The following is a 41,188-nucleotide window of genomic DNA, read 5'->3' on the forward strand; positions in this document are numbered from 1 at the left end:
ATCCAGGAAGCTCTGCTGCTGCGTGTTGACCGACCAGGTGGCGTCGATGCTGGCGTTGAACACATTCCAGAGCACGGGACCGCTCCATGACAGATTCGACCGCACGCTGCGCGACGGTGCGAAGCCCGAGCCGAACAGCGTCACGTTGGGCGCCCCCACGGCGAACAACGTGCCCGTGCTGCCGTCGGCGCAGCGGCTGGGGATGCTGCCAACGCTGGTATAGGCCGTCCAGTCGGGCGTGGGCACGGCCGCCCCGACGCACGCCAGCTGCTGAATGGCGCTCGGCAGCCCCGTATTGTCGATCGCGCTGCCAATGAGCGTGGGTTGCGGCGAATTCTGGAAGACGCCAATGCCGCCGCGCACCACGGCGCGCGGTCCGCGGAAGGCGCCATCGAAGGCCCCGATTTGCGGCCCCGTGCCGTACTGCCAGGAGAAGCCAAGGCGCGGGCTCACGAACACCCCGTTGGGGACGCGGTCGTTGCGCACCCCGAGGCGCTCTTCGAGGGCCAGGTTGCGCGCCGGTGCATCGAGGAAGCGATTGGCGTCCACGCGCACGCCGTACTGCACCTGCAGGGTCTGCGAGTGGCGGTAGGAGTCACCGAGCGACAGGGCCGCAATGAGCACGCCCGCCTCGCGTTCGCGTGGCGACAGCGTGCGCGTGTACGACAGGGGCAGCCCCGCCTGCAGATCGGCGAGCGAGTTGTAGGTGAAGGTGCCGAGCCGGTTGATCGTCTGATCCTGCGCGGAGCCCTCGTGCCGCACTTCGGTGCCCAGCTTGAGGCGGTGCTTGTTGTTGCCGCTGAACCACGACAGCGTGTTCATGGCCATGGCCGTGGTGGTGCGCTGCGTGGTGTTGAGCAACTGGTTGCCGCCGAAGCTGAGCAGCTGCACCCCGCTGGTGCCGTCGGCAAAGGTCGAGTTCACCCGCACGCGCCCGGCGGGGAGATCGAGATAGGGATCGCCCGTGGCGTTGGAGGCATTGACGCCGGCACTCGTTTCGGTGAGCACGCCGACCGTGCGCAGGGTGAAATAGCCACTGTGTCGCGCCTGTACGCCGCCGGTCCAGCTGATGCGTTCCGCGCCGGTGTTGGGGAGTGCCGTGGTGAGCGGCGTGAAGGCCGGGTTCTGGCGGTTCCAGTTGGCGCTCACCGTGATGTTGTACGCAGCGCCGCTGACGCTCGACGGAGGCGCCACATCGATGGCGGCAAGTACCGACCCCTGGTCGGTGAGACGGCTGCCGGGCACACCGGCGCTGGTAATGGGCACCCGGTTGCTGCCGAGAATGCCCAGCAGCCGGGACACCGAATCGGTGGCCACGCCACTGGCCTTGAGTCCGTTGCTGGAGGTGTTGAGCAACGTCTGCAGATCGTTGCTGCGCCGCCCCAGCTGATACGACAGCGCGTAGAACGCCTTGTCGAAGACGAGCGGGCCCGAGACGGTGCCCCCCAGCGAGGCGTTGGTGAACTGCTGCCCGGTGGCGCGCGCGGCGGCGTCGGTCCATTGCAGCGCCGGGTTGTCGCCCACGACGCTGAGGCCGCGGTTGCTGAAGTTGGTCCCGCTGCGCGTGCGCAGCTGGAACTGCCCGCCGCTGAAGCCGCCCCGCGACACATCGTAGGGGGACGTGGCGAGCGCGCTGAACACCCCGGCATCGCGCGGCAGTCCCGCCCCACCGAACAGCATCCCGTTGAGGGTCGTGTTGTTCTGATCGGCGCCGAGGCCCAGCACCGAGAAGCCGTTGGCCCCGCCATCCTGCCCGGGCACGAGCTGCACGCCGGGGAGCGTGGCCGCGAGCGCCGCGAGATCCGTCATCTGGTCGGGCGGCAGCGCGTTGAGGTTGCTGATCGTCCGCTCGGTGCCGCCCACGTCCTGCGACAGTTCGCCGCGCGACACGCGCTGGCGGTCGGCGGTGACCTTCATGGCCTCGAGCACCGTGCCCACCTTGCTCAGCTTCGCATCGGCGAGCAGCACGTCTTCGTCGGCCGCACGCTTCACCTCGAAGCGCTTCTGGGCATACCCCACCGCCGCCACGGTGACCATGTAGTCGCCATCGCCATTGGGAAAGGTGATGGTGAAGCGGCCGGCGCGGTCGGTGCGGGCGGTGCGGTTGACGTTGCCCGAGAGCGACGTGACCAGGATGGACACGTTGTCGAGCGGTTCATTGCTCTCGCCGGTAATGCGGCCGCGAATGACATCGACCTGCTGGGCGTATGCCGGCGGGGCCGCCAGCGCGAGCAGGAGCAGCAGGACGGTGAAGAACGCGAAACGACGGGGCACGTCGGGGGAGTCGAAGGTGGAGGCTGCCCATGCTACGGCCGGGGGCCGGGTTCCGTTACGACACGGGGGGAGAGACGGGGGTTGCCGTTGGCTCGGGAACGACGCGGGGGGAACGACGCGCAATCGACGACGCGTTGGCAGGGACGCGTTGGCGCCGACGCGTTGGCGGGGACGCGTTGGCACGGACGCGGACCCCGACGCGGACTCCGACGCGGGCACCGACGCAGACACTGACGCAGACCTCGACGCAGACCCCGACGCAGACACCGACGCTGGGGGAACAACGCGGGGGAACAACGCGGGGGAACAACGCGGCGACGAGCCTTCGGCCGTCGCGGGGCGTCGTGGTTGGCGTCGCGGTTGGCGTCGGTGCCCGCGTCGGTGCCCGCGCTCCTGCGCGTTCGTGCCAGCGCGTTCTCGCCAACGCGTTTTCGCCAACGCGTCCCCGCCAACGCGTCGTCGATTGCGCGTGGTGGCCTCTCCTGCCGTAATCTCCGCGGTCGCTCGCGTCCCTCGGCTTCGCGCGCGACGCTAGAACTCGCCGATGAAACCGATTTCGGGCGTGAGTTCGTATCCGAACCGCTCTCGCACCGCCTGCTGTGCGTGCGCAATGAGCGCGCGCACGTCGGCCGCGCTGGCGCGCCCGAGGTTCACCATGATGTTCGCGTGTATGTGCGAGATCTGCGCGTCGCCCACGCGAAAGCCCTTGAGGCCGCACTGGTCAATGAGGCGGCCGGCGCCCACCCCCTCGATCTTCTGGAAGATCGAGCCGGCACTGGGATGTATCCCCAGCCACGGGTGGCGTGAGCCACGCCAGCTGAGGTTCTCCTGCAGGATGCGGTGCAGGCGGGCCGGGTCGTCCTTCGTGAGCCGGAAGCGCGCGCTCAGCACCACGTCGCGCCGATGATGGAACACCGTGTCGTCGTAGCCGAACCGGATATAGTCCGCGTCCACCGTCTTCCGCTCCCCCTCGGCGCTGAGAATGTCGCAGTCGGCGAACACCTCGCTGATGAACATCGTGCGCTCGCGCTCGGGGGCCGGCGACAGAAAGTGCAGATTCTGCCAGAGCGCGCCCCCCACCGTGCTGGGAATGCCGATGTAGTGCTCGAGTCCCGACCACCCCCCGCGCACCGTCTCGAGCACCAGCTCCTGGACCACGGCCCCGCTTTCGCTCCACAGCACCCCGTCCGGGCTGATCGTGTGCGCCGCGGCGCGATTGCGGATCACCAGCCCGCGCACCCCCCGGTCGCCAATGAGCACATTGGCGCCCAGCCCCAAAACGAACCAGGGGAGGCCGCCATGGCGCGCCGCGGTGATGGCGGCGGCGAGATCATCGGCGGAGGTGGCATCGTACAGCCAATCCGCCGGGCCGCCGATCTGAAAGGTGGTGAACGGAGCCAGCGGCGCGTTCGGCGTGAGGCGCGACGCGTCGAGGGTCGACAAGGCGGAAGGGACAGTCATCAGCGGGATGGGGTTCGGCAGTACGGCCGGACGCCAATGTAGCCGGGGGAGTACCGGGCCGTCAGTCGTTGACGACGGGAGGAGGGCGTCGGCCGGCGCCAGCAACCCTCCGCCGGCGGATCCCGTTAATGTCCCATGGGGTAGTGCTCGCCACCCCCACTGCGGGGTCGCCCTGCAGTTCGTGCTCTCCTCCCACCCGCTCATGCGCGTTCGGTCTCTTCGCCGCCTCCGTACGCTGTCGCTGCGCGCCGCCCTGGCGCTCGCCACGGTTGCCGCCCTGCCGGCCACACCACCGGCCGCCCTGCACGCCCAGTCCCGCGCCGAGCTCGAAAAGGTGCTGCGCCGCAAGGTGCTGGCGAACGGCATGGAGGTCATCGTCGTGGAGAACCACGGCGTGCCCATTGCCACGCTCGAGATCAACGTGCGCAACGGCGCCTTCACGCAGCCGCCGGAGTACGCGGGGCTCGCGCACATGTACGAGCACATGTTCTTCAAGGCCAACACGGACCTGCCCGACGCGCAGGCGTTCAACGATCGCGCCGGCGAGCTGGGGGCGGTGTTCAACGGCACCACGCAGGAAGAGCGCGTGAACTACTATCTCACCCTCCCCGCCGACTCGGTGGCGGGAGGGCTGCGTTTCCTGGCGAGTGCGCTCATCAATCCGCTGTTCCGGGAGGATGAACTCGCGCGGGAAAAGGAAGTGGTGCTGGGCGAGTACGATCGCAACGAGGCGCAGCCCGGCTTCCGCTTCCAGCAGCAGGCGAACGCGCTGCTGTATCCGGGGCAGGGGAGCCGCAAGAACACCATCGGCGATCGGCTGGTGCTCAAGAACGTGACGCAGGAGCAGATGCGCACCATCCAGCGCAAGTACTACGTGCCGAACAACTGCGCGCTCATCGTCACCGGCGACGTGGACCCCGAACGCATCTTCGCGCTCGCCGAACAGGTCTTCGGTTCGTGGCCGCGCGGCGCGGACCCGTTCGTGGCCGATCCCATTCCGCCCATTCCGCCGCTCGACAGCAACAAGGCGCAGATCAGCGAAGAGCCGATCAACGCGGTGGCGGTGCTGTTGCAGTGGCAGGGGCCGAGCGTGGGGAAGGATCCCGGCGCCACCTTTGCCGCCGACGTGTTCAGCGATGTGCTGAACACCCCCGGCAGTACGTTCCAGAAGAACCTCGTGGATTCGGGGCTCTGGCTGGGCGTGGGGGTGAACTACTACACGCTCAATCAGGTGGGGCCCATCTCGATCAGCGGGCAAACCACGCCCGACAAGTTCCGCGCGGCCATGGCGGCGCTCGAGCGCGAGATCGCCCGCTTCAGTGATCCCACGTACATCTCGTCGCGCGAGCTGGAAGCGGTGAAGGCGCAGCGGGCGGTATCGAGCGCCTTCGGCATCGAAAAGGCGAGCGAGATCGCCCACACCATCGGCTTCTGGTGGAGCGTGGCCAGTCTCGACTACTTCATGAGCTACACCGACCGCATGGCACAGCAGCGCATCACCGATCTCCTGCGCTACACGAGCACCTACATCGTGGGGAAGCCGCGGGTCACCAGCGTGCTGCTGTCGAGCGACGCGCGGCGGGCCATTGGCCTCACGGAAGCGGAGCTGCTCAAGCCGTTCACGAAGTCGGGGGTGAAGCCGTGATGCATCCAGCGACGGCAACGGCGGCCGGCACGGGAACGACGCCAACGGCGGCGCGATCACGCCCGTTCAGCGACGGGGGTCGAGGGTTCAGGGTGGTGGGGGTGTGTGTCGGCCTCGTGCTTGGCGCCGCTGGCGAGCTGACGGCGCAGGCGACACGAGCGCCGGCTCGGCGGCCGGTCGCACGGCCGGCACCAGCCACACCCGTGGCCGCGCCAACATCACCCACCGTGATGGGCGACGATTCGCTCACCATCAAGTTCGAGGTGAGCGGCATTCCCGTCATTCTGCGCCGTGTCACGGCCAACAACGTCGTGGCGGCCAATCTCTACCTCCTCGGCGGCTCACGGCAGCTCACCTCGGCCACGCAGGGGATCGAGCTGATGCTGCTGGAAGCCAGTGAGCGCGGCACGCAGAAGTACCCCCGGGACCTCCTGCGCACGAAGATGGCGCGGCTGGGGAGCGCCATTGGCGTGAGTGCCGGTGTCGATTGGACCAGCGTGGGCTTGCGCGCCACCACGGCGGGGTTCGACAGCACCTGGGCGATCATGGCCGATCGGATCGTGGCGCCGCGACTGGACCCGGCCGATGTGGAGTTCGTGCGCGAGCAGTTCGTCACGGCCGTGAGCCAGCGCAAGGACAGCCCCGACGCGCTGCTCGATTTCCTGGCCGACAGCATGACGTTCGACGGCCATCCGTACGCGCTCGAACCCACGGGCACCGAGGCCTCGCTCAAGGGCATCACGGGGGCGCAGCTGCGCGCGTATCACGCATCGCAGATGGTCACGTCGCGCATGATGCTGGTGGTGGTGGGCAACGTGTCACGCACGCGCGTGGAGAAGCTCGTGCGCGAAACCATCGGCCGGCTTCCCCGTGGCAGCTACGCCTGGAGCCCTCCCGCTCCGCCGGCCGACCTCCCGTCGGGCTACGTGGTGGAGAAGCGCGCGCTGCCCACCAACTATCTGCAGGGCTACTTCCACGGTCCTCGAGCCACCAGCCAGGACTACGCGGCGCTGCGCCTGGCCTGTGCCGTGCTCTCGGGCCGCCTCTTTGGCGAAGTGCGTCAGCGCCGCAACCTGTCCTACTCGGTGAACGCCCCGTTCGTGGAGCACGCCTTCTCCCTGGGCGGCCTGTATGTGACCACCACACAGCCCGACGAGGTCCTCAGCATCATGCTGCAGCAGGTCAAGGCGCTGCAGGACGGCATCATCACGCAGGAAGGACTCGAGCAGCTGGTGCAGCAGTTCATCGTCACCTACTTCCTCGACAACGAAACGAACGCCGATCAGGCCAACATGCTGGCGCGGGCGGAGCTGTATCAGGGCGACTTCCGGCGCGCGAGCCGCTTCGTGCAGGAGCTGCGCGCCGTGAAGCCCGAGGACATCCAGCGCGCAGCGCGGACCTACATGCGCAAGGTGCGCTGGGCCTACGTGGGCGACCCGGCCAAGGTCACGCCGGCGCGGCTGCTGCGCTTCTGAGCAAACGGCACAGCGCGTGGACCTCTTGCTCGCGGTGCGTGGCGAGGGAGGAACCGCGTGCTCAGGGAGATCACCGAGCGGTGGGAGAAAAGCGGAGAACGGCCACAACGCACGAGGGACGGCGTTCACGTGCGGAGCTGCTTTCACGAGCGGAGCTCCGTGTGACGTGGTCCACTCCCGCCCCATTCAGGGAGATGCCTGAATGAATGCGGTGCTCTGTGCCCTCCCCCACCTCGGTGATCTCCGTGATCACGCGTTTCCCCCCGACCCCGACCGACGGTGACGCGCGTTCTGTCCGTCGATCTGGCCTACAAGCGCCATCGCGACATCGGCGTCGTGCTGCTCGACGCCACCGAAACCGGCATCGAAGCGACCATCGTCGACGCATTGCTCGCCGACCCGCCGCACGCGCACACGCTGGCCGACTGGCTGCATGCGCTCGCCGAACGGCACCACGTGGCCGGCATCGCCATCGACGGGCCACTCGGCTGGAAGGCCCCCGGCACCGATGCCCCGCATTGCCGAATGAGCGAGAAGGCGGTGCGCGCGCCGGGGAAGACGGGGTTGCCGCCCGACGGCGTGAAGCCGCGCGGCTATCTCGCGTTTACCGAGTTCTCCATCGCGCTCTTCGAGCGGTTCACCACACGGTACGGGTACGCGCTGCCGGGCAGCGGGCACGCTGTGCCTGAGAAACAGGGCGCAACCGGCGATCGGGGGGCGCGCTTCGTCACGGAAACCTTTCCCACGGCGGCGTGGCGCAGCCTCGGGCTGACGCCGGTGCCGGGGAAGGGGCGCACCACGCCCGACGCCCTGCGCGAGGCCGTCGCACGGCTCACGGCGCGGGTGCCGCTGCAACTGGATCGCGCACCGACGCACGACCAGCTGCAGGCGGTGGTGGGTGGCCTCGCCCCGCTGGCGTGGTCTCGTGGGCACACCCAGCGCGTCACCCTCGCCGGTGAGCCCCCGCATCGTCTCGACGGAAGCTGGCGCGAAGGCTATATCATGATTCCAAGCACGCTCTACTAGTGCGTACGGCAGCATCGGCCTCCCGCCTCCTGCCCCCCGCGTCCCGCCGCCTGTTCCTCCACCCGCCACACACCAATGTCCAGCCACTTCTCTCGCCGTGACTTCGTGGGCACCAGCGCCACCCTCGCCATGGGCGCCATGATCGTGCCGCGCCACGTGCTGGGCGGGCAGGGGTACCGCGCACCCAGCGACACGCTCAACATTGCCTGCGTGGGGATCGGCGGCATGGGCATGAGCAACATGTCGCAGATGCTCACCGAGAACATCGTGGCCGTCTGCGACGTGGACTTCCCGTTCGTCGAGCGGTCGCTGCAGGGGCGCCTCAAGCCGCGCGAGGGGCAGCCTACCGCACAGAACGTGCAGCTGGGGGAGGCCTACACCAAGGCGGCCAAGTACACCGACTTCCGGCAGATGCTGGAGAAGCAGAAGGACATCGACGCGGTGCTCATTGCCACGCCCGATCATCTGCATGCCACCATTGCTCTGGCGGCGATGTCGCTGGGGAAGCACGTGTACGTGCAGAAGCCGCTCGCGTATTCGGTGCACGAGTGCCGGCTGCTGGCGCGCAAGGCGGCCGAAAACCCCAAGCTGGCCACGCAGATGGGCAATCAGGGGCACTCCATGGAAGGCTCACATCGCGTCATCGAGATCGTGCGCTCCGGCGTGCTGGGCAAGGTGCACGAGGTGCACGTGTGGACCGATCGGCCGGTGCGCTACTGGGCCCAGGGGATTCCGCGTCCCCGCGCCGCCGGCGCCGCCGTGCTCAACACCAACCCGCGCCCGCAGTGGAACATGGGGACGGTGGACAACGCCGTGCGGGCTGCCATGGCCAGCAATGATCACTCGCCCCCGGAAGGCTTCCACTGGGATCTCTTCCTCGGACCGGCACCGGAAATCCCCTATCATCCGGCCTATCATCCCTTCGCGTGGCGCGGCTGGCTCGACTTCGGGGTGGGTGCGATCGGCGACATGGGGGCCCACCTCATCGATCAGGCGTACACGGCGCTCGAGCTCACGTATCCCACCAGCATTACCGCCAGTTCGAGCCCGTGGGGCGGCGGTGCGCAGAACCCCGCCACCTATCCCCTGGCCATGACGGCGCAGTTCGCGTACCCGGCAGTGGGCAAGCGCGGGCCGGTGGATCTCTACTGGTACGATGGCGGGCTGCTGCCGCCGCGTCCGGCCATGCTCCCCGACGAAGCGCCCATCTCCAACCCCGGCAGCGATGGCGGCGGGGCCATGATCGTGGGAGACAAGGGGCTGCTCATTCACGAGACGTACGGCGACCGGCCGCGCATCTACCCCGAGGGCACCGCCAAGCGCGCCGAAGCGGTGGCCAAGACCATTCCGCGCATCACGGTGTCGCACGAGCAGAACTGGATTCAGGCCGCCAAGGGACAGGCGCAGACCAGCTCCCCCTTCTCGCAGGCGGCCCCGCTGACCGAAACGATGCTGCTGGGCATTGCCGCGCTGCGCGCCGGTCAGGGACGCAAGGTGCTGTACGATGCGGCCAACATGCAGTTCACCAATGCGCCCGAGGCCAATCCGTTCCTCACGCGCGCCTACCGCAAGGGGTGGGAGCTGTAGACGCGCCGTCGGGTCGCGTCCGTCAGCGTGCCCGTGCCGCAAGCACGGCGCGCACGTCATCGAGTGTCCCGCCCACGGCCCGCAGCGCCACCAGGGCGTGATACACGAGATCGGCCGTCTCCTCGACGGCGCGGGCGCGGTCCTGATCGACACACGCGGTAGCCAGCTCCACCGCTTCTTCCCCGAGCTTCTTGAGCCGCAGGTTGCGGTCGGCCAGCAGCTGCTGCGTATAGCTGGGTTTCGCACCGTCTGCCGCCGGTGCGGCGGCGCGCTGGGCAATGGTGGCGTCGAGCGCGGCCAGCGCATCGCTGGCCAGCGCGGCGTCACGAAAGCAGGACGTGGTCCCATCATGACAGGCGGGCCCGGCCGGTACGACACGCGCCAGAACGGCATCGCGGTCGCAGTCGGCGGTGAGCGACACCACGCGTTGCACATGGCCGCTCGTGCCGCCCTTGTGCCAGAGTCCGCGACTCCGTGAGCGATAGTGCATCTCGCCGGTACGCAGCGTCTGCTCGAGCGCCTCGCGGTCGGCGTGGGCCACCATGAGCACCACCCCGGTGCCGGCGTCCTGGGTCACGACCGTGACGAGCCCCTGGCCCTTGGCAAAGTCGAGGGAGTCAAGGTCGAGGAGCGCGCGCGTGGTCATGAGTGGTCCGGGGTTTCGAGCAGGTACCGGCGCGCCGCGTTGGCCAGCGCCGCGTTGGTCGCAATGACATCGCCACCGAACGCGGTGTCTCGCCCGCGCCAGTCGCTGAAGCGGCCGCCCGCCTCGGTGATGATGGGATGCAGCGCCGCCGAATCCCACGGGTTCATGATGTCGTCCACCATGATCTCCGCGCGTCCGGTGGCCACGAGCAGGTAGCCGTAGCAATCGCCCCACGTGCGGCATACGGCCACCTCCGCCGCCAGCGCGTGCCAGGCATCGCGGCGGTGCGGCCGCTCGAGAAAGCGGCTGTCGGTGATGAGTGCCGTGGCGGAACGCAACGTGCCGGTGGTGGAGACGCTCGCCCGCGCCCCGTTCCACCAGCACCCTTCACCAGGGGCCGCCGATACCGTTTCGCCCACGGCGGGATAGCAGGCCGCCCCCGCCAGCACGGTCTCTCCTTCGCAGCAGGCCACCAGTGTCCCCCACAGCGGCACGCCACGCACGAAGGCCTTGGTGCCGTCGATCGGATCGAAGATCCACCGCCGCGTGGCGTGCGGGCGCACATCGTCGAATTCCTCCCCCAGCAGGCCATCCTGCGGAAAGCGGGCCTCGATCCACGCGCGCGCCTCCCGCTCGGCCTCGCGATCGGCAATGGTGACCGGCGAGCCGTCGCCCTTGGTCTCCACCGCCACCCCGGCCCCGTACCAGCGCATGGCCACGCGCGCGGCATACTCGGCCACTTCGGTGGCCGCCTGCAACAGGGACTGCGAGTGCTCGCTCATGGCGTCACCATCATGGCGTCACCAGGGCCTCACGCACCACCAGGCCGGCGTCGCGCATGACCCCCTTGAGCGCGTGCACCGTGGTGAGTCCGTCGTGCAGGATGCCCGCCACGAGCACCGCATCGGCTCCTGCCTGCTGCACGGCAGCCACCAGGTGTGCCGCCGTACCGGCACCGCCCGAGGCAATGACGGGCACGTGCACCGCATCGGCCACAGCGCGGGTGATCTCGAGATCGTAGCCCGTACGGGCGCCGTCCCGGTCGATGCTGGTGAGGAGAATCTCTCCGGCGCCACGCGCGACACATTCCTGCGCCCACGCCACGGCCTCGAGCGGCGTTTCCTCGCGACCGCCCTTCACCCACACCTTGTAGACGCCGTCGGCGTTCTGCTTCGCGTCAATGCTGGCCACCACGCACTGGGCGCCAAACCGATCCGCCGCGGCCGTCAGCACCGCGGGGTTCGTCACCGCTGCCGAGTTGAGCGACACCTTGTCGGCGCCGGCGCGCAGCGCACGCCCCACGTCGTCGACGGTGCGTACACCGCCGCCGATGGTGAGCGGAATGAAGAGCTGTTCCGCGGTGCGGCGCGCCACGTCGAGCAGGGTGGCGCGCTCCTCCGCGCTGGCCGAGATGTCGAGGAAGGTGATTTCGTCGGCCCCTTCGTGTTCGTACCGTGCGGCGAGCGCCACGGGATCGCCCACGTCACGGAGTCCCACGAAGTTCACCCCCTTCACCACACGGCCACCCTTCACGTCCAGGCAGACGATCACACGACGGGTGAGCATCTCAGGCCTGTCCGTTGATCTCGAGCGTCACGGAGCCCTTGGTGCTGAACACCGCGCCGGTTTCCACGAGCGCCTCACGCAGCGCGAAACCCAGCGCCTTGAACGCCGCCTCCACGATGTGGTGCCGGTCGGTGCCACGCAGCACGCGCACGTGCAGGGTGGCCTTGGCGTTGTCGGCGAAGGAGCGCATGAAGTGATCGTACAGGCCGCTGGGCAGCGGACCGCGGTAGTAGGGGCGACCGCCCATGTCGATCACCACCTGCACCAGCGCGTCGTCCATGGGGACGGTGCGTTCACCATAGCGCGCGCAGGTGGCCGGCGTATGCGCGGCAAAGGCCTGCCCCAGGGCAATGGCGACATCTTCGATGAGGTGATGCCGCAGGTCACCCGTGGCGTGAATGTCGAACGGCACTCCCGCGTACTTCGACAGTGCCACGAGCATGTGATCGAGGAACGGCTCGGTGGTGCTGATGGTGGGCGGGGCGGGCATCGGCTCGTCGAGCGCAATGCGGATCCGTGTTTCCTTCGATTCCCGAACCACGACGGTCATGCGCCGAACTCCTCTGCGAGACGGCGCGAGTCGATCGCGCCTGTGTACAGGGCCATGCCCAGCACCGCGCCGGCCAGGCCGCGGTGCTCGAGCGCCCGCATGTCATCCAGACTGCTCACCCCACCCGAGGCGAACACCGGCCAGGCACACGCCTCTGCCACGTCTTCCATGAGCGGCAGGTCGGTGCCCTGCAACCGGCCTTCGAGGTGCACGGCAGTCACCAACACCCCGGCCAACGGCAGCTGCGACAGCTCCTCCACGAAGTCCACCACATTGCGGCGTGATGTCTCCGCCCAACCCTTGGTGACCACCAGGCGTTCCCGCACGTCGGCGGCCACGATGAGACGCCCCGGGAAGCGGTGCGCCATCTCGCGGCGCCAGTCGTCGTCTTCCACGGCCCGCGTGCCCACCACGACCCACTCGGCGCCTTCCTCCAGCAGGCGCTCGATGCGCGATTCCTCCCGCACGCCGCCCCCCACCTGTACCGGCACGCCGGCGGTGGCGAGAATCTCGCGAATGAGGTCGGCGTTGCCACCGCGCCCCGTGGCGGCGTCGAGATCCACGACGTGCAGTCGGGTGAATCCCTCGCGCACCCAGTCACGCGCCACGGCCACCGGATCGTCGAGCCGGATCTGTTCGGCTTCGTAGTCGCCACCCACGAGCTGCACGCACCGGCCGGCGCGCAGGTCCACCGCGGGGATGGCGATCAATCGGTTGTCCATCAGACCTGGCTCCTGGCGGCGGCAACGGTGAGGAACGCGCGGATGAAGGCCACGCCGGGGGCGCTGGACTTCTCGGGATGGAACTGCGTGCCGATCACGTTTCCCCGGCGCACCGCTGCCGGAAAGCGATCGCCACCATGTTCGCTCCATGCCGTCACGTACGACACCCCTTCCGGCGCGGGGCGCCCCACGAACGAGTTGGCGTAGTAGGCCACGCTCAGCGCGGCGGCGGCGAGCAGCGGGTCGCGCACCTCGTCGAGCCGGTTCCAGCCAATCTGCGGAACGCGCGCGGCGGTGAGTCGCGATACGCGGCCCGGAACGATCCCCAATCCGGCGCCCGGGCCTTCGTCGCTGGCGTCGAAGAGCAGCTGCATGCCAAGGCAGATGCCGAGGGTCGGCAAGCCACCCAGCAACGCCGCGCGCATCGCCGCCAGTCCCGGTGCCAGGCGGTCGGCGGCGGGGGCGAACGCCCCGACACCGGGCAGGATGAGTGCCTCCGTATCGCGCACCGCTGCGGCGGGATCGGTTTCGATGCGCACCGCGGCGCCCCCGATCTCCAACGCCTTCACGAGCGAGTGCAGGTTGCCGGCGCCGTAATCGAATACGGTCACGCGAAGCGTGTCGGTCATGACGCTGTTCCGTAGATGTCGGCGGTGGCGTCGTCGAACGCCTCGAGGAAGCGCTGCATCAGGTCCCACGGCCCCACACTGATGCGCAGGGTGTCGCCCACGTGCGGCAGCCCGGGAAACGGACGCGCCGCCACGCCGCGTGCCCGCAGTGCCTGGCCCACGTCCACTGCACGCGCGACCGGCACACACACGTAATTGGCGTGCGAGGCGAGCGGGGCATACCCGCGGTCACGCAACGCCACGGCAAGGCGTTCGCGGTTCCGCACCGCCAAGGCCACGTGTTCCTGCACCCAGTCCATGTCGTCGCGCAGCGCTGCCAGCGCCATCTGCTCGGCCACGGCATTGAGCTTGTAGGGGCCGCGGGATTTCTCCACCTCGCGCACGAGCGCCGGCGCGCCCACCCCATAGCCAATGCGCAGCCCCGCGAGTCCGAACGCCTTGGACATGGTGCGGATGACCAGCAGGTTGTTCACGCGCCGGGCAAGATCAATGGCCGATACGCCGCTGAACTCCGCGTACGCTTCGTCCACGAAGACCACGCCGGGCGCCTCGCGCACCGCGCGCTCGAGTGTCTCACGGGCAAGCAGGGCGCCGGTGGGATTGTTGGGGGTGCACAGGTACAGGATGCGTGGCTGTGCAGCCAGCAGGGCATCGAGGTCGGGCTGATGATCCCGGCGTTCGGTCACCCCCACGTATTGCAGCCCGTTCATCTGGGCGAAGATGGGAATCATGGCAAAGCTCGGCTCGCTGCTTGCCACCACGCTCCCAGGTTCGCCGAACGCCCGCATGGCGCTGTCGAGGATGTCGTCGGAGCCACAGCCGGTCACGATGTGCTCAGCGCTGGCGCCCACGAACGACGCGAGCGCCTCCTTGAGCTCTGCCGCATACAGCGACGGATACCGGGTGACTCGCGCCACCGGCAGCTCGCGCAGCGTACGCTCGGCCGCGGGCGGCAGTCCCCACAGATTCGTATTGTCGGTCAGGTCGAGCGCCACGGGCGTGCGCTTGGGGTCGTAGAGCGGCACGGCGTCGTACAACGCGCGGGCGAACGAGAGGCGGTCGGTCATGGCTCTGACCCCGGCTCTGACCCCGGCTCTGACCCCGGCTCTGACCCCGGCTCTGACCCCGGCGGGTTCTGGGGATAGATTCGCTGCATGGCCCGACACACGCTCGACACCATCCCCCCCTACGTGTTCTACGAGCTCGACGACCGCCGCATGGCGGCCCGGGCGCGTGGCCAGCAGCTCATCGATGTAGGAATCGGCAGTCCCGACGGTCCCATTCCGGCGGTGGTGGTGGAGGCCATGCAGCAGGCCGCGGCCGACCGTTCGCTCAGCGGGTACCCGAACTTTCGCATGCACCCGGCGTATCAGGCCGCCGTCGTGGGCTACATGCAGGCCCGGTTCGGGGTCACACTGGATCCGTCGGCGCAGCTGCACGCGCTGGCCGGATCGAAGGAGGGGATTGCCGAGCTGATCCTGTCGCACACCAACCCGGGTGACGTGGTGCTGGTGCCGGAGGTGTACTACCCGGTGTACGCGCGGGCTACGCTGCTGGCGGGGGCGGAGCCGGTGTACGTGCCTTTTCTGCCGGATGGGCGGCTCGACCTCGATGCGCTGGACCCGGCCCTGGTCGCGCGGGCGAAGGTCCTGATCGTGAACTACCCGGGCAACCCCACCACCATGACGGTCACGCTCGACGAATTGGCGCGCTACGTGGCGTTCGCCGAGCGCCGTGGCCTGTTGCTGCTGAGCGACCTGGCCTACAGTGAGCTCTCCTTCGACGGGTTCGCGGTGCCCAGCGTGCTGCAGGTACCGGGCGCCGAGCGCGTGGCAGTGGAAATGCACACCTGCAGCAAGAGCTTCAACATGGCGGGGGTGCGCGCGGCGTTCGTGGCCGGGAAGCGTGACGCCATCGCGCGGCTCGATCGCTACCGCTCGAACATCGGCTACGGTGTGAGTACGCTCGCGCAGGTGGCGGCGACGGCGGCCTTCACGCATCATGCCACCATCGTTCCGCCCATCGTGGCGGAGTATCGCGCGCGCCGCGATGCGCTGGTGCAGGCGTTCCGCGCGGGCGGCTGGCCCGTGGTCGCGCCACGGGCCACGATGTATCTGTGGCTGGACGTCCCCGCAGGCTTTGGCGATTGGGAGTGGGTCGATGCGCTCATCCAAGGGCCAGGGGTCGTCGTGACGCCGGGCATGGCGTTCGGAGAGGCGGGGCGGGGGAAGTTCCGCGTATCATTCGTGCAGAGTGCGGAGCGGCTGGCAGAAGCGGCGCGGGGCATCGTCGCGTCGGCGAGACGGTGAGCGCAGAGGGGGAAACGGAAAACGCCCCCGAGCGCTGCGCGCCGGGGGCGTTTCCTTACCCCGGGCGCTGCGCGCCGGGGAGTCCTGAATTCGAGGGGTTACTTGGCGGCGGGCTTGGGCTCGGCCAATGCAATGTCCCACTGCACCTGCACTTCGGGCTGGATGGGGTTGAGCTTGGAGTCGTAGCTCACGCCGTAGTCCATGCGGTTGATGGTGAACTGCCCGCGGAAGCGCCCCATGCCCCCTTCGTAGAACACCATCGTGGCGGGCACCGTGATGCGCTTGGTCGTGCCGCGCACCGTGAGATCGCCGGTGATGTCGAGCTTGTTCGCGCCGGTGGACTTCACGCTCACCGACTTGAAGGTGATGCTCGGGTGCTTCTCCACGTCGAAGAAATCGGCGCTGCGCAGGTGCCCGTCGCGACGCTCCACGCGCGTGTTGATGCTCGCGGCATCGATGGTGATGGCAACCGACGAGTTCTCCCACTTCGCCGCGTCGAGCTTCACGTCGGCCTCCCACTTCCCGAAGAAGCCGTGGGCGCTGAGCATGCGCGAGTCGGCCACGAAGTTGATCTCGCTGTGCGCCTTGTCGATCGCGTGCGGCTTGGCGTCGGGGAGCGGGCGGGCGGCCACGAACAGCGGCAGCGCCAGCAGAGCGGTCAAGCGACGGGTTGTGAACATGAAGCGGTCCTCGGGTGTTGACGATGAAGGGCGGCGGGCTGGGAGGGCGCACTGACCCGCAAGTGTTAGTCCAGACGATTATTGGACGAGCAATGATTCATTGGTAAGATACCAGATCGGTCCCGGTGCGCAACCCCTGCCTGCGCCTTGTTTGCAGGCACGAGCGCCGGTGATCTTTCGCTGTTGCCCCTGATGTATCCCCCGCGCCCGAGTCCATGACCGCTCCGGTACCCGCCCTCGCTGACGAACAGCCGCTTGACGCCCCCGTTCCCCAGCCCGCGCTCCCAGATCGGGCCGATGCGCCGGTGTCCGAGGTGGCCGAGCGGTTCCTGCGTACCGTCGTGGCGGAGGTACCTCTGGCACTGATCGAGGAGCTCCACCTCTTCTCGCCCCTGCGCCAGGGCACGGTGGAAACGGGGATCGCCGTACTGGCGGCGCGGGTGCCGCTGTCCCCCGCTATAGCGTCGCCGGCTGATCAGCAGGCCCCTGAGCCGCAGCTGCCATTGGCGGGCGATCCGTTGCACGTGGAGGCGCTCGAGCCGGGAGTCCCCGCGGCGGTGGATGCCGACGACGACAGCGAGGAATCGCTGGTAATGGCTGCGGACGGCGACGACGATGAGGACGTATCGCACGTGGAGCTGCTTGCCGCCGACGCCTCGGCCGACGAGGGTGATGAGGCCGAGGCCGTGTCGCTCGAACCCGCTCCGGCGGCGGTGCGCCCGGTCCGACACACGGTGTACACCGCGCGCTATCGCTACGTCATCAAGGGGCCGGAGCGCGGCAAGTGGGAATCGAGCCTCAAGGCCGAAGCCGATGCGCCTCTCATTACCGTGGAAACGGTGGTGCGTGGCGTGCAGCGGCGCGCCGGGGAGGACTCGGAAATCGTGCGCTACACGGCGGCGCAGCTGGCCAAGGCGCTGCGGCTGCCGTTCCCCGAGTAGCGGCCCGCTCCCGTTTCGTGACCCATCCCTCCACCGACGCGGCGGTCGCTGCCGACAAGGAAGCGTTTCGTGTCTTCCTGCGCGACCACAATCTGCCGGCCACCGCCCAGCGTCTGGCCATTGCCGATGTGGTGCTCGGTACCGACCGCCACCTGTCGGCGGAAGATGTGGCCACCGAGCTGCGCAGCCGTGGCGCGTCGGCCGGTACCGCCACCGTGTACCGGACGCTCGACGTGCTGGTGCGCAGCGGTCTGGTGGTGGAGCGAGACTTTGGCGAGGGGTTCAAGCGCTACGAGGCCTCGCGCGGCGTGCCACATCACGAACATCTGCTCTGTACGGTGTGTGGTCGCGTGACGGAGTTTCGCGACGAGCGCCTGGAGCGCATGACGACCCTGCTGGCCGAAGCCCACGATTTCTCACGCCAGCGTCACCGGCTGGTCATCTATGGCCTGTGCGGCGACTGCCGCCGCGGCCGCCTCTCCGGAACTGTCCGTGGCTCCTGAATCCCTGACCGTGCTGGTGGCGTTCACCGCGGGGCTGCTCAGCTTCCTGAGCCCCTGCGTGCTGCCACTCGTGCCCAGCTATGTCACCTTCATCACGGGCATGGGACTCGACGATGTGTCGCGCGCCCGACGGACGGCGCTGCTGCACTCCGTCCTGTTCGTGCTCGGGTTCACGTTCATTTTCGTGGCGCTGGGTGCCGGGGCGTCGGCCTTCGGCCAGCTGTTGCGCGAGTATCGCGTGTGGATTGCGCGCGTGGGCGGCGTGATGATGGTGCTCATGGGGCTGTGGATGCTCGATGTCATCAAGGTGGGCGCGCTGCAGCAGGAGCGACGCTTCCACTTGAGCGACAAGCCGCTGGGCTATCTGGGCACGGTGTTCGTGGGGATCGCCTTTGGCGCCGGATGGACGCCGTGCCTGGGTCCCACGCTGGGCGCCATCCTCCTGCTCGCAGCCAACGAAACCGAGCTGGCCAAGGGCGTTGGCCTGCTCACGGCCTACTCGATGGGACTGGCCGTGCCCTTCCTGCTGAGCGCTCTCGCCATTGAGCGATTCCTTGGCTTCTTCCAGAAGTTCAAGCACAACATTGGTCGCGTGAATCGCCTGGCCGGCATCCTGCTGGTCATCGTGGGGCTGCTCATGTTCACCGGCTGGTTCGAGCGACTGGCGGCATGGCTGCAGCCGCTCACGCCCGCGTTTCTGGTGGAGCGGCTGTAGACGCCCCGCGCAGGCGACTCACGCCGCCTCGATGGCGTCGAGCAGCTGCTGCCGGCGCAGCATGTCCGCATAGCGTCCGCTGCGCGCCATCAGCTCCTCGTGGGTGCCGGACTCCACCACACGCCCGGCCTCGAGCACGATGATGTGATCGGCCTCGCGCACGGTGCTCACGCGATGCGAGGCAATGATGGCGGTGCGCCCGGCCAGCGCTTCGCGCAGCCCGTGCAGGATCGCCGCCTCGGTGTGTGTGTCCACGGCACTCAGCGCGTCGTCGAGCAGCACGACATCGGGGTCGCGGGCCAGTGCGCGGGCGAGCGCCGCCCGCTGCTTCTGTCCCCCCGAGAGGTTGATGCCGCGTTCGCCCAGCCGTGTGTCGAAACCGGCCGGCAGCGCGGCAATGGTGTCGGTGAGTTGGGCGATGCGGGTGGCCAGCGCCCGGCGTGCGAAGACGTCGGGTTCGCTTTCGCTTCCGGTGAGCCCGTAGGTGATGTTGTCGCCTACGGTTTCGCTGAAGAGCAGGGATTCCTGGGGCACGTAGCCGATGGCGGCGCGCAGCGTGGCGAGGGGCAGTTCGCGGATGTTCACGCCATCAAGCAGAATCTCACCGTCCTGCGGCTCGTACAGGCGGGGTAGCAGGTCCATGAGGGCGCTCTTCCCCGACCCGGTGGCGCCCACGACGGCGAGGGTGCCACCGGCGGGCACCGTGAACGACACATCGCGCAGCACCCAGCGCGGCGCTGCAACGGCCGAGGGTGCATGGTGCGCGGGGGAGACGGGCGCCTCGCTCGCTGGTGCCGGCGCCGGGGGGGGATAATGAAAGGACACGCGTCGGAACTCGATGCGGCGACCGGTCGTGCCCGTGGGCAGGTGCGCCTGCCCGGTGTCGTGCACGGCCGCCGGTGTGGCATCGAGCAGTTGCAGGACACGCGTGAGTGACGCCGCGCCGCGCTGGAAGAGGTTGGTGGTCCAGCCGAGCGCGATAAGCGGCCAGGTGAGCATGCCGAGGTAGATGGTGAACGCGACGTAGCTGCCCACCGTGAGCTGCGCGTCGATGAGGAGCGTGCCTCCCACGGCAATGGTGACGGCCATGCCGAGTCCGGCCAGCAGGGCAAAGCCGGGGCTCATGAGGCCATTGAGCCGGGCGAGCGCCATGTTGGCCTGGAGGTACTCCTCCCCCAGCTGGTTCCAGCGCGCCACTTCGGCGGCTTCCTGGCGGTACGCCCGCACGACGCGCACGCCGGCGAGATTTTCCTGTGCGCGGGTGCTGAGGCGGCTGAACTGCTCCTGGGCGTGTTCGAAGCGCGTATGCACGAGCTTGCCCAGGCGCAGCATGAGGAGGGGGAGTCCGATCATGGGGAGCAGCGCCAGCCCCGTGAGCCGCGGTGAGATGCGCACCATCATGGTGAGTGCGAACATCCCGCCGGCGATGGTGTTGGCGAAGTACATGATGGCTGGGCCCGCCGCCATGCGCACGGCGCTGAGGTCGTTGGTGAGGCGGGCCATGAGGTCGCCGGTGCGCCAGGCGGCGTACCACCCTGCATCGAGGGTGGTGAGCCGGTCGAACAGCTGGCGCCGGAGGTCGGTTTCGATGCGCCGGCTCACCCCGTTCATGGTGTAGCGCATGGCGAAACGCAGCACGCCGCTGGCGAGGGCGGTGACGAGCATCACCGAGGCCAGTCCCAGGAGGTCGCGCGCGGCGGCGCCCTCGCGCATGCTGTCGAGGCCGCGCTGCAGGAAGGAGGGCTGCAGCGCGACGAGGGCGGACGATGCCACGACCGATACCAGTCCCACCGCAACTTGCAGGCGATAGGGGTGGTAATATGGAATCAGTCGGCGAAGTGTACGCCACGCCTTCACCTTGCCTTCCTCACCCGGGAGTCTGCCCATGCGTCAATATATCCGTTCGCGTCGTCCGGTCCTGGCCACGGCCCTCACGTGGGCGGCGCTCATGGCGCTGGCTGCCTGCGGCGACACGGGCGCCGACAACGGCGCGCTGGCGAGCGACTCGGCGCTTGGGCGCGACCTCGCGCTGGCGCAGCAGGACAGCGCGCCGTCGCCGCAGCTGCAGGACGTTCCAGCGGCACCGGAACCTGCGCCGGCGCCGGCAACCGCCGCCGCACCGGCTCCGCGGCCGGTGCCGCGACCCGCTCCGCGACCCACACGCCCGGCGCCACGTCCCACCGCGGCCGCCCCCACGCCTGCGCCCGCGCCTGCCCCCGCCGCGCCGGTGAGTGGTACGGTGGCGAGCGGCACGCGCCTCACGTTCGCGTCGTCGTCGAAGGTGTGCAGCAACACGATGCCGGTGGGCGAGAAGTTCACCGCGGAGCTCTCCGAGTCGGTGAGCGCGAGCAACGGCGTGAGCATCCCGGCCGGCGCCACGGGCATCTTCGAGGTGGTGGAGGCCAAGACGGCGCGCAACAGCAACGACGAGACCACCTTGCGCGTGCGCCTGGTGTCGGTGCAGTTCGGCGACAAGACGTATCCGGTGGAGAGCACCGTGCAGACGGCGAGCACCGAGCGTGTTCGCAGCGCGACCAAGGGTACCGACGCCAAGAAGGTGGCGGGCGGCGCCATTCTGGGCGCAATCGCGGGTCAGGTGATCGGCAAGAGCACCAGGGGCACGGTGATCGGTGCCGCCGCGGGCGCGGCCGCGGGCACGGCGGCGGCTGCCGCGACAGCCAACTTCGACACGTGCATCAACAGTGGGGCGACGATTGCGGTCACGCTGGACGCGCCCGTGACGGTGCGGCCGGCGCCGGTGCCGTGACGGCTGGCTCAGCGCTCACTCAGCGCTGCGTACTGAGAGTTGAGCTGGCAGAGGGAGAGTTGAGCCCGGATCGCAGCGAGAGTTGAGCTGATCAAGTGCCGAATTGTGTGTAGTTCGCTTCCGGGTGAGAGAGCGGACTACGCCGCGCGGGGGGTCTTGAGGGCGTTCTTGACGTTGTGGGTGGGGGAATCGGGCACGATGTACCGTCGCTTCGCCCACTGATCGCTGCGGTCAGCCGCGAGCGCGGTGGCGAGGCGCAGGTAGCTCGCCTCGTTGGGGAAGATGCGGATGACATTGGTGCGCCGACGAATTTCCTCGTGCTCGCGTTCGAGCGCGTTCGTGGTGCGGAGGCGGCGGCGCGCTTCGGCTTCCTTGAGCATGTAATAGCCGAGCGTGTCAGACAGCGTCGTCTCGAGCCACGTCGCTACGGCGGGCAGCGGCTTCTGGAGGCTCGCGATGAGCGCCCGCCCCCGCTGCTCGGCCTCGGCCCGCGTCGGCGCCGCCCAGACGTCCCGGAGGGCCGCGAGCAGGGCTTCCTGGCGCGCGGCCGTGCTCACTTTCGTGAGGGCGTTGCGGAGGTAGTGGACCTGACAGCGCTGATGCACCGCGTCAGGGAAGAAGCGCTGCACGGCGCCCTTGAGCCCCGCGTGTTCGTCACTCACGACGTACTGTACGCCGTGCAGGCCGCGCGCGTGCAGATCCTGAAAGACCGTGCCCCACGTCGTCGCGCTCTCCGCGTTGCCGAGCCACACGCCGAGATATTCGCGATGGCCGCTCGCCGCGACGCCGAGCACCCAGAGCACCGCGGTCGAGAGCACTTGGCCCTCTCGCCGAATCCGCTCGTAGTGGGCGTCGATCACGAGATAGGGGTACGCTTGCGCGTCGACGGGGCGTGTCCGCCACGTCGCGAGCTGGGCATCCAGCTGCTTGGTGGCGCGGCTCACCGTACTCGCGCTCACGGGCTCGCCGCTGAGCTGCTCCATGATGCGCCGGACTTTCCGCGTGGAGACGCCCTGCAGATAGCACGTGGCCATCGCACTCAGCAGCGCCTGCTCGTGGCGCTGATACCGCGCAAACACCGTCGGCTCGAAGAGGCCCGCGCGGTCACGCGGCACGCGCAACTCGACCTTCCCGATCCGCGTAATCAACCACCGCGGGCGGGTGCCATTGCGCACGCCCTGGCGCTCGGCGGCGCGTTCGTACGGGGCCGCGCCGAGGAACGTCGCGAACTGCGCCGCGAGCGTCTCCTGCAAGACGGTCTGGATCATCGTGCGCAACGCGCCAGGGAGGGCCGGCTCGGGCGCGGCCGATTGCTGGAGCAGCCGCTTCGGGCTACCATCATCCAAAGAAACGGTCATCGATCAGCTTCTGGGCTTCGTGGGACGGCAATCCCACTGGTGAACTAGGGCACCCAGAAGATGGTCGGTGGCCGTTTCTGCGTCGAATGCAGCGGGCCACCGACCGAACTACACACAATTAGCGACACTATCGGGCTCACGTCTCCTTCTCACGTCTCCTTCTCACGTCTCCTTCTCACGTCTCCTTCTCACGTCTCCTTCTCACCTCTCAAGCTCACCACTCAGTAGCCCACCGCTCCGCCCGACCGCCGCGGTTCCGGTTGCCCTTCCCATCCTCCCTTCACGCGCATGATGGCGTTCACGTTCACGAGGCTGCGCACTTCGCGCATGGCGTGACCGAAGGCGCGCAGGGAATCGAGGACCGTGGGGCGCACGCCGCCGGCTTCGAAGGTGAGGGAATCGGGGAGCGCCTGATGATGAATGCGGGGGGCGCGCATGGCATCGGCCAGCGTCATGCGATGTTCGATGACGTTGAGAATGACCTGGCTGGTGCCCGTGATGATGGTGGGGCCACCGGCCGCGCCGGCCACGAGCAGCACCTGATCGCGCGGGTCGAGCACGATGGTGGGGGCCATGGCGCTCAGCATGCGCTTGCCCGGCTGAATGGCGTTCGCTTCGCCCTGCACGAGACCGAACATGTTGGGCTTCCCCGGCTGCGCGGCGAAGTCGTCCATCTCGTCGTTCAGCATGAAGCCGGCGCCGCGCACCCACACGCCCGAGCCCCACGAGTTGTTGAGCGTGGTGGTGGTGGAGACGGCATTGCCGCGCGCGTCCACCACGGCATAGTGCGTGGTGTGTTCGGGCTCGCGCGCCGCCTGCGCCATGAGCGGCTCGAGATCACGCGTTGGCGTGGCGCGGGTATCGGCGATGGTGGCCTTGAGGCGCGCTGCGTAGCTCTTGCTCGTGAGCTGGGCGAGTGGCACCGGCACGAAGGCGGGGTCGGCCAGCTTCGCGTTGCGGTCGATGAAGGCCCGCTGGTACGCACTCCCCACGAGATGGAACCAGCGGGTGCTGCCGTAGGCGGGCAGGGACGGATACTGCTCGAGCACGTTGAGCGCTTCGGCGGTGGTCACGCCGCCGCTCGACGACGGCGGCATGGAGAGCAGCGCGTACCCGCGATACGTGGTGCGGATGGGCGTGCGCCACACCGGGGCATACGTGGCGAGATCGGCCCGGGTGATGATGCCCGTCGTGCCCTCGGCGCCGCGCTGCATCTCGGCCACCAGCGAGTCGGCCACCCAGCCGCTGTAGAAGGCCCGCGCGCCCTGATCGGCGATGGCCTGCAGCGTGCGCGCAAGCTCCGGCTGCACGAGTCGAGCGCCCGTGGCCAGCGGTGTGCCGTTGGGGGTGAACGGCGACTGGCGCTGGAAGCGCAGCAGCATCCTGGAGGCGCGCTCGATGGAGGTGGCCAACGCCGTGTCCACGACGAAGCCATCGCGCGCCAGCCGAATGGCCGGCTGCATGACCTTCGAAAGCGGCATGGTGCCGTAGCGCTCGAGCAGCGCCGTCAGCCCCGCCACCGCTCCCGGCACGCCCGAGGCGAGGTGCCCGTAGATGCTCTTGTCGGTCAGCTTGCCATTGGCGTCGAGGTACATGTCCCGCGTGGCCGCCAACGGCGCGATCTCGCGATAGTCGAGGGCGGCGGTGCGGCCGTCAGCCAGGCGCACCACGGTATACCCGCCGCCACCAATGTTGCCCGCCTCGGGCCATGTGACCGCCAGCGCGAACCCCAGCGCCACCGCCGCGTCCACGGCGTTGCCGCCTTCGCGCATGATGTCGGCGGCGGCGGCGCTGGCCTCGCGGCTGTTGCTCACCGCCATGACCTGCGGGGCGAAGGTGGCGCGCTGCCCCGCCGGCAGACGCCAGCCGGCGGGGAACTGCGCCGCCGCCCGCTCGGGAATGGCGGGATCGCCGGGTTGCCCGGCGCCGGACACGTTCGCGGCCGTCACACCGGATGCGGAAGCGGACGTGGACGTGGACGCGGAGGTGCCCGCACAGGCACCCAGCACACCAGCGGCGAGCAGCGTTGCACACCAGGAGCGCGGAGAGGGGACGCGCATGTCAGCTCCAGGAGGGATGGAAAGAGGCCACGAGACCGTTGCGGACCGGGCTAGAACTTGAAACGCAAACTGGCGCGCGTCGCCCGCGTGCGGTACGTGCGCCCCGTGCCATCGGGCAAGTTGTCCCTGGCGTGCCACCCGATGCCGAAGTCCTGCACCAGCGCGATGACCATACCCGGCGAGAGAGTATAGCCGAAGCCGAAGCCCATGGAGCCGGCGACGCCCATCTGCAGCGTCCCCGGGCCAATCGCCGCCGCCGTGGAGTCCCTCGTTCGGAGATTGCGAAAGCCGTTCACGCCGCCCTGTGCTTCGAAGAAGGTGTGAAAGCCAGGGCCGCCGCCGCTGCGGAACTGACCCATGAGCTGCCAGGTCTCCAGCTGCGCCTCGCACCTGGCGATGCACACCGCGCGGGGATCCGGTGCCACCTGTCCAGGGACCGCGAGTCGGGTGACGTTCACATCGACCACCCCGTACCCCAGCGATACCCCCAGCGTCGTGGCCGGGTCGAGTGCCTTCTCGAGCGTACCGCGCAACTGCCAGAGCGGGTCGTTGCCGAACTCCCACCGCGCGCTCGACGCGCCGTCGTTGATGGCCCCCAGGACCAGCCCCGCCGCGCCGCCCGAGAACCACCACCCCTGGCTGGGGCCGCGAGGAGGCGGTCCACCGGTCGGGGGGCGGCCGCGAATCTGGGCCTGAGCGCTGCCGGCACTTACCAGCAGCAGCAGGGCCAGCGTGGGCGCGAGACGACGGGCAACGGGGTGCCCGCTGCGCGGCACGCTGCTCCTACGAACGAAAGAAACCGGACGCACCGCGACTCCGAGGTTGACCTCCCGTTAAGTTACCCTGACGTCCCCTCCAGAGGCACGGTTGCCCAGATTTCCGGCCCGCGGGGATGCCGCGCGAGGCCTGCGTCGGGTCCGCGTCCGCTCCTTCACCCGCATGCCGTGTCTGCTCCGACGCTCGACCCCCGGGTCACCGAACGTCGCAATCCGCGCACCGTCGACATCGATCTCGCGTCGCCGCTGGACATCGTCGACCTGATCAACGCCGAAGATCGCGCCGTGGCCGACGCGGTCGCCACGCAGCGCGCGGTCATTGCGCAGGCGATCGCGGCCATCGAGCAGGCCTTTCGCGCCGGCCACCGACTGCTGTACGTGGGCGCCGGCACCTCGGGACGCCTCGGCGTGCTCGATGCGAGCGAATGCCCGCCCACCTTCGGCACCGACCCGCGCATGGTGGTGGGCATCATTGCCGGCGGCGATCACGCCCTCCGCAATCCCATTGAGGGCGCCGAAGACGATCCGGCCGCGGGAGCAGCGCAAATGGATGTGCAGGCGGTGACCGCCGGTGACGTGGTGGTGGGCATTGCGGCCAGTGGCACGACGCCCTTCGTGCGCGGCGCCCTGGCCCGCGCGCGGGAACGCGGCGCCACGACCGGACTCATTGCCTGCAGTGAGCCACCCGCCGTCATGCGCGCGCAGGCTGATTGGCTCATTCTGCCCATCGTGGGCCCCGAGGTGCTCACCGGCTCCACGCGGCTCAAGGCCGGCACGGCCACCAAGCTCGTGTGCAACATGCTCACCACCGGCGCCATGATTCGCGTGGGGAAGAGCTACGGCAACCTCATGGTGGACCTGCGGGCCACCAACGTGAAGCTGCAGGATCGCGCCGAGCGTATCGTCAGCGAGGTGACCGCGCTGGACCGTGAGGCAGCGCGCGCGCTGCTGCAGCGGGCCGACGGCCGGGTGAAGCGCGCGTTGGTCATGCACGCCCTCGACGTGGACGCGGCCACCGCCGACGCGCGGCTCGAGGCCGCAGGCGGCGTCATTCGCAAGGTGGTGCCCAACGCGCCACCGCCGGTGGGCGCATGAGCCGGCACGACGAACAGCTCTTCGTGGGGCTCATGTCGGGCACGTCGCTCGACGGAATCAGTGCGGCCGTGGTGGCGTTTCGCGAAGAACACGGCCGCGTGCAGGCGTCGCTGCGGCACTTCGCGCAGCGCCCCTACCGCGCGGATGAACGGGACCGGCTTGCCGGTGCCATGCAGCGCGGATCGGCGCGGGACTACTGCCGGGTGCATGCCGACCTCGGCACGTGGCTTGGTGAGGCCGCGCGTGCCGCCATGCAGGAGGCCGGTGTTGCGCCTGCCGAGGTGCGCGCCATCGCCTCGCACGGCCAGACGCTCTGGCACGAACCGGGGCACAGCACCTGGCAGATCGGTGACGCGGCCCGCATTGCCGAGCTCACCGGGTGCGCCGTGATCAGCGACTTCCGCACCCGCGACATGGCCGTGGGGGGGCAGGGCGCACCGCTGGTGTCCATGGCCGACCAGCTGCTCTTCGCGCACGACACCGAGTGGCGGGCACTGCAGAACATCGGCGGCATCGGCAACGTGACGCTGGTGCCGCCCCGCACCCTGACGGGGGGCGAGCCGGTGCGCGCCTTCGACACGGGCCCTGGTGTCGTCATGCTCGATGCGGTCACGCAGCGGCTGTTCGGTGAGCCGTTCGATCGGGATGCGCGCATTGCCGGCACCGGTCGTGTCCTGGCGCCTGTGGTGCGGGCGCTGCTCGACCTGCCGTACCTGCACGAGGCGCCGCCCAAGAGCACGGGTCGCGAGCTGTTCACGCCGGCGTTCGTGGAGGCGTTCGTGGCGCGCTGTCGCGAGGCGGGTGGGGCCGATGCCGACATCGTGGCCACCGCTGCCGCGTATACGGCCGCCACCATTGCCGATCAGTACACGCGCTGGCTCACCCCCATGCCGCACGACGTGGTGGTGTCGGGAGGCGGGGCGCGTCATCCGTTCCTGCTGCGCTGCCTCGAAGACGCCTTCGCGGAGCACAGCGAGCGGGATCAGCGTCGGGCGCCGGCGGTGCGCCACTTCGACACGCTCTTCTTCGACGCCGAGGCGAAGGAAGCGGTGGCATTCGCGCTGCTCGGTTATCTCCATCTCACCGGACGGCCGGGCAACGTGCCCAGCGCCACCGGTGCGCGTGCGCCGCGGGTCCTGGGCGCATTGACTCCCGTTGCGCCGAGTGTGTTGTCATGAGCGAACAGTCGCGCCGCGACCTCGCGCAGTTGCTGCTGCCGGTCATCCGCTGGAACGCCGATCGTGGCTTCACCGACGCGCGCGCGCTCATCGAGCAGGCGCTGCAGCTCGGGGTGGGAGGGTTCCTCCTGGCGGGGGGCGAACAGGATGGCGTACGCGCGCTGGCCAAGGAACTACAGCTCAAGTCGAGGCATCCGCTGCTGTTGGCGGCGGAGCTGGAGCGTGGGGCGGGGCAGCAGTTCGCCGGCGCCACCGGGCTGCCGCCGCTGGCCGCCATTACCGCCATGGGCGATATCGAGGCGTTGCGTCGCGCGGCGCGACTCACGGCACGCGAAGCGCGCACCATGGGGGTGAACTGGAATCTTGCGCCCGTGTGTGATCTCGACCTGCTGGCCGAGAACCCGCTCCTTGGCACGCGTGCCATGGGCCAAGACGCCCGCAAGGTGGCGCAGCTGGTGCAGGCATGGATCGAAGCCACGCAGGCCGAAGGGGTCATGGCGTGCGCGAAGCACTTTCCCGGGATCGGACGCGCCACGCGGGACCCGCACCGGGAAGCGCTGAGCGTGGACACGCCGGCCGATCAGCTCAAGGAGCTCGACCTGCAGCCGTTTCGCGCGGCCATCAGCGGTGGCGTGGCGAGCGTGATGACGGCGCATGTCGCGTATCCGGCGCTCGACTCCAGCCGTGCGCCCGCCACGCTCTCCCGGGAAATGCTGCAGTGGCTGCTGCGACAGCAGCTCAAGTTCGACCATCTCATCGTGGCCGATCTCATGACGCTGCCGGGCGTGTGCGAGGGGCGCACGGTGGCCGACGCCTGCGTGCTGGCACTGCGTGGCGGGTGCGACGTGCTGCTGGCCCCGGGCGACCTGGACACCACGCTCGATGCGCTGGAGAAGGCGCTCGAGGATGGGACGCTCGATCCGGAGCGCGTGAAGCAATCGGTGCGCCGGCGACTCAAGTGGGCGCAGTGGGTGTCGCCCCCCAACGATTGGCGCCGCCCCAGTGGTGCCGACACGGCGTGGGGCGCGCTGCTGGCCGACAAGGTGCTGCGCATTGAACAGGGGCCCATTCCGCCCATGGCAGGGGTCACCGAAGTCGCGCTGGTGGACGACGATGACGACGTGGAGGGGCGACGCCCCGACCGCACCGGCATCGTGGAAGCGATGCGGCTGGCCGGCAACGATGCGCGCATCGTGAGCGCCCCCACGGCGGCCAGCGCCGGGCCATTCGTGATTGCGCTCTTCGCCGACTATCTCCCCACCAAGGGGCGCTGCACGCTGCGTGAGGATACCGTGGCCGCCGTCCGGGCGTTCGCGGCGCAGGCGGAGGCCATGCATCGCCCGGTGGTGCTGGTGGGACTTGGTGACCCGCGCTGGGTGCAGCAGTTGGCCATGCCGGTGCCCACGATCATTGCCTGGAACGGCGACCGGGTCATGCAGCAGGCGGCCGGACGCGGATTGCTGCGGAAGCGATAACGCCACGCGCTGGGATGGTGGCCGCGCGTGGCGTCAGCGCCGCGCGAGCTGCACCACCGTCCACACCACCGCGGCCACGGCCACGCACGCCAGCAGCACCAACAGCGGTCGTACGCGGGCGCGGCGTTCGGCCACTTCGGGTTCCACGAGGGGTCGCCGTTGTGCGGAAGCCGCCTGCTCGCTCTCGTCGAGATCGCGCCGCTCGGCGCGGGTCGGCATGCGCACCCCTTGCTTGGGGGCGGGATCGCTCTTGATCGGCGTGCGCGGCGCGCGCGGCACGATGGGCGTGTCGCGCGTCTGCTCGAAGAGCGTACCGGCGAGCGGATATGCGGTGTACCCCACGGAGTCCTGGCCCGACGAGGACAGCAGCCCGGCGCCGTCGAAGCGCACCGCCACCACGGTGATGTTGTCGGGGCCGCCGCGATGATTGGCCCGATCGACCAGCTTGCGACAGAGCATGCGCACGTCGGACTCGCCAGTCGACAGTTGCGCGATTTCGTCGGCCTTGACCAGCCCCGACAGACCGTCGCTGCAGAGGAGAAGCGTATCACCCTTGCGCAGCTGCTGGTGGGTGAGATCCACCGTGACCTGCGCTTCCGGCCCCAGCGCCTGCAGGATGATGTTGCGGCGGTCGCTCACTTCGGCTTCTTCGGGGGTGAGTTCCCCCGCTTCGACCAGTCGCTGCATGAGCGATTGATCCTTGGTGATCTGTTGCGCCGCCCCGTCGCGCACCACGTAGGCCCGACTGTCCCCCACCTGCACCAGAAAGAGCCGATCACCCAGCAGTCCGGCAATCGTGGCCGTGGTTCCCATTCCGCGATGCTCGGGAAACTCGCGAGCATGCTCGTGGATGCGCACGTTGGCCGCCATGGTGCTGTCGCGCAGCGCCTCGGCGAACTGCTCGGGCGACGGCGCCGTCGTGGCCTGCGACCACTGCCGGCGAAGCCCCTCCAGCACGAGCGTGCCGGCCATGCTGCTGGCCAGCTCTCCCGACGCCGCCCCTCCCATGCCGTCGGCCACGAGAAAGAGCAAGCCCCGCGGCGAGGCGGGCAGATCGAGCGCCCCGTCATCGAACCCCACCGGACGGCCGGTTTCGAGGTCCGCCACGAGGAAGGTGTCCTCGTTGTGTTCGCGCGACCGTCCCACATCCGTCAGCGCAAACACACGGGCCACGACGGGACGATCGCCGGTCGGGGGGTGCGCTGAGTTGGAATCAAAGGCAGTGACGGTCACAACGTGTTTGTACGGGCCATGGCGCGGAAAGTCGGTCGTACTGACCCCTACGGACACCCACGCCGGAGGTTGCACCTCGGACGGGCGGAACGGAAGACTCCACCGTGAAAACGTGCGGAAGATGGCCAGCGTGTCACCACATGGTCAAATTCGAGCGTATGAGACGTTCTTCGCCACTGCACTGGCAACGCCTGCGGGCTTTCGTGCTCCTCTGGCTGGGGGTGGCCGCCTGCCGCCCGTCGTCGGCACCGCCTGCACCGGCCGCCCGGCCGTCGACGCCGCCTGTGCCGCCAGGCGCGGTGCGGCTGATGCCTGGGCTCCCCCCCATCCCGGAAACCCGAGGTGCGCCGGTGGCGCTGTCGGTGCGCTATCCGTCGCCCAACCAGCTCATTACGGCCCGGGACTCCAACTTCCTGCTCGGCAGTGTCGGCTCGGGTGATGTCCAGCTCATGATCAACGGGACGGCCGTGCCGGTAGCCCCGAACGGGGCCTTTCTGGCGTGGCTCCCGTTGCCCGCAGCACCGGCGCCAACGTACGAACTGATCGCCATCCGTGGGCCCGACACGGTGCGGCGTACGCTCCCGGTACGGTACGCGCTGCGGCGGTCGCTGCCGGCACGGGGCACGCTGGCCGTGGATAGCGGTTCGGTGCTGCCGGGACGCGGCTGGTGGGCGTTGGCCGACGAGCTGCTGCGCGTGAGCGTGCGGGCGCCGCGCAATGCCGCCGTGCAGCTCGTCACCCCCGGCGGGCCCCCACGGCCGCTGCGCGCCATGGAGGCCGGGGCGGGAGACGCGGCGGTCGAGGACGTGGCCGACACGACGGCCGACGTGGGCGTCCTCTTTGCCACCGAGGTGCCCGCCGCGTGGCTGAGCGACAGCGCGCGCCCCGCACGACTGCTGGTGACCCGGAACCGCGATTCCCTGCGCCTCACGGTGCCCACGGTGCGCGCCCTGCTACGCGACAGCCGTGTGCTGGGGGCCTTGCGCAGCGGCAACCGGGTGGTGTCGGACACCGACGCCGCGGTGAGCGCGCGCACCATCGTGAACGGCACATACAAGTGGCAGCTGCTGCCGCAGACGGTGCTGGAGGTCACGGCGCGGCAGAGCGGCTTCACCCGGGTGCGCCTCGACGACCAACTGGACGTGTGGGTGGACAGCGACGAGATCGCCCTGCTCCCCGAGGGCACGCCGCTGCCGCGCCGCGTCACGGGTGGCTTCCGCGTGACGCCGGCCACGGAGTACACGGACGTGCTCATCGCCACCGGCGACCGGCCGGCACATCATGTGGAGGCGGAAGGGCGCACGCTCACGCTCACGTTGTACGGCGTGCAAGCCAACCCCGAGATCTCGCCACTGCTGGGGAGCGACTCGCTCGTCCGGCGCATCGTGTGGGAGCAGGTCACGAGTGCGCGGGTGCGCATCACGGTGCAGCTGTCGCAACCTGCCTACGGGTGGCTGTCGCTGTGGGACGAGCAACGCCGCGCCCTCGTGCTGCGGGTGCGGCGCGCCCCGGTCATTGACGCCGCTCGCCCCCTGGCCGGCCTCACCATTGCCGTCGACCCGGGGCATCCACCGGCGGGCTCCACCGGGCCCACGGGGCTGTACGAGGGCGATGCCGTGTTTCCGGTGGGCCAGCTGCTGGTGGAGATGCTGCGGGACCGTGGGGCCCGGCCCGTGATCACCCGAGCGAACCTGGCGCCCGTCGGGCTGGGTGAACGCGGGGTGCTGGCACGCCGCGAGCAGGCGCATGCGTTCATTTCGGTGCACCTCAACGCGCTCCCCGACGGCGTGAACCCCTTCACCGCCAACGGTACCAGTACGCTCTTCTACCACAACGCCAGCGAGCCGCTGGCGCGTGAAGTGCAGCGCTCGCTGCAGGCGCGTTTCGGGCTGCGCGACTTGGGCGTGCACTACCAGAACCTCGCGGTGGCACGCCCCAGCTGGTATCCCAGCGTCCTGGCCGAGGGGCTGTTCCTCATGATTCCGGAGCAGGAGGCGGCGATGCGTGACCCGGCGTTTCAGCGGAAGTACGCCGAGGGGTTGCTCGCGGGGCTGGAGAACTACTTCCGGTGGCTGCGCGCCGAGACGGTGCGGTGAGTGGCGTGGCAGGTCGCCGTGGCGTTCGCGTTCGCGGGCGTGGGCGCGAGCGCGGTGGGTGGTCGAGCGGAATGTCGGCGGCGGTCGCGCTGGCGGTGGCGCTGGGAATGGCGCTGGGGACGGCGACGCCGGCGGCGGCGCAGGTGGATCCGCGTGGTCGCGTGCGCACCATTGCCACGCCACACCTGCGCGTGCACTACCCCGCGCATCTCGACTCGCTGGCGCGCGTGTCGGCGGTTCTCGCCGAACGGGCGTACGGGCAACTGGCGCGCGAACTCGCGCCGCCGCGCGGAGTGATCGATCTGCTGCTGGCGGACAACACCGACGTGAGCAACGGCTTCGCGCAGCTGTTTCCCAGCAATCGCGTGGTGGTGTACGCCGTCCCGCCCATTGCCAGTCGCGAGCTGCGCTTTCACGACGACTGGCTGCGGCTGGTCATCACGCACGAGCTGGCGCACGTGTTTCACCTCGATCGGGCGCGCGGCGTGTGGCGGCTGGGGCGCTGGTTGTTCGGTCGCAACCCGCTCTTCTTTCCCAACGCGTTCACGCCAAGCTGGCTGAAGGAGGGGCTGGCGGTACACTACGAGAGCGCCCTCACGGGGAGCGGGCGGCTGGTGGCCACGGAGTTCCCGGTCATGCTGCACGCAGCGGCGGTGGATGGCGTCGTGGCACCGATGGGTCGCTGGAGTCTGAGCACCACGCGCTGGCCCCGCGGACAGGTGGCCTATGGGTACGGGGCCACGCTCATGCAGCGCGCGGTGAATCATGCGGCCGCGCAGGCCGATACCATGCGGGGCATGTCGCGGTTCGTGGAGGCCTCGGCGCGTCATGTGGTGCCGCTGCGGCTCGACCGCAACGCGCGGGTGGGCTTCGGGGCGTCGTTCTCCGCGCTCTGGCGGCAGTATGTGGATTCGCTCAACGCGGCGGTGGCGCCGCGGGTGGCGCCTGCGGCGTTGGATGCGCCGTGGCGCGAGGTGAGCCGTGACGGCTGGTATGTGGCCGCGCCGCGCTGGCTGGGCAACGACTCGCTGGTGTGGAGCGCGAGCACGGGGCGCGAAGTGACCGGCCTGTACGCGGCCCCCGCGGCTGGTGGCGCCGCCCGCCGTGTGGCGTGGCGCAACGCCCTCGATGTGAACGTGCCGCGCGATTCCTCGCTGACGGCCATGGTGTTTGCGCAGCTCGAGCGGCGTGACCCCTTCGTGCTGCGCAGTGACCTGTACCTGCGCGACGGGGGGCGTGACCGTCGGCTCACGGTGGGCGCCCGACTGACGCAGCCCGACGTGCGCCACGATGGCACCGTGGTGGCCGTGCAGTACGACGCGAACGCCAGCATGCTGGTGCGGGTGCGCGTTCACGGTGCCCGCATCACGGACATCACGCCGCTCGTGCCGCGGCGAGCGGGCGAGCGGTGGGCCGAACCGCGCTGGAGTGCCAGTGGCGAGGAGATCGTGGCCGTGCAGTTGGTGCCGGGGGGATGCAGCGGGTGGTGGTGCTGGACGGCGATGGCACCATGCGGCGCGTGCTGGCCGGCGGGCGGGGGGTCTTTGCCAGTCCGTCGTTCACGCCGCGCGGTGACCGGGTGGTGTGGGCCAGCGATCGCAGCGGGCGCATGCAGGTGGAAACCGCGCCGCGTGGCGATGTGGCGGATGTCGATACCACGTCATGGCGCACCGCAAGCAGCGCCACGGTGGTCGGGGCGACCGGTACGGCGGTGTACGAACCCAGCGTCTCGCCGGATGGGCAGCGGGTCGTGGCGCTGTTGCAGCGCGGCGACGGCTTCCACGTGGCGGTGGCTGCGCTCGATACCACCGGGCCGGCGGTACGTGGCGGCTGGTATGCCGCGCGCGCGACCGACACCATTGCGCCGCTCCCAGCGGCCGACTCGCTGCGCCTGATGACGGCACGCAGCCGTCAGTACGCACCGCTGCGTCAGCTGTGGCCACGCTATTGGCTGCCGCTGGTGGGCGAAGGGCGACAGGGAGAAGCCATCTTCGGTGCCAGCACGAGTGGCGTGGATATTCTCGAACGGCACGCCTGGGAGGCCAACGTGCTCATGTCGCCCCGCACGGGCGAGACCGATGTGTTCTCGGCGTATCGCTATGCGGGAGTGGGTGTGCCGGTGTTCGACGCGAGCTTCTCGCAGGAATGGGACGGCACCTTCCGCGTGGTGAACCCGGCGGGGGCCACCCTTGGCAGCGTGGCGCGCCGACGCCGGTTCCTCACGGCGAGTGCCACGGCGGTGGTGCCGCGGGTGCGCTGGTCGTTGAGCAGTACCGTGGGGGCGCAGTACGAGCTGCGCGATTTCGCGGCCGCAGCCGACTCGGTGCTGGGCCCCGCCAACTCCCTGCTGCGTACCGGCACGCGCTACCCGAGTGTGTTCGTGAACAGCAGCGTCAGCACGGCGCGTCTCGCGCTGCGCGGCGTGAGCGTGGAGGAAGGGGTGACCCTGTCGCAAAGCACCACCTACCGCTGGCGTGAGGGCGCCGGTGAGACGGGCTCGTGGCGCACGCTCGTCACGGGGCGCGCGTACGCGCCGCTGCCGTTGCCCGGGTATGCCCGGCATGTACTGGCCGTGCGCGGTGCCGCCGCCGCGACCGACCGCCGAACGCAAAGCGAATTCAGCGTGGGGGGCACCAGCGGGGTGCGCAGCGAGCTGCTGCCGGGGGTCACGGTGGGCGACCCGGCGCGCGCGTTCCCCGTGCGCGGTACCGAGCCCGGGGTGCAGCGCGGTTCGCGGGCGTTGGGCGGCACGGTGGAGTATCGCGCGCCGCTGCTCATGTTCCGCCGGCTGCCCAGTCCGCTGGCCGTGTACGGTGACCGGCTCAGCGTGCTGTTCTTCAGCGACGCGGCCCGCGCGTGGTGTCCGGCCGGGCTGCGCAGCAATACGGCGATCTGCCTGCCCCGCGGGGTGCGCGACGGCTGGATTGCCACCGCCGGTGGCGAGCTGGTGATCGACCTGGCGGTGCAGTACGACGTGCCGTATCGCGTGCGGGTAGGGGCGGCGGCGCCGTATGCGGCGCCACCGGGCGTGGCGCGGGGCGGCACGGTGTACGTGACGTTGGGCGGGTATTTCTGACCGCTGGCCTCGTGTGGGGCTGCTGGGGTGAACTGCTCGTAGGAGACGCGGAGCCACGGAGACGCGGAGAACAGCTCCGCTGTTGGGATCCCCAGTTTGGAATGCACGAGATAGCCGATCCTCCGTGCCTCCGCGGCTCCGTGTCTCCGACGAGCAGTTATCCCAAGGTCATGGTGCACGATATATTGAAGGTCGTCGAGTTCTCCGCAGGCCTCCGCTTGGAGCTGCAATGATGCGTACGCGAGTGAACGTCGTGTCCGGCGCCATCGTCAGCGCCCTGATGGCGTTGGCGAACGGTTCGGAGGCCCAGCCTGCCGTCCGCTTGCGTGGCGTGGTGTTCGACAGTGTCGCCCGGGCGCCGCTCGCGAATGCATCGGTGCGGGTGTTCCGCGCCGACAGCGCCTCAGTGGGCATCGATGCGCGCACCGATGCGACCGGGACGTTCGAGGTTTCGGCATTGCGGACCGGTACGTGGCTGTTGTCGTTCCTGCATCCGCGTCTCGACTCGCTGCGCCTCGAGCCGCCTGTGGCACGTGTGGACGTCGTTGAAGCCGGCGAGATCGACGTGACGCTCGCCGTGCCAAGCGCGGTAACCCTCGCACGCGCACTGTGCGGGACGGCACGTGATGATAGTACCGCGGTGGTTGTGGGTGATGTGCGTGATGCAGCGGCACGACGCCCGATTGTTGCGGCCACCATGCGAGCCACGTGGCCCGAGTGGGTGTTCGCCAAGAAGCGCATGGAGCGTGAGGTGGTCACTCGCGTGGCCCGCACGGACAGTGCCGGGCAATTCGTGCTTTGTAACGTTCCACAGGGGAGTACGGTTACCGCGTTGGCGTACGCTGGGAGCGACACCACCGGTGTGATCGAACTCGTGGTACCCGTCACTGAATACACGGTGGCCGACTTCGTGATCGATCGCGGTGCGTCGCTCGTGAGCCGCGATGGGGTGAGCGCACCTTGGAGACGTGGAGAGGGCATGATACGGGGCCGTGTAGTCACTGCCGGCGGACAACCCCTTGGCAATGTCATGGCCCGTGTGCTCGGGAGCGGTACCGTAGTACGTACCGACAGTAGTGGTGTGTTCCGGATCAGCGATGCCGCGAGTGGAACCCAGACGGTTGAAGTGCGCGCCGTTGGGTACGATCCCATTCGTCAGAAGGTTCAACTTAGCCCGGCCATACCTACTACCGTGGGCTTCACGCTGGAGAAGTCACGCGTACTGCTCGACACGGTGCGCGTGATCGCGAGTCGCAAGCTTCCCGCTGATGTGGAAGCAATCGAGCGACGCTGGCGTCGCGGACTCGGCACCATTCTGGACGGGCGCACTGTACGTGAGCGCACATCCACCAACCTCACGAGCGCACTCTGGAGTGTGCCTGGTGTACGGCTCGGGATGCGATCGGGCTACGGCAACACCGTGTACTTCCGCGGTGTCGGTGGCGAGTGCATTCCCGTCATCTACCTCGACGGCTTCCGTTTCGTGGCCAACGGGCTGTCCCTCGATGAGATTGTGGCACCGGACGAGGTGGCGGCCATGGAAGTATACGTGCGCCCCATGCAGCGCCCCGCCGAGTTCACCGACCTGGCAGATTGTGGCGTGCTGGTGGTGTGGACCCGCTACTATCTTGGGAATGTTCCGGTGTTCGATCCCCGTCGTCGCTGAGTCATGCCCAACCCGCCCTTCATTCATGACACCGCCGTCGTCGTTGGCGATGTGCACCTGGCCCCCGACAGTTCGGTGTGGCCCACGGCGGTCATTCGCGGCGACGTGGAGCGCATCGTGATTGGCGCGCGCAGCAACGTGCAGGACGGCGCAGTCATTCATGCCGACCCCGGCACGCCCACCCTCGTCGGGGACGACGTGGTGATCGGCCACCGCGCCATCGTGCACGGCAGTGTGCTGGAGGACGGCGTGCTGGTGGGGATGGGGGCCATTCTCCTGAACGGCGTGCGGGTCGGCTCCGGGAGCATCATTGGCGCCGGGGCGGTAGTGACCGAGAACACCGTCATTCCGCCCGGCTCCCTGGTGCTGGGCGTGCCGGCCAAGGTGGTGCGGTCGCTCGACGAGAGCGCCCGCCTGCGCATCCTCGACAATGCGGCGCGCTACGTGGAACTGGCGCAGCGGCATCGGTCAGGCGACCTGCCACGCCTTGGCTGACTCGGCGGGACCAGCGGGAGAGACAACCTCCGTGGCTGTCTCGCGTCTCACCGCTCATGCCGCAAACGTGAGTGCAGGCAAGCCATCAGTGCCGTTTGCGAAAGCAGGCAAGCGGCCCCGGCCGGACCGTGGAGGCAGCCAGAATCCATCACAAAGGTGGTTGGCGTCATGCTGACGGTATGCTGCAGCGCGACACGCTCGACTGGCAATTTCAAGTGGTTGCCGGTGAATCACTTGCAGATGATGCTCGTCACTGTCGCGACGGTCCCGTGACGTAACAGGCGGTGCTCCCGCCGCATTGGCCGCGCCGAAGACCGCACAAACCTGTGCTCGGTGGACAACTCCCCGGGGGGCGCACAAAAGTGATGTGCGGAATGCAAGTCTTGCGTTCGCATGACGTTAGCGCGCGACTTGCGCGGCCTCACGAACAGAGGCACCATACCGCCCCGCCGACGGCCTGTCCGTGCCCCATATGCCACCCGCGCGTGTGCGGATTCAACCGTCGTGCTTCCGCTGATCCGTCGTCACCGCCCACCCCAGGTGCCCGCCGAATGTCGTTTTCCGCTACGCCCCCGGAAGGATTGGTCACGCTGTCCGCGAACGCGCGGACGGTGCTCGAAAAGCGCTATCTCGTGAAGGACAAGTCCGGCACACCGGTGGAGCGGCCGGAGGACATGTTCTGGCGCGTGGCCACGGTGGTGGCCGAGGCCGACCGCCGCTACGGGGCCAGTGACGGGGCGGTGCAGGCGTTGGCCGAGGAGTTCTACTTCCTCATGACGCAGCGGCGGTTCGAGCCCAACTCGCCCACCCTCATGAACGCCGGGCGTCCGCTCGGGCAGCTCTCCGCCTGCTTCGTGCTGCCGGTGGATGACGCGCTCAGCAACGGCCAGAGCGGCATTTACGATACGCTGCGCAGCATGGCGCTCATTCACCAGAGCGGCGGTGGCACGGGCTTCTCGTTCTCGCGCCTGCGCGCCAAGGGGAGCATGGTGCGCAGCACCACCGGCGTCGCCAGCGGGCCGGTGAGCTTCATGGAACTGTACGATGGCAGCACGAACGCGGTGAAGCAGGGCGGTACGCGGCGTGGCGCCAACATGGGCATCTTGCGCGTCGATCACCCCGATGTGCTGGAGTTCATCAAGGCCAAGGAAGACCTCACCAAGATCACCAATTTCAATATCTCGGTGGGGATCACCACGAAGTTCATGGACGCCGTGAAGGCGGACGGCCAGTACGATCTGATCGACCCGGCGAACGGTCAGGTGTGCGGCCAGCTGCGTGCCCGCGACGTGTGGGACACGATGATCCTGGGCGCGTGGCGCACCGGTGAGCCCGGCGTGTTCTTCATCGACGAGGCCAACCGTTACAACCCGGTGCCGCACCTCGGCAATTACGAGGCGACGAACCCGTGTGTCACCGGTGACACGCTGGTGAGCACGACGCAGGGACTCGTGCCCATCGCGCAGCTGTGTGAGCGCGGTGAGGCCATGCCGGTCACGCTCGACTCGCGGTTCAGTGCGGGGAAGGTGGGGCCGGCCGGTGTGCCATTTCAGAGTGGCGTGAAGCCGGTGTTCAAGGTCGTCACTCGCGAAGGCTACGAGATTCGTGTCACTGCCGACCACCGCTTCATGACCGCGCGCGGCTGGGTGGAAGCGCAGGACCTGCGTGAAGGGGACGCGCTGCATATCCAGAACACCAAGGGTGGCTTCGGTACGCAGGGCACCAGTGAAGAGGGGCGGGTGCTGGGGTGGCTCATTGCCGATGGGCACATCACCGGCGACAGCGGTCATGGTGCGGTGCTTGGCTTCTGGGGCAGCGACCGTGAAGTGGCCCCGTCATTCGCGCGCGACGTGAACGACATGCTGGGCGTTGGCGATGGCGCGGGCCGCGCGGTGGGTGTGGTGGAGATTCCATCGCGCGAGATGGCGACAGTGAGCAGCGCCCGCTTGCGCGCGATGGTGGCCGAACGGTTCGGTGTGACGGCAGAAACCAAACTCGATCGTGTACCGGCCGCGGTGCTCGCTGGCAGCGAAAGCATGCAGCAGGGCTTCCTGCAGGCGCTCTTTTCCGCTGATGGCCATGTGAGCGGCACGGTGGCCAAAGGCGTAAGCGTGCGCCTCACCAGCGTATCCGTGGCGTTGCTGCAGGACGTGCAGCGCATGCTGCTCAATTTCGGCATCGCGTCCCGCCTCTATCAGGAGCGCCACGCTGCCCGCACCGTGGAGTTCAACGGCGTGGCCAGCGAGTGCCAGGCCGATCACGATCTGGTGATCTCCCGCGACAACGTGCTGCGCTTCGCGGAAGAGATCGGATTCCTCACGAAGGCCAAGAACAACGCACTGGTGCAGCGTCTCGCCAGCTACGGCGCGCGCGGCCCGTACCGTGAGAGCTTCACGGCCCGCTTCGCCTCCCTGGTGCCGGCCGGTGAAGAGATGGTGTACGACCTTACGGAGCCGCTCACGCACTCGTTTATTGGCAACGGCTTCGTGGTGCACAACTGTGGTGAGCAGCCGCTGCTGGCCTACGACGTGTGCAACCTGGGGTCGGTGAATGTGGGGCACTACGTGCAGCACGGCGTGGTGGACTGGGACGCCATGCGGCGCGACATCGCGCTCAGCACGCATTTCCTCGACAACATCATCGACGTCAACCAGTATCCGCTCCCCGAAATCGACGCGCTGAGCAAGCGTATCCGGCGCATCGGCCTGGGCGTGATGGGCTTCGCCGACATGCTCGTGCGGCTGGGCATTCCCTACGACAGCCCGGAAGGGGTGGAGATGGGGCGCAAGGTCATGGAGTTCCTCGACGTCGAGGGCAAGAAGGAAAGCGAGCGGCTGGCCAAGGAGCGTGGCGCCTTCCCCGAGTGGGCGCGCTCCATCTGGGGCCCCGACGACACGTGTGCGCGTGATGCCAACGGGCAGCGCATTCGCCCCATGCAGCTGCTGCGCAACTGCAACGTGACCACGGTGGCGCCCACGGGCACCATTTCCATCATTGCCGGGTGCAGCTCGGGGCTGGAGCCGCTGTTCGCGGTGGCGTTCATGCGCAACCAGGCCGGCGTGATGATGCCCGATGTGAACGAAGACTTCGTGGCCATCGCCAAGGCTGAAGGCTGGTACAGCGACGAGCTCATGGAGCGCATTGCCAAGACCGGCAGTGTGAACCACGCCGAAGTGCCGGTGCG

At 69.0% G+C, this 41,188-nt stretch carries 33 protein-coding genes (1 of these 33 running past the window's edge); 18 read left to right on the top strand and 15 right to left on the bottom strand.

The features are described 5' to 3' along the window. Both LW840_RS06715 and murB read right to left on the bottom strand, forming a co-directional pair. Positions 1-2,274, bottom strand: the 5' portion of a protein-coding gene (locus LW840_RS06715) for a TonB-dependent receptor (RefSeq protein ID WP_291273365.1). 1,473 nt of this gene lie to the left of the window's left edge; only the first 2,274 of its 3,747 coding nucleotides appear in the window; its start codon is at positions 2,272-2,274; its stop codon lies off the left edge, out of view. A gap of 531 nt (positions 2,275-2,805) precedes the next feature. Then, positions 2,806-3,735 (bottom strand): UDP-N-acetylmuramate dehydrogenase, encoded by a 930-nt coding sequence (gene murB, locus LW840_RS06720; protein WP_291267931.1) that lies wholly within the window; start codon positions 3,733-3,735, stop codon positions 2,806-2,808. 202 nt (positions 3,736-3,937) lie between these two features. Here murB and LW840_RS06725 point away from each other — a divergent pair, with 202 nt between their 5' ends. The 4 genes from LW840_RS06725 (at position 3,938) to LW840_RS06740 (ending at position 9,468) form a co-directional block, all read left to right on the top strand. Beyond that, entirely contained in the window at positions 3,938-5,380 is a 1,443-nt protein-coding gene (locus LW840_RS06725; RefSeq protein WP_291276672.1) for a pitrilysin family protein, read from the top strand. A gap of 203 nt (positions 5,381-5,583) precedes the next feature. Beyond that, positions 5,584-6,855 carry a pitrilysin family protein gene (locus LW840_RS06730; RefSeq protein ID WP_291276673.1) on the top strand — a complete coding sequence of 424 codons (1,272 nt, stop codon included), beginning with the start codon at positions 5,584-5,586 and terminating at the stop codon, positions 6,853-6,855. Positions 6,856-7,134: 279 nt separating this feature from the next. Further along, on the top strand, positions 7,135-7,881 hold the full coding sequence (locus tag LW840_RS06735; RefSeq protein ID WP_291267933.1) for a DUF429 domain-containing protein: 747 nt from the start codon (positions 7,135-7,137) through the stop codon (positions 7,879-7,881). Positions 7,882-7,956: 75 nt separating this feature from the next. Then, a complete protein-coding gene (locus tag LW840_RS06740) occupies positions 7,957-9,468 on the top strand; it encodes a Gfo/Idh/MocA family oxidoreductase (protein ID WP_291276674.1) in 1,512 nt (503 codons plus the stop codon). A gap of 22 nt (positions 9,469-9,490) precedes the next feature. Here LW840_RS06740 and hisIE read toward each other — a convergent pair whose 3' ends face one another. From hisIE to LW840_RS06775, 7 genes are read right to left on the bottom strand one after another with little or no spacing between them, the layout of a single operon-like run. Then, complete coding sequence (hisIE, locus tag LW840_RS06745; protein ID WP_291260534.1) at positions 9,491-10,114, bottom strand: bifunctional phosphoribosyl-AMP cyclohydrolase/phosphoribosyl-ATP diphosphatase HisIE; 624 nt, start codon at positions 10,112-10,114, stop codon at positions 9,491-9,493. Beyond that, on the bottom strand, positions 10,111-10,896 hold the full coding sequence (hisN, locus tag LW840_RS06750) for a histidinol-phosphatase (protein ID WP_291260533.1): 786 nt from the start codon (positions 10,894-10,896) through the stop codon (positions 10,111-10,113). The genes hisIE and hisN overlap by 4 nt, the downstream gene beginning before the upstream one ends. A 10-nt stretch (positions 10,897-10,906) precedes the next feature. Then, complete coding sequence (gene hisF / locus LW840_RS06755) at positions 10,907-11,680, bottom strand: imidazole glycerol phosphate synthase subunit HisF (protein ID WP_291260532.1); 774 nt, start codon at positions 11,678-11,680, stop codon at positions 10,907-10,909. Between the two features lies 1 nt (position 11,681). Continuing rightward, entirely contained in the window at positions 11,682-12,230 is a 549-nt protein-coding gene (locus LW840_RS06760; protein WP_291260531.1) for an imidazoleglycerol-phosphate dehydratase, read from the bottom strand. Continuing rightward, complete coding sequence (hisA, locus tag LW840_RS06765; RefSeq protein ID WP_343213687.1) at positions 12,227-12,940, bottom strand: 1-(5-phosphoribosyl)-5-[(5-phosphoribosylamino)methylideneamino]imidazole-4-carboxamide isomerase; 714 nt, start codon at positions 12,938-12,940, stop codon at positions 12,227-12,229. Before hisA ends, LW840_RS06760 begins: the two co-directional genes overlap by 4 nt. Before the next feature lie 11 nt (positions 12,941-12,951). Next, complete coding sequence (gene hisH / locus LW840_RS06770; protein WP_291260529.1) at positions 12,952-13,581, bottom strand: imidazole glycerol phosphate synthase subunit HisH; 630 nt, start codon at positions 13,579-13,581, stop codon at positions 12,952-12,954. Beyond that, positions 13,578-14,648 (bottom strand): histidinol-phosphate transaminase, encoded by a 1,071-nt coding sequence (locus LW840_RS06775; RefSeq protein ID WP_291260528.1) that lies wholly within the window; start codon positions 14,646-14,648, stop codon positions 13,578-13,580. The genes hisH and LW840_RS06775 overlap by 4 nt, the downstream gene beginning before the upstream one ends. Positions 14,649-14,735: 87 nt before the next feature. On the opposite strand from LW840_RS06775, the gene LW840_RS06780 reads away from it, so the two are divergent. Beyond that, complete coding sequence (locus LW840_RS06780) at positions 14,736-15,890, top strand: aminotransferase class I/II-fold pyridoxal phosphate-dependent enzyme (RefSeq protein WP_291276675.1); 1,155 nt, start codon at positions 14,736-14,738, stop codon at positions 15,888-15,890. A 98-nt stretch (positions 15,891-15,988) separates the two neighbouring features. On the opposite strand, the gene LW840_RS06785 is transcribed toward LW840_RS06780, so the two are convergent. After that, positions 15,989-16,552: a YceI family protein gene (locus tag LW840_RS06785; protein ID WP_291266695.1), complete on the bottom strand. Its 564-nt coding sequence runs from the start codon at positions 16,550-16,552 to the stop codon at positions 15,989-15,991. Positions 16,553-16,785: 233 nt separating this feature from the next. Between LW840_RS06785 and LW840_RS06790 the strand changes: the two genes are divergently transcribed. Genes LW840_RS06790 through LW840_RS06800 form a run of 3 tightly spaced genes read left to right on the top strand, consistent with a single transcriptional unit; the run spans position 16,786 to position 18,729 of the window. Continuing rightward, positions 16,786-17,511: a hypothetical protein gene (locus LW840_RS06790; protein WP_291266694.1), complete on the top strand. Its 726-nt coding sequence runs from the start codon at positions 16,786-16,788 to the stop codon at positions 17,509-17,511. A 17-nt stretch (positions 17,512-17,528) separates the two neighbouring features. Beyond that, the gene (locus LW840_RS06795; RefSeq protein ID WP_291263117.1) at positions 17,529-18,014 is read left to right on the top strand and encodes a transcriptional repressor; all 486 of its coding nucleotides are present in this window, start codon (positions 17,529-17,531) and stop codon (positions 18,012-18,014) included. After that, a complete protein-coding gene (locus LW840_RS06800) occupies positions 18,004-18,729 on the top strand; it encodes a cytochrome c biogenesis protein CcdA (protein WP_291263116.1) in 726 nt (241 codons plus the stop codon). Before LW840_RS06795 ends, LW840_RS06800 begins: the two co-directional genes overlap by 11 nt. Before the next feature lie 18 nt (positions 18,730-18,747). Here the strand turns inward: LW840_RS06800 and LW840_RS06805 are convergent, their stop codons facing one another. After that, on the bottom strand, positions 18,748-20,616 hold the full coding sequence (locus tag LW840_RS06805; RefSeq protein WP_291276676.1) for an ABC transporter ATP-binding protein: 1,869 nt from the start codon (positions 20,614-20,616) through the stop codon (positions 18,748-18,750). Here LW840_RS06805 and LW840_RS06810 point away from each other — a divergent pair. Beyond that, entirely contained in the window at positions 20,615-21,496 is an 882-nt protein-coding gene (locus LW840_RS06810) for a hypothetical protein (RefSeq protein ID WP_291266692.1), read from the top strand. The genes LW840_RS06805 and LW840_RS06810 overlap by 2 nt on opposite strands. A gap of 137 nt (positions 21,497-21,633) precedes the next feature. Here LW840_RS06810 and LW840_RS06815 read toward each other — a convergent pair whose 3' ends face one another. The 3 genes from LW840_RS06815 to LW840_RS06825 form a co-directional block, all read right to left on the bottom strand. After that, positions 21,634-22,854, bottom strand: a complete 1,221-nt coding sequence (locus LW840_RS06815; RefSeq protein ID WP_291260844.1) for an IS256 family transposase — start codon at positions 22,852-22,854, stop codon at positions 21,634-21,636. Between the two features lie 221 nt (positions 22,855-23,075). Beyond that, a complete protein-coding gene (gene ggt / locus LW840_RS06820) occupies positions 23,076-24,803 on the bottom strand; it encodes a gamma-glutamyltransferase (RefSeq protein WP_291276677.1) in 1,728 nt (575 codons plus the stop codon). A 161-nt stretch (positions 24,804-24,964) separates the two neighbouring features. Continuing rightward, entirely contained in the window at positions 24,965-25,690 is a 726-nt protein-coding gene (locus tag LW840_RS06825; RefSeq protein WP_291273613.1) for a hypothetical protein, read from the bottom strand. A gap of 168 nt (positions 25,691-25,858) precedes the next feature. Between LW840_RS06825 and murQ the strand changes: the two genes are divergently transcribed. The 3 genes from murQ to LW840_RS06840 are packed head-to-tail and all read left to right on the top strand — an operon-like array spanning position 25,859 to position 29,438. Continuing rightward, positions 25,859-26,785 carry an N-acetylmuramic acid 6-phosphate etherase gene (gene murQ, locus LW840_RS06830; RefSeq protein WP_291268660.1) on the top strand — a complete coding sequence of 309 codons (927 nt, stop codon included), beginning with the start codon at positions 25,859-25,861 and terminating at the stop codon, positions 26,783-26,785. Beyond that, positions 26,782-27,963, top strand: a complete 1,182-nt coding sequence (locus LW840_RS06835; protein ID WP_291276678.1) for an anhydro-N-acetylmuramic acid kinase — start codon at positions 26,782-26,784, stop codon at positions 27,961-27,963. The genes murQ and LW840_RS06835 overlap by 4 nt, the downstream gene beginning before the upstream one ends. Continuing rightward, complete coding sequence (locus LW840_RS06840; RefSeq protein ID WP_291276679.1) at positions 27,960-29,438, top strand: glycoside hydrolase family 3 N-terminal domain-containing protein; 1,479 nt, start codon at positions 27,960-27,962, stop codon at positions 29,436-29,438. Before LW840_RS06835 ends, LW840_RS06840 begins: the two co-directional genes overlap by 4 nt. A gap of 33 nt (positions 29,439-29,471) precedes the next feature. On the opposite strand, the gene LW840_RS06845 is transcribed toward LW840_RS06840, so the two are convergent. Further along, positions 29,472-30,611 carry a PP2C family serine/threonine-protein phosphatase gene (locus LW840_RS06845; protein WP_291276680.1) on the bottom strand — a complete coding sequence of 380 codons (1,140 nt, stop codon included), beginning with the start codon at positions 30,609-30,611 and terminating at the stop codon, positions 29,472-29,474. Between the two features lie 368 nt (positions 30,612-30,979). Between LW840_RS06845 and LW840_RS06850 the strand changes: the two genes are divergently transcribed. The 6 genes from LW840_RS06850 to LW840_RS06875 form a co-directional block, all read left to right on the top strand. Beyond that, positions 30,980-32,767 carry an N-acetylmuramoyl-L-alanine amidase gene (locus LW840_RS06850; RefSeq protein WP_291276681.1) on the top strand — a complete coding sequence of 596 codons (1,788 nt, stop codon included), beginning with the start codon at positions 30,980-30,982 and terminating at the stop codon, positions 32,765-32,767. After that, on the top strand, positions 32,740-34,662 hold the full coding sequence (locus LW840_RS06855; RefSeq protein ID WP_291276682.1) for a hypothetical protein: 1,923 nt from the start codon (positions 32,740-32,742) through the stop codon (positions 34,660-34,662). The genes LW840_RS06850 and LW840_RS06855 overlap by 28 nt, the downstream gene beginning before the upstream one ends. After that, the gene (locus tag LW840_RS06860) at positions 34,557-35,843 is read left to right on the top strand and encodes a hypothetical protein (RefSeq protein WP_291276683.1); all 1,287 of its coding nucleotides are present in this window, start codon (positions 34,557-34,559) and stop codon (positions 35,841-35,843) included. The genes LW840_RS06855 and LW840_RS06860 overlap by 106 nt, the downstream gene beginning before the upstream one ends. Positions 35,844-36,072: 229 nt before the next feature. Then, complete coding sequence (locus tag LW840_RS06865) at positions 36,073-37,509, top strand: carboxypeptidase regulatory-like domain-containing protein (RefSeq protein ID WP_291276684.1); 1,437 nt, start codon at positions 36,073-36,075, stop codon at positions 37,507-37,509. A 3-nt stretch (positions 37,510-37,512) separates the two neighbouring features. Beyond that, positions 37,513-38,004 (top strand): gamma carbonic anhydrase family protein, encoded by a 492-nt coding sequence (locus LW840_RS06870; RefSeq protein WP_291276685.1) that lies wholly within the window; start codon positions 37,513-37,515, stop codon positions 38,002-38,004. Positions 38,005-38,555: 551 nt separating this feature from the next. Continuing rightward, the coding region (locus LW840_RS06875) for an LAGLIDADG family homing endonuclease (protein WP_291276686.1) at positions 38,556-41,188 on the top strand (2,633 nt) is incomplete at its 3' end.

Source organism: Gemmatimonas sp. (assembly GCF_021298855.1).
GTDB lineage: Bacteria > Gemmatimonadota > Gemmatimonadetes > Gemmatimonadales > Gemmatimonadaceae > Gemmatimonas.

Bases quoted from the DNA above. Each gene is read 5' to 3' on its own strand.
- LW840_RS06760 (WP_291260531.1), bottom strand. From the start codon at position 12,230: ATGACCGTCGTGGTTCGGGAATCGAAGGAAACACGGATCCGCATTGCG.
- LW840_RS06835 (WP_291276678.1), top strand. From the start codon at position 26,782: ATGAGCCGGCACGACGAACAGCTCTTCGTGGGGCTCATGTCGGGCACG.
- LW840_RS06780 (WP_291276675.1), top strand. From the start codon at position 14,736: ATGGCCCGACACACGCTCGACACCATCCCCCCCTACGTGTTCTACGAG.
- LW840_RS06775 (WP_291260528.1), bottom strand. From the start codon at position 14,648: ATGACCGACCGCCTCTCGTTCGCCCGCGCGTTGTACGACGCCGTGCCG.
- hisH (WP_291260529.1), bottom strand. From the start codon at position 13,581: ATGACCGACACGCTTCGCGTGACCGTATTCGATTACGGCGCCGGCAAC.
- LW840_RS06810 (WP_291266692.1), top strand. From the start codon at position 20,615: ATGCGTCAATATATCCGTTCGCGTCGTCCGGTCCTGGCCACGGCCCTC.
- LW840_RS06740 (WP_291276674.1), top strand. From the start codon at position 7,957: ATGTCCAGCCACTTCTCTCGCCGTGACTTCGTGGGCACCAGCGCCACC.
- hisF (WP_291260532.1), bottom strand. From the start codon at position 11,680: ATGCTCACCCGTCGTGTGATCGTCTGCCTGGACGTGAAGGGTGGCCGT.
- LW840_RS06840 (WP_291276679.1), top strand. From the start codon at position 27,960: ATGAGCGAACAGTCGCGCCGCGACCTCGCGCAGTTGCTGCTGCCGGTC.
- LW840_RS06725 (WP_291276672.1), top strand. From the start codon at position 3,938: ATGCGCGTTCGGTCTCTTCGCCGCCTCCGTACGCTGTCGCTGCGCGCC.
- LW840_RS06805 (WP_291276676.1), bottom strand. From the start codon at position 20,616: ATGGGCAGACTCCCGGGTGAGGAAGGCAAGGTGAAGGCGTGGCGTACA.
- murB (WP_291267931.1), bottom strand. From the start codon at position 3,735: ATGACTGTCCCTTCCGCCTTGTCGACCCTCGACGCGTCGCGCCTCACG.
- hisN (WP_291260533.1), bottom strand. From the start codon at position 10,896: ATGAGCGAGCACTCGCAGTCCCTGTTGCAGGCGGCCACCGAAGTGGCC.
- LW840_RS06790 (WP_291266694.1), top strand. From the start codon at position 16,786: ATGACCGCTCCGGTACCCGCCCTCGCTGACGAACAGCCGCTTGACGCC.
- LW840_RS06865 (WP_291276684.1), top strand. From the start codon at position 36,073: ATGATGCGTACGCGAGTGAACGTCGTGTCCGGCGCCATCGTCAGCGCC.
- LW840_RS06870 (WP_291276685.1), top strand. From the start codon at position 37,513: ATGCCCAACCCGCCCTTCATTCATGACACCGCCGTCGTCGTTGGCGAT.
- hisIE (WP_291260534.1), bottom strand. From the start codon at position 10,114: ATGACCACGCGCGCGCTCCTCGACCTTGACTCCCTCGACTTTGCCAAG.
- LW840_RS06850 (WP_291276681.1), top strand. From the start codon at position 30,980: ATGCCTGGGCTCCCCCCCATCCCGGAAACCCGAGGTGCGCCGGTGGCG.
- LW840_RS06815 (WP_291260844.1), bottom strand. From the start codon at position 22,854: ATGACCGTTTCTTTGGATGATGGTAGCCCGAAGCGGCTGCTCCAGCAA.